The 55925-nt window shown below is 68.8% G+C and carries 55 protein-coding genes and 2 pseudogenes (2 of these 57 only partly in view); 27 read left to right on the top strand and 30 right to left on the bottom strand.

All coding sequences use genetic code 11. The features are described 5' to 3' along the window. Both DEJ21_RS08105 and DEJ21_RS08100 read right to left on the bottom strand, forming a co-directional pair. A protein-coding gene (locus DEJ21_RS08105; RefSeq protein ID WP_071245140.1) for an NAD(P)-dependent oxidoreductase crosses the window boundary here: on the bottom strand, positions 1-827 show its 5' portion. 37 nt of this gene lie to the left of the window's left edge; 827 of the gene's 864 nt are visible here — the first part of the coding sequence; the start codon lies at positions 825-827; its stop codon lies off the left edge, out of view. A 113-nt stretch (positions 828-940) separates the two neighbouring features. Further along, positions 941-1531: a TetR/AcrR family transcriptional regulator gene (locus DEJ21_RS08100; RefSeq protein WP_111224269.1), complete on the bottom strand. Its 591-nt coding sequence runs from the start codon at positions 1529-1531 to the stop codon at positions 941-943. Positions 1532-1707: 176 nt separating this feature from the next. Between DEJ21_RS08100 and DEJ21_RS08095 the strand changes: the two genes are divergently transcribed. Beyond that, positions 1708-4188, top strand: a complete 2481-nt coding sequence (locus DEJ21_RS08095) for a glycoside hydrolase family 3 C-terminal domain-containing protein (protein WP_111224268.1) — start codon at positions 1708-1710, stop codon at positions 4186-4188. A gap of 503 nt (positions 4189-4691) precedes the next feature. Here DEJ21_RS08095 and DEJ21_RS08090 read toward each other — a convergent pair. Further along, on the bottom strand, positions 4692-5705 hold the full coding sequence (locus DEJ21_RS08090) for an LLM class flavin-dependent oxidoreductase (protein WP_111224267.1): 1014 nt from the start codon (positions 5703-5705) through the stop codon (positions 4692-4694). Positions 5706-5827: 122 nt separating this feature from the next. Here DEJ21_RS08090 and DEJ21_RS08085 point away from each other — a divergent pair, with 122 nt between their 5' ends. Together DEJ21_RS08085 and DEJ21_RS08080 are read left to right on the top strand one after the other, a co-directional pair. Then, on the top strand, positions 5828-8398 hold the full coding sequence (locus tag DEJ21_RS08085) for an RNA helicase (protein WP_111224266.1): 2571 nt from the start codon (positions 5828-5830) through the stop codon (positions 8396-8398). 64 nt (positions 8399-8462) lie between these two features. After that, on the top strand, positions 8463-8714 hold the full coding sequence (locus DEJ21_RS08080) for a DUF6458 family protein (protein WP_027465939.1): 252 nt from the start codon (positions 8463-8465) through the stop codon (positions 8712-8714). Between the two features lie 7 nt (positions 8715-8721). Here DEJ21_RS08080 and DEJ21_RS08075 read toward each other — a convergent pair whose 3' ends face one another. The 4 genes from DEJ21_RS08075 to DEJ21_RS08060 form a co-directional block, all read right to left on the bottom strand. Continuing rightward, positions 8722-9126: a PIN domain-containing protein gene (locus DEJ21_RS08075; RefSeq protein WP_027465940.1), complete on the bottom strand. Its 405-nt coding sequence runs from the start codon at positions 9124-9126 to the stop codon at positions 8722-8724. Beyond that, the gene (locus DEJ21_RS08070; protein ID WP_111232839.1) at positions 9126-9326 is read right to left on the bottom strand and encodes a type II toxin-antitoxin system VapB family antitoxin; all 201 of its coding nucleotides are present in this window, start codon (positions 9324-9326) and stop codon (positions 9126-9128) included. Before DEJ21_RS08070 ends, DEJ21_RS08075 begins: the two co-directional genes overlap by 1 nt. A gap of 58 nt (positions 9327-9384) precedes the next feature. Continuing rightward, positions 9385-9906 (bottom strand): ribonuclease H, encoded by a 522-nt coding sequence (locus DEJ21_RS08065; protein WP_027465941.1) that lies wholly within the window; start codon positions 9904-9906, stop codon positions 9385-9387. A 94-nt stretch (positions 9907-10000) separates the two neighbouring features. Further along, positions 10001-10828 (bottom strand): hypothetical protein, encoded by an 828-nt coding sequence (locus tag DEJ21_RS08060; RefSeq protein ID WP_146247728.1) that lies wholly within the window; start codon positions 10826-10828, stop codon positions 10001-10003. Between the two features lie 119 nt (positions 10829-10947). Between DEJ21_RS08060 and DEJ21_RS08055 the strand changes: the two genes are divergently transcribed. After that, positions 10948-11286, top strand: coding sequence for a hypothetical protein (locus DEJ21_RS08055; RefSeq protein WP_111224263.1), 339 nt, complete (start codon positions 10948-10950; stop codon positions 11284-11286). Here DEJ21_RS08055 and DEJ21_RS08050 read toward each other — a convergent pair. From DEJ21_RS08050 to DEJ21_RS08040, 3 genes are all read right to left on the bottom strand, one after another. Next, positions 11283-11855 (bottom strand): hypothetical protein, encoded by a 573-nt coding sequence (locus DEJ21_RS08050; RefSeq protein ID WP_111224262.1) that lies wholly within the window; start codon positions 11853-11855, stop codon positions 11283-11285. The two genes, DEJ21_RS08055 and DEJ21_RS08050, sit on opposite strands and share 4 nt — an antisense overlap. Before the next feature lie 56 nt (positions 11856-11911). After that, a complete protein-coding gene (locus tag DEJ21_RS08045; RefSeq protein WP_111224261.1) occupies positions 11912-12730 on the bottom strand; it encodes an aldo/keto reductase in 819 nt (272 codons plus the stop codon). 226 nt (positions 12731-12956) lie between these two features. Beyond that, positions 12957-14162, bottom strand: a complete 1206-nt coding sequence (locus DEJ21_RS08040) for an MFS transporter (protein ID WP_111224260.1) — start codon at positions 14160-14162, stop codon at positions 12957-12959. A gap of 355 nt (positions 14163-14517) precedes the next feature. Between DEJ21_RS08040 and nrdH the strand changes: the two genes are divergently transcribed. From nrdH to DEJ21_RS08015, 5 genes are all read left to right on the top strand, one after another. Next, on the top strand, positions 14518-14751 hold the full coding sequence (gene nrdH, locus DEJ21_RS08035; protein ID WP_017886897.1) for a glutaredoxin-like protein NrdH: 234 nt from the start codon (positions 14518-14520) through the stop codon (positions 14749-14751). Between the two features lie 111 nt (positions 14752-14862). Continuing rightward, positions 14863-15279, top strand: coding sequence for a class Ib ribonucleoside-diphosphate reductase assembly flavoprotein NrdI (nrdI, locus tag DEJ21_RS08030; RefSeq protein WP_027465945.1), 417 nt, complete (start codon positions 14863-14865; stop codon positions 15277-15279). 17 nt (positions 15280-15296) lie between these two features. Beyond that, positions 15297-17402: a class 1b ribonucleoside-diphosphate reductase subunit alpha gene (gene nrdE / locus DEJ21_RS08025; RefSeq protein WP_111224259.1), complete on the top strand. Its 2106-nt coding sequence runs from the start codon at positions 15297-15299 to the stop codon at positions 17400-17402. 90 nt (positions 17403-17492) lie between these two features. Further along, on the top strand, positions 17493-18467 hold the full coding sequence (gene nrdF, locus DEJ21_RS08020; RefSeq protein WP_017886894.1) for a class 1b ribonucleoside-diphosphate reductase subunit beta: 975 nt from the start codon (positions 17493-17495) through the stop codon (positions 18465-18467). A 184-nt stretch (positions 18468-18651) separates the two neighbouring features. Beyond that, entirely contained in the window at positions 18652-20280 is a 1629-nt protein-coding gene (locus tag DEJ21_RS08015) for a DUF6119 family protein (RefSeq protein ID WP_111224258.1), read from the top strand. 113 nt (positions 20281-20393) lie between these two features. Here DEJ21_RS08015 and DEJ21_RS08010 read toward each other — a convergent pair. After that, positions 20394-20792 (bottom strand): annotated as a pseudogene (locus DEJ21_RS08010) (methionine synthase); the annotation flags it as partial. Between the two features lie 103 nt (positions 20793-20895). Here DEJ21_RS08010 and DEJ21_RS08005 point away from each other — a divergent pair. From DEJ21_RS08005 to DEJ21_RS07995, 3 genes are read left to right on the top strand one after another with little or no spacing between them, the layout of a single operon-like run. After that, on the top strand, positions 20896-21201 hold the full coding sequence (locus DEJ21_RS08005) for a hypothetical protein (RefSeq protein WP_111224257.1): 306 nt from the start codon (positions 20896-20898) through the stop codon (positions 21199-21201). Continuing rightward, positions 21198-22619 carry a hypothetical protein gene (locus tag DEJ21_RS08000; protein WP_111224256.1) on the top strand — a complete coding sequence of 474 codons (1422 nt, stop codon included), beginning with the start codon at positions 21198-21200 and terminating at the stop codon, positions 22617-22619. The genes DEJ21_RS08005 and DEJ21_RS08000 overlap by 4 nt, the downstream gene beginning before the upstream one ends. A gap of 3 nt (positions 22620-22622) precedes the next feature. Next, complete coding sequence (locus tag DEJ21_RS07995; protein ID WP_111224255.1) at positions 22623-23084, top strand: hypothetical protein; 462 nt, start codon at positions 22623-22625, stop codon at positions 23082-23084. A 165-nt stretch (positions 23085-23249) separates the two neighbouring features. Here the strand turns inward: DEJ21_RS07995 and DEJ21_RS07990 are convergent, their stop codons facing one another. From DEJ21_RS07990 to DEJ21_RS07980, 3 genes and pseudogenes are all read right to left on the bottom strand, one after another. Then, positions 23250-24122: a carboxypeptidase-like regulatory domain-containing protein gene (locus DEJ21_RS07990; RefSeq protein WP_181435821.1), complete on the bottom strand. Its 873-nt coding sequence runs from the start codon at positions 24120-24122 to the stop codon at positions 23250-23252. Positions 24123-24354: 232 nt separating this feature from the next. Next, positions 24355-25590 (bottom strand): annotated as a pseudogene (locus DEJ21_RS07985) (acyl-CoA dehydrogenase family protein). 416 nt (positions 25591-26006) lie between these two features. Next, the gene (locus DEJ21_RS07980; protein ID WP_111224253.1) at positions 26007-26432 is read right to left on the bottom strand and encodes a hypothetical protein; all 426 of its coding nucleotides are present in this window, start codon (positions 26430-26432) and stop codon (positions 26007-26009) included. 253 nt (positions 26433-26685) lie between these two features. Here DEJ21_RS07980 and DEJ21_RS18185 point away from each other — a divergent pair, with 253 nt between their 5' ends. The 3 genes from DEJ21_RS18185 to DEJ21_RS07970 are packed head-to-tail and all read left to right on the top strand — an operon-like array spanning position 26686 to position 27620. Continuing rightward, a complete protein-coding gene (locus DEJ21_RS18185) occupies positions 26686-26889 on the top strand; it encodes a hypothetical protein (RefSeq protein ID WP_181435820.1) in 204 nt (67 codons plus the stop codon). Beyond that, positions 26799-27164: a PLD nuclease N-terminal domain-containing protein gene (locus tag DEJ21_RS18715; protein ID WP_375342395.1), complete on the top strand. Its 366-nt coding sequence runs from the start codon at positions 26799-26801 to the stop codon at positions 27162-27164. The genes DEJ21_RS18185 and DEJ21_RS18715 overlap by 91 nt, the downstream gene beginning before the upstream one ends. Before the next feature lie 51 nt (positions 27165-27215). Continuing rightward, a complete protein-coding gene (locus DEJ21_RS07970) occupies positions 27216-27620 on the top strand; it encodes a DUF1648 domain-containing protein (protein WP_181435818.1) in 405 nt (134 codons plus the stop codon). Positions 27621-27758: 138 nt separating this feature from the next. Here DEJ21_RS07970 and DEJ21_RS07965 read toward each other — a convergent pair whose 3' ends face one another. Together DEJ21_RS07965 and DEJ21_RS07960 are read right to left on the bottom strand one after the other, a co-directional pair. After that, positions 27759-28808 (bottom strand): methionine synthase, encoded by a 1050-nt coding sequence (locus tag DEJ21_RS07965; protein WP_111224250.1) that lies wholly within the window; start codon positions 28806-28808, stop codon positions 27759-27761. 37 nt (positions 28809-28845) lie between these two features. Further along, positions 28846-29802: a putative oxygenase MesX gene (locus tag DEJ21_RS07960; protein ID WP_111224249.1), complete on the bottom strand. Its 957-nt coding sequence runs from the start codon at positions 29800-29802 to the stop codon at positions 28846-28848. 119 nt (positions 29803-29921) lie between these two features. Here DEJ21_RS07960 and DEJ21_RS07955 point away from each other — a divergent pair, with 119 nt between their 5' ends. Beyond that, positions 29922-30863: a LysR family transcriptional regulator gene (locus tag DEJ21_RS07955; protein ID WP_111224248.1), complete on the top strand. Its 942-nt coding sequence runs from the start codon at positions 29922-29924 to the stop codon at positions 30861-30863. A gap of 56 nt (positions 30864-30919) precedes the next feature. Here the strand turns inward: DEJ21_RS07955 and DEJ21_RS07950 are convergent, their stop codons facing one another. After that, positions 30920-32359 carry a family 20 glycosylhydrolase gene (locus DEJ21_RS07950; RefSeq protein ID WP_146247724.1) on the bottom strand — a complete coding sequence of 480 codons (1440 nt, stop codon included), beginning with the start codon at positions 32357-32359 and terminating at the stop codon, positions 30920-30922. 130 nt (positions 32360-32489) lie between these two features. Beyond that, on the bottom strand, positions 32490-33014 hold the full coding sequence (locus tag DEJ21_RS07945) for a hypothetical protein (protein WP_111224246.1): 525 nt from the start codon (positions 33012-33014) through the stop codon (positions 32490-32492). A gap of 282 nt (positions 33015-33296) precedes the next feature. Between DEJ21_RS07945 and DEJ21_RS07940 the strand changes: the two genes are divergently transcribed. From DEJ21_RS07940 to DEJ21_RS07920, 5 genes are all read left to right on the top strand, one after another. Beyond that, a complete protein-coding gene (locus tag DEJ21_RS07940) occupies positions 33297-34358 on the top strand; it encodes a LacI family DNA-binding transcriptional regulator (RefSeq protein ID WP_209050904.1) in 1062 nt (353 codons plus the stop codon). A gap of 147 nt (positions 34359-34505) precedes the next feature. Further along, positions 34506-35843 (top strand): ABC transporter substrate-binding protein, encoded by a 1338-nt coding sequence (locus DEJ21_RS07935; RefSeq protein WP_111224245.1) that lies wholly within the window; start codon positions 34506-34508, stop codon positions 35841-35843. An 11-nt stretch (positions 35844-35854) separates the two neighbouring features. Continuing rightward, positions 35855-36808, top strand: a complete 954-nt coding sequence (locus tag DEJ21_RS07930; protein WP_220036562.1) for a carbohydrate ABC transporter permease — start codon at positions 35855-35857, stop codon at positions 36806-36808. Continuing rightward, positions 36805-37713, top strand: a complete 909-nt coding sequence (locus DEJ21_RS07925; protein ID WP_111224244.1) for a carbohydrate ABC transporter permease — start codon at positions 36805-36807, stop codon at positions 37711-37713. Before DEJ21_RS07930 ends, DEJ21_RS07925 begins: the two co-directional genes overlap by 4 nt. Positions 37714-37763: 50 nt before the next feature. Then, positions 37764-39863: a beta-galactosidase gene (locus DEJ21_RS07920; RefSeq protein WP_111224293.1), complete on the top strand. Its 2100-nt coding sequence runs from the start codon at positions 37764-37766 to the stop codon at positions 39861-39863. A 77-nt stretch (positions 39864-39940) separates the two neighbouring features. Here DEJ21_RS07920 and DEJ21_RS07915 read toward each other — a convergent pair whose 3' ends face one another. Beyond that, entirely contained in the window at positions 39941-40684 is a 744-nt protein-coding gene (locus DEJ21_RS07915) for an SDR family oxidoreductase (protein ID WP_111224243.1), read from the bottom strand. Positions 40685-40767: 83 nt separating this feature from the next. Between DEJ21_RS07915 and DEJ21_RS07910 the strand changes: the two genes are divergently transcribed. Together DEJ21_RS07910 and DEJ21_RS07905 are read left to right on the top strand one after the other, a co-directional pair. Continuing rightward, entirely contained in the window at positions 40768-41217 is a 450-nt protein-coding gene (locus tag DEJ21_RS07910; protein WP_111224242.1) for a MarR family winged helix-turn-helix transcriptional regulator, read from the top strand. Positions 41218-41326: 109 nt separating this feature from the next. Next, positions 41327-42589, top strand: a complete 1263-nt coding sequence (locus DEJ21_RS07905; RefSeq protein WP_111224241.1) for an endo-1,4-beta-xylanase — start codon at positions 41327-41329, stop codon at positions 42587-42589. 52 nt (positions 42590-42641) lie between these two features. Here DEJ21_RS07905 and DEJ21_RS17970 read toward each other — a convergent pair whose 3' ends face one another. The 4 genes from DEJ21_RS17970 to DEJ21_RS07885 all read right to left on the bottom strand — a co-directional run bounded on the left by DEJ21_RS17970 (position 42642) and on the right by DEJ21_RS07885 (position 46118). Next, entirely contained in the window at positions 42642-43142 is a 501-nt protein-coding gene (locus DEJ21_RS17970) for a hypothetical protein (RefSeq protein WP_146247723.1), read from the bottom strand. Positions 43143-43333: 191 nt separating this feature from the next. Further along, the gene (locus DEJ21_RS07895) at positions 43334-43648 is read right to left on the bottom strand and encodes an SdpI family protein (protein ID WP_181433097.1); all 315 of its coding nucleotides are present in this window, start codon (positions 43646-43648) and stop codon (positions 43334-43336) included. Between the two features lie 107 nt (positions 43649-43755). Then, the gene (locus tag DEJ21_RS07890; protein WP_111224239.1) at positions 43756-44412 is read right to left on the bottom strand and encodes a response regulator; all 657 of its coding nucleotides are present in this window, start codon (positions 44410-44412) and stop codon (positions 43756-43758) included. Continuing rightward, complete coding sequence (locus tag DEJ21_RS07885; protein ID WP_111224238.1) at positions 44409-46118, bottom strand: sensor histidine kinase; 1710 nt, start codon at positions 46116-46118, stop codon at positions 44409-44411. Before DEJ21_RS07885 ends, DEJ21_RS07890 begins: the two co-directional genes overlap by 4 nt. A 153-nt stretch (positions 46119-46271) precedes the next feature. Here DEJ21_RS07885 and DEJ21_RS07880 point away from each other — a divergent pair, with 153 nt between their 5' ends. Next, positions 46272-47768: a CitMHS family transporter gene (locus DEJ21_RS07880; RefSeq protein ID WP_111104392.1), complete on the top strand. Its 1497-nt coding sequence runs from the start codon at positions 46272-46274 to the stop codon at positions 47766-47768. 54 nt (positions 47769-47822) lie between these two features. On the opposite strand, the gene DEJ21_RS07875 is transcribed toward DEJ21_RS07880, so the two are convergent. The 6 genes from DEJ21_RS07875 to DEJ21_RS07850 form a co-directional block, all read right to left on the bottom strand. Beyond that, on the bottom strand, positions 47823-48896 hold the full coding sequence (locus tag DEJ21_RS07875) for a low specificity L-threonine aldolase (RefSeq protein WP_111224237.1): 1074 nt from the start codon (positions 48894-48896) through the stop codon (positions 47823-47825). A gap of 4 nt (positions 48897-48900) precedes the next feature. Next, positions 48901-49584 carry an SDR family NAD(P)-dependent oxidoreductase gene (locus tag DEJ21_RS07870; RefSeq protein WP_111224236.1) on the bottom strand — a complete coding sequence of 228 codons (684 nt, stop codon included), beginning with the start codon at positions 49582-49584 and terminating at the stop codon, positions 48901-48903. Continuing rightward, positions 49581-51047 (bottom strand): DUF6421 family protein, encoded by a 1467-nt coding sequence (locus DEJ21_RS07865; protein ID WP_111224235.1) that lies wholly within the window; start codon positions 51045-51047, stop codon positions 49581-49583. Before DEJ21_RS07865 ends, DEJ21_RS07870 begins: the two co-directional genes overlap by 4 nt. Positions 51048-51273: 226 nt before the next feature. Then, on the bottom strand, positions 51274-51573 hold the full coding sequence (locus DEJ21_RS18175; protein ID WP_111224234.1) for a hypothetical protein: 300 nt from the start codon (positions 51571-51573) through the stop codon (positions 51274-51276). Further along, on the bottom strand, positions 51570-52091 hold the full coding sequence (locus DEJ21_RS07855; protein ID WP_111224233.1) for a hypothetical protein: 522 nt from the start codon (positions 52089-52091) through the stop codon (positions 51570-51572). Before DEJ21_RS07855 ends, DEJ21_RS18175 begins: the two co-directional genes overlap by 4 nt. A gap of 205 nt (positions 52092-52296) precedes the next feature. After that, on the bottom strand, positions 52297-52488 hold the full coding sequence (locus DEJ21_RS07850; RefSeq protein WP_111224232.1) for a hypothetical protein: 192 nt from the start codon (positions 52486-52488) through the stop codon (positions 52297-52299). Between the two features lie 375 nt (positions 52489-52863). Between DEJ21_RS07850 and DEJ21_RS07845 the strand changes: the two genes are divergently transcribed. Next, a complete protein-coding gene (locus tag DEJ21_RS07845; RefSeq protein ID WP_111224231.1) occupies positions 52864-53442 on the top strand; it encodes a TetR family transcriptional regulator in 579 nt (192 codons plus the stop codon). 82 nt (positions 53443-53524) lie between these two features. On the opposite strand, the gene DEJ21_RS07840 is transcribed toward DEJ21_RS07845, so the two are convergent. After that, complete coding sequence (locus DEJ21_RS07840; protein ID WP_111024726.1) at positions 53525-54169, bottom strand: GntR family transcriptional regulator; 645 nt, start codon at positions 54167-54169, stop codon at positions 53525-53527. Between the two features lie 97 nt (positions 54170-54266). Here DEJ21_RS07840 and DEJ21_RS07835 point away from each other — a divergent pair, with 97 nt between their 5' ends. Together DEJ21_RS07835 and DEJ21_RS07830 are read left to right on the top strand one after the other, a co-directional pair. Beyond that, positions 54267-54974 carry a DUF969 domain-containing protein gene (locus tag DEJ21_RS07835; RefSeq protein WP_027465970.1) on the top strand — a complete coding sequence of 236 codons (708 nt, stop codon included), beginning with the start codon at positions 54267-54269 and terminating at the stop codon, positions 54972-54974. Beyond that, positions 54971-55925: the 5' portion of a DUF979 domain-containing protein gene (locus DEJ21_RS07830; RefSeq protein ID WP_111030606.1), read on the top strand. The gene runs 128 nt beyond the window's last position; 955 of the gene's 1083 nt are visible here — the first part of the coding sequence; its start codon is at positions 54971-54973; the stop codon falls past the right edge of the window. The genes DEJ21_RS07835 and DEJ21_RS07830 overlap by 4 nt, the downstream gene beginning before the upstream one ends.

Genomic DNA, 55925 nt, shown 5'->3' with positions numbered 1-55925 from the left:
TAGCCGAGGAGTTCGCGGGCCTTCTCCGACGACAGCAGCGAGCTGACGCCGTCGATGTCCGCGCGGCGCTCGATGTCCGGCACGAAGCGTTCGACGAGCTCGATCGTCGGGGTGTCCATCACCGTGTCGGGGCTCGCGATGACGAACGCCTCGAACCCGGTGAGGTCGGCCTCGAGTGCCCGGCGGACGGCCTGGGCCCCGTCGCGGGAGTCGATGTACGACCACAGGTTGAACGTCTTCGCCTCGGGAGTGGCGTCCCACGGGAACGCCGGGTAGTCGGTCTCGTCCATCACGTTCGAGAAGCGCAGGCCGATCATCTTCAGTTCCGGGTCCCAGCGGGTGAAGTGGCGGGCCATCTCCTCCTCGACCGCCTTGCCGAGCGAGTACGACGACTGCGGGCGGACCGCGAACTCCTCGTCGACCGGCAGGTAGGGCGGGTGGTGCTCGCCCATCGGGATGCCGAGCAGGGTCTCGCTCGACGCCCACACGACGTTCTTGATCTTCGCGGCACGTGCGGCGTGGAAGACGTTGATCGACGAGGTCACGTTGTTCGTGATGAGGGCCACGTCGGGGACCTGCCCCGGGGCCGGCACCGCCGCGAGGTGCACGACGGCGTCCACGTGGTCGTACCGGTCGTCGATGCCGAGCAGGGCGTTCAGGACCTGGCCGTGGTCGGTCAGGTCGATCCGCACGAACGGGACACGCTCGGGCTTGTCGGGGGAGGGGACACGGTCGAGCAGGACCACGTCGTACCCGTGCGCATCGAGGTCACGCACCACCGCTCGTCCGAGCTTGCCGCTGCCACCGGTCACCACTACACGCGTCATCGCGTCACTCCACATCGTCGTCGGAACACACCCTGGCGGGCACCGACCATCCTGCCCCGCAGCACCTGACGCGACCAGGCCCTGTCCGTACCCCACTGCCGGGGAGGGGGCTGTCAGGCGGTGGGGGCGACCTGGGCGATCGCGAGGCGGGCGACGAGTTCGACGTGCTCGGCCATGTCGCGGGCGGGGTCGAAGAGCCACTGGATCTGCATGCCGTCGGACACCGCGAGCAGGACGCTGGTGAGCTCGTCGGGGTCGATGTCGGTGCGCAAGCGGCCGTCCTGCTGCATGGTGCGGAAGTCGGCGGACAGCACGCGACGGCTGCGTTCGTAGCGCTCGCGGAAGTACTCGTGCGCCGGGTGCTCGGCGTCGGTGGCAGCGGCGGCGGACAGGTTGACGAACATCTGTACCAGGCCCGGGACCTCGGCGTTGTGCCGCACGATCGCCGCGAGCAGGGCCGCCGGGTCCGCGGCCTGCCAGTCGTGCGCGAGGTCGAGCTCGTCGCGCCGGCGGAGGATCTCGACCCAGAGCTCGTCCTTGGAGTCGAAGTAGTGCAGCAGGCCGGCCTGGGTCAGCTCCACGGCGTCGGCGATGTCCTTGATGCTCGTCCGCCGGAAGCCCTGCGACGCCACGAGGTCCAGCGCGACCGTGAGGATCTCCTCGCGCTTCGCGATGCCCTTTGCGTACGAACCCCGTCGTGCCATGGCCAGACTGTACCGCCCGCAGGAGACCCGAGAAAACCAAGCAACGGTTGGTTTTCGGTGGTACGGTGCAGGAGCTGCCAGCGCGGGCGGCGAACCCGGTGGATGGTGGGTGTGGGCGACGAGGCCCCGGCCGTCCAGGCGGCGCCCCGCGGCCCTGAACGAGAGGACCGACCACCGTGACCACCGTGAACGACGCGAGCACCGCCTCCAGTCCGTCGACGCCGCTGACCGAGCGCATCGATGCGCTCCTCGGCCAGCTGACCACCGACGAGAAGGTGCAGCTGCTCACCGGACGTGACTTCTGGACCACCTGGCCCATCGAGAAGATCGGGCTGCGCCGGATCCTGATGTCCGACGGACCGTCGGGCGTGCGCGGCGAGGTCTGGGACGAGCGTGACCCATCCCTGAACCTGCCGTCGGCGACCGCGCTGAGTGCCTCGTGGGACCGCGCGATCGCGAAGCGCTACGGCGCCGCCGCCGCGGTGGAGGCCCGCCGCAAGGGCGTCGACGTCGTGCTCGGCCCGACCATCAACCTGCACCGGTCCCCGCTCGGTGGCCGGCACTTCGAGGCCTTCAGCGAGGACCCGGTGCTCACCGGTGACCTGGCCGCGTCGTACGTCGACGGCGTGCAGGAGAACGGTGTCGCCGCCACCCCGAAGCACTACATCGCGAACGACTACGAGACCGACCGCTTCACCGCGTCGACCGAGGTGTCGGACCGTGCGCTGCGCGAGCTGTACCTGCTGGCGTTCGAGAAGGCCGTGACCGAGGCGCACGCCTGGGCGATCATGTCGTCGTACAACGCGATCAACGGCGTGACGGCGTCGGAGAACGACCTGCTCGAGACCCCGCTCAACTCGGAGTGGGGCTTCGACGGCATCGTCGTGTCCGACTGGACCGGAGTGCGTTCGGTGGACTCGGCGAAGGCGTCGCAGGACGTCGCGATGCCCGGGCCGAACCCGTGGTGGAGTGAGGGCCCGCTGCTCACCGCCGTGCAGTCCGGCGAGGTGCCGATGGCGGCGATCGACCGCAAGGTCCGCCGGATCCTGAGCCTGGCCGCCCGTGTCGGCGCGCTCGAGAGCTTCGAGCCCGTCGCCGCGTCGCCCGTGCACGTCGAGGACGGCATCGCGTTCGTCCGCGAGGCCGAGGCCGAGGGCACCGTCCTGGTCCGCAACACCGGTGTCCTGCCGCTCGACGCCCCCGCCGTGTCGCGCATCGCGGTGATCGGGCACAATGCCGACCAGGCCCGCACGCAGGGCGGCGGCTCGGCCACGGTCGTGCCGTCGCAGGTCGTTTCACCGCTGGATGGCATCCGTTCGGCGTTCCCCGGCGCGAGCGTGGACTACGCGATCGGCGCCGTCGTGCAGGAGGGCATCGCGGAGTTCCCGCTGTCCACCATCACGAACCCCGGCACCGGGGAGCCCGGCGCCCGGGTCGCCTTCGTCAAGGACGGCGAGGAGCTGTTCGTCGAGGACCGCCGCGCGACGGCACTGTTCTGGTTCGGCGGCGACGCCCCGACGCGTGAAGCCGACCGGCTCGACATCACCACCACCTACACGGCCGAGTCGACCGGGACCGTGCGGTTCGGCATCGGCGCGGCCGGACGGTCACGCATGTGGATCGACGGCGAACTGCTGCTCGACGAGGACGTGCCGTTCGAGGGCGACCAGCTCGGTGCCGCGTTCCTCAACCCGCCGGCGCGGTCGGTGCCGGTGTCGGTGACCGCGGGCCAGCAGGTCGCGATCCGCATCGAGTACGACATCGTGCAGGACGAGACGCTCGGCGGGGTGCTGGCGTACCAGTTCGGCACCGAGCCGTCGGACGACGACCCCGCCGTGCTCATCGAGGCCGCGGTGGACGCCGCCCGTGGTGCGGACGTCGCCGTCGTCGTGGTCGGGACGAACTCCAAGGTCGAGTCCGAGGGCTACGACCGGTCCTCGCTGGCACTGCCCGGCCACCAGGACGACCTGGTGCGGGCGGTCGCCGCGGCGAACCCGAACACGGTCGTCGTCGTGAACGCCGGGTCGCCGGTCGAGATGCCGTGGCGGAACGACGTCGCCGCGGTGCTGCTGACCTGGTTCGGCGGGCAGGAGTACGGCAACGCCCTGGCCGACGTGCTGACGGGGGCGCAGGAGCCCGGCGGACGCCTGCCCACCACGTGGCCGGTCGCGATGGCCGACGTCCCGGTGCTCGACGTCACCCCGGTCGACGGGAAGGTCGCCTACGACGAGGGCGTCCACGTCGGCTACCGGGCCTGGCTGCGGGCCGGCACGGAGCCGGCGTACCCGTTCGGGCACGGCCTCGGCTACACCACGTGGTCGATCGATGGCGTCTCCGCGACCCCGACCGTGCGCGAGGGAGACGCCGTCATCGTCACGGCGACGGTCGCGAACACGGGCGACCGGGCCGGCAAGCACGTCGTGCAGGTGTACGCCTCGCGTGGCGAGTCGACCGTCGACCGTCCGGTGCGCTGGCTCGTCGGGTTCGCGCCGGTCCGGCTCGGCGCGGGGGAGTCGACGGAGGTCTCGATCGAGGTCCCGGCGCGTGCCTTCGCCCACTGGGACGGCTCGTGGCAGTACGAGTCGGGGACCTTCACGCTGCACGTCGGCGCCTCGGTCGTCGACGAAGCCGGAACCACGTCCCTCGAACTGGAGTGACGAAGTCGTCCGGTTTCCGCGCAGCTCGCAACTCCGTTCAGTAGCATCTATGTGCGCGAGTCGGCTGGTTACCGTCCGCGCACGCACCGACTACGGGGTCGCTGGGTGAGCGACTCGGTCTCCTGATCCGGCCGTTGTTGCCCTGGCCTCCCCGGTGCGTCCCAGAATGCGTCCCCGCGTCCGCGCGGGGACGCATTCGTCGTTCCGGCCCTGATGCGCCCCGGTGAACCGGTTGCCGCACTTCGTCCCGGTTCGGAAAAACGGGTGACACTTGGTCAACTTCATACGTCCTCGGTGCGCGGAACGGTGTGACAAACCGCTCGGTAGGTGGAACGATGGGTGCACCATCTCGTGCGGATCAGGGACGAGATGGTCATCCGGCCGGGCTCTCGGGCCTCACCAACTCGATCAGAGCCCTGCCGGATGCCCTTGACTCTCGGTGGTGGTGCGGCGGCGGGACCGCAGGTGGTCGGGCCCGCGGCGCCGGCCCGCGGCACCGGTTCTCAGGCCCGCAGCGCCGGGGCGATCTCCTCGGCCACGATGCGCAGGATCCGCTCGTGCGCCGCACGGTCGCCGTTCGCCGGCAGGGTGATGACCAGTTCGTCGGTGGCGGTGACCGCCGGGTCGGCGAGCAGGGCGTCGACGATGGCCGCCGGTTCGCCGGACACGACCTTGCTGAACCGGAACGGCGGGGTGCCCGAGAGCGGTCGACCCTCGTCGTCCATCCCGGAGGCGTACCCGGTCAGGAACTCCTCGTGCACCTCGCGGTCGTGGTCGTCGAGGAGTGGCACCACGATCCGGCCCACGGCGACCTTGGACTCGCGCTGCGGGTGCAGCTCGGCGAACCGCTCGCGGTAGGCGGCGATCTGGTCGGCCTGCGCCTGGGCGAACGGGGCGCCGGTGTCCTCGGTGTTCAGGGTCGAGCAGTGCAGCAGGAGTCCCTTCTCGGCCGTGCGGACCGCCGTGCCCATGCTGCCGCCGCCCCACCACACGCGGTCGCGCAGGCCCGGGCTGAGCGGCTGCAGGGTCAGGTCGGCCCCGGCGGGGATGCTCTCGTAGCCCTTGCCGGCGCTGCCGAGGGGCTCGCCCTGCAGCACCTCGAGCAGCCGTGCGGCGCGGGCCTCGGCCTCGTCGCGGAAGCTGCGGTCGACCGTGCCGAACACCGGGTCGAGGATCGGGCCGTACCCGGCGATGCCCGTGCTGATGCCGAGCTGCACCCGGCCACCGCTGAGCAGGTCGACCGTGCTGGCGTCCTCGGCCAGGCGCACCGGGTCCTCGTAGCGCATACCGAGCACGGCGGTGCCGAACGCGATGGTGCTGGTGCGCTGCGCGGCGGCCGCGAAGAAGGTCATCGGGCTCGTCAGGTACGGCTCGAAGTGCCGTCCGCGCACCCAGCCCGTCCCGTAGCCGAGCGACTCAGCGGTCTCGAACAGGCGCAGGCCGTCCTCCAGGGCGGCGGCGGCGCCGTCGGTGCCGCCGTGGTTCGGGACGAAGGAGAGGAAGCCGAGTTCGCGCATGTCGCGAGTCTATGCGCACGTATCGAAACGCGCCTGAGTCGGCGGCGGGGCGGACGGGAGGCCCGTGGCGGCGCCGCCACGGGCCTCCCGTCCGGCACATGCGCACCTGGGAGGATGGGCGCATGACCGACGTCACCGCCCTGCCCCCGCTCGTCGCCGCGATCCCGGCGGCGGTGGACGGCATCGTCGACCCCGACGAGGTCTACGAGGCCTTCGCGGCCTGGGCCGCGGAGGGCGGCCGACCGCTGTACCCGGCGCAGGACGAAGCCGTCATCGAGCTCGTCTCCGGCGCGAACGTCGTGCTGAGCACGCCGACCGGCACCGGGAAGTCGCTCGTCGCGGCCGGCGCGCACTTCGCCGCGCTCGCCGAGGGAAAGCGGAGCTACTACACGGCACCGATCAAGGCGCTGGTGTCCGAGAAGTTCTTCCAGCTCGTCGAGCTGTTCGGCGCGCAGAACGTCGGCATGGTCACCGGCGACTCGAGCGTCAACGCGGACGCCCCGATCGTCTGCTGCACCGCCGAGATCCTGGCGAACCTGGCGCTGCGACAGGGACCGGACGCCGACGTCGACGTCGTCGTGATGGACGAGTTCCACTTCTACGGCGACCCCGACCGCGGCTGGGCGTGGCAGGTGCCGCTGCTCGTGCTCGAGCGGGCGCAGTTCCTGCTCATGTCGGCGACCCTCGGCGACGTCACGACCATCGCCGACGACCTGTCCCGCCGGACCGGTCGGCCCACCGCCCGCGTGACGGGTGTCTCGCGGCCGGTGCCGCTCGAGTACCAGTACGTGATGACGCCCGTGCAGGAGACGGTCGAGCGGCTCCTCGAGGAGGGCAAGGCGCCGATCTACATCGTGCACTTCGCCCAGGCCGCCGCACTCGAGCGGGCGCAGTCGCTGATGTCGGCGAAGGTCGCCTCGCGTGAACGCCGCGACCAGATCGCCGACGCCATCGCCGGCTTCCGGTTCAGCGCCGGGTTCGGACAGACCCTGTCGCGCCTGATCCGGGCCGGCATCGGCGTGCACCACGCCGGCATGCTCCCGAAGTACCGACGACTCGTCGAGCAGCTCGCCCAGCGCGGCCTGCTGCCCGTCATCTGCGGCACCGACACCCTGGGCGTCGGGATCAACGTGCCGATCCGGTCGGTGCTGTTCACCGGGCTGACGAAGTTCGACGGCACGAAGATGCGCCAGCTGTCCGCGCGGGAGTTCCACCAGATCGCCGGCCGTGCCGGACGTGCCGGGTACGACACCGAGGGTGACGTCGTCGCCGAGGCACCCGAGCACGACATCGAGAACGCCCGCGCCGTCGCCAAGGCCGGCGACGATCCGAAGAAGAAGAACAAGATCAAGCGGAAGAAGGCACCCGAGGGCTTCGTGTCCTGGGGGCAGGCGTCCTTCGAACGGCTGATCGCCGCCGAGCCGGAGCCGATGGTCTCGCGCATGCGGATCACGCACGCGATGGTGCTGTCCGTCGTCGCCCGTGGTGGCGATGCCTTCGCGGACGTCCGGTCGCTGGTCTACGACAACCACGAACCGCGCTCCCGGCAGCTCGCCATGGCTCGACGGGCACTCGTCATCGCCCGGACCCTCATCAACGCGCGGGTGATCGAGAAGGTCGACGGCGCCTACCGCCTCACCGTCGACATCGCGCCGAACTTCGCGCTCAACCAGCCGCTGTCACCGTTCGCGCTCGCCGCGTTCGAGTTGCTCGACCCTTCTTCTCCCACGTATGCACTGGACATGGTCTCGGTCGTCGAGGCCACCCTCGACGACCCGCGGGCGATCCTGTCGCAGCAGCAGTTCAAGGAGCGCGGCGAGGCCGTCGCCCGCATGAAGCAGGAGGGGATCGAGTACGAGGAGCGGATGGAGCTGCTCGAGGAGGTCACCTGGCCTCGCCCGCTGTCCGAGCTGTTGGAGGCGGCGTACGAGGCCTACGCCGCCGAACAGCCCTGGGTGCTCGACTTCCAGCTGTCCCCGAAGGCCGTCGTCCGCGACATGTACGAACGCGCGATGACCTTCGGCGACTTCGTGCGCTTCTACCAGCTCACCCGGTCCGAGGGGCTCGTGCTCCGCTACCTGTCCGACGCGTACCGGACCATGCGGCAGACCATCGCCGAGGAACAGCGGACCCAGGAGCTCGACGACCTGATCGAGTGGCTGGGCGAGGTAGTGCGGCAGACCGACTCCTCGCTCGTCGACGAGTGGGAGGCGCTGCTCAACGGCGACGTCCTGCTGGCCTCCGAGGAGCACGAGGAGATCGCGCCGCCGCAGCCCGCACGACTCACCGGCAACCCGCGGGCGTTCCGGGTGCTCGTGCGCAACGCCCTGTTCCAGCGGGTGCTGCTCGCCGCGGCCGACGACATCGACGGGCTCGGCGAACTCGACGCGACCGTCGGCTTCGACCGGTCGGCGTGGGACAACGTGCTCGAGGAGTACTACGAGGAGCACGACAGCATCGGCACCGATGCCGACGCGCGCTCGATGCAGTACCTGGTGCTCGACGAGAGCGGCGCCACCGCATCACCCCGGGTCTGGAAGGCGCGGCAGATCTTCGCCGACCCCGAGGGCGACAAGGACTTCGGGTTCTCGGCGACGATCGACCTGGACGCCTCGGACGAGGTCGGCGAGGCCGTCGTGCGGGTCACCGAGATCGGGCGGTTCGACGGGTGGGCCGAGGTGGACGTCGACTGATCGGCGCGGGCGCCGTTCGACGTGTACCGTCGCCGGAGCCAACCCCCACCGAGAGGACTGCGTCATGCGCATCGGATCCAGCATCGCCCTGATCGTCATCGGCGCGATCGTCGCCTTCGCGCTGAACATCCAGCTCGCCGGCATCGACCTCCGCCTGATCGGCTACATCCTGATGGCAGCCGGTGTCGTGCTGCTCATCATCAGCCTCGCCGTGGCCTTCGGCGGTCGCCGCACCACGACCACCACCCGCTCGGGTGTCGACCCGGCGTCGGGGGAGCAGATCACCCGCCAGGATCGGCGCGACGGGACCTACTGACGCGCGGTCAGTGCTCCGGCAGGTACTCGTGCCGGAAATCGGCGACCGCGTCGGCAATGTGGTCGTAGTCGCGGTCCGAGCTGAGGACGGTGGCCCCATTTCGCACGGCGTAGGCGGCGATGTGGACGTCGATCGGTCCTGCTCCGCGGACGTGGCCGTTGTTCCAGAGAGCGTTCTGGATGCTCGTCACATCCTGGACGTCCGGGTGTTCTGATGCTTCGAGGAAGGCGTCCATGTCATCGCGGTGTCCCTGGTGGTCGGGCCCGGTGCGTGCTGAATGGCAGTACTCGAGGACCTGAGGTGGGCAAGTCATGATCAAGTCTTGCGTCGCTATCTCGCGAAGCCGTCGTGCGATCCCCGCTGAACGGTGTGCCTTCCACCAAACGGAGTTGTCGACGATGTAGGTCGCCATCAGGGGTGCAGCTCGTCGGCCGCGGAAGGGTCGGCGCTGAAGTCCCGCGCGATGATGCGTTCGACCGCGGCGGGCTGTCGCCGCACCGCGATGAGGGTCTCGAGTGCTCTCTGCACGACCTCGCGGTTGGACCGGGCGCCCGTCAGCTGCTTCGCATCATCGAGTACGCGTGGATCGAGATCGATCGTCGTCACTGCCATGCCGATCACCTCCGTTATACAGAGGAGTATATAACCGGGCGGGCTGCTGGCGGAAGGGTCAGAAGAGGGTCGCGGGCGGGGTCGCGTCGGGCAGCGCAGACGGCTCGGGGACCTCGGCCCCCGGCCAACCCGGTCCGTGCGGCACGTCGGTTCCGTTCTGGAACGCGGTGGCCGCGCCACGGGCACGGACGTCGGCGGCCTCGTTCATCTCGTGACCGACGTGGCCGCGTACCCACTCGAACGTGACCTTGCGGCCCTGCAGTTCAGCGTCGAGTTCCTTGATGATCTCGACGTTGAGGACCGGCTTGCCGTCGGCCTTCCGCCAGCCCTTGCGCTTCCAGCCGGCGAGCCACTCGGTGCACGCCTTGATGGCGTACTGGCTGTCGCACAGGATGTGCAGCGGCTCGCCGGTGTCCTTCGTGGCACGGAGCAGCTGCAGCACTGCGGTGAGTTCACCGATGTTGTTCGTCGCGCGGGGCCAGCCGCCGGCCGCCCACCGGTCGTCGTCGACGTACCAGGCCCAGCCAGCGGGGCCGGGGTTGCCGAGGGCTGAGCCGTCTGCGGCGGCGACGATCGTCACGATGGGACCTCCTGGTGGTGCCGAGTGCTCGCGAGTGCTGGTCAACCGTAACCGACCGTACGGACGGGCTCCGCCTGGCGGGGCGGCGACCGGATCAGCGCGCCGCGGGATCCAGGTTGAGATCGGTGTCCGTGATGAGCTGGTCGTCTGCTCCCGTCTGCAGCGACGGGTTCAGCCAGCGGAGTTGCGCGACGGTGATGCCCAAGCGTTCGGCGACCGTCACCTGCGCGTCGTCGCTCGACACCTGGTAGGACACCGGCACGCCGTCACGTTCGTGCACCCATCCGTTTGCCCCGGGCCGCGCTGCGCCCACGTCGACCTGCAGGTGCGGGTACGGGTCGGGGATCGTCCAGTGCAACGGAGCAACTGCGAGCACGGAGCCGACGCCGGTGCGTCCGGAATCGTCCCCGTCATCAGACGGCGCCGGCACGAGCGCGACGCTGTGCAGGAAGTCCGGAGTGGACCCAGCCTCGGACAGCCCGACCGAGTCCGGTGCACCGGTCTCCGGGTCCCAGATGACGACCCCGGCGCGGTACCCGTTGGCGTCGCCGCCGCCGTCAGCGTCACCACCGCGGAACTCCAAGCTCATCCACTGCGGGTTCGACGTGTGGTAGCCGGACAACTCGGCGTCGAAGGTGCCGCTCTCGTTCGCGACGACCCGCACGTGGATCCGGGTGTCACCGCTCGCCGAGACGACATCGGTCTCGGCGGCGACCGTGCCGGCCGCCAGGACCTGCGGCGTGCTGACCTGTTGTGCGGCCGGAGTCGGGTCCGCTACCGGGCTCCGGTTCGTTCGGTCGAATGATGCCTGTCGCGTCGGCGTCGGCGTCGGGATCGCGTCGTCGCCGCCGAACGCCGTGCACCCGGCGAGCAGCAGCCCCACCAGTGCCGAGCCGATCACCGCGGTCCGTGTTCGTTGCATCGTTCCCCCCTCGTCGGCAGCGTAGCGGGGGCCAGGGACGTCATCGAGTGCGGGGAGCGGACCGAGCCAGACTCGTTACACGGGGCGGAGGACTACCGTCCGCTGCAGGAGGAACCACCATGAGCGACAGCATCCCGAACGCCCCCGGCCCCGAGCCGTCGGACGACCGAGCACGGAACGACGCGCTCCGCGACGCCGCGCACAGCGACGACGTCGACGGGGTCAGCGGACGCGAGCAGCGGGCAGCGGACACGTCGTACAGCCCGTCGAGCGAGCGCGAGATGGACGCGTCCCAGACGAAGCAGCGTGACGACGACGACCTGCGTGAGGACGGCATCGACCCGTCCAAGGTCATCGCGGCCCCCGGGACCGGCGGCGCGGACGACGCCGGCGACGTGGAGCCCGAACCGGGCGACCTGCACCTGCCGTGGCAGTCCGAGGAGGACCGCCGGGGCTAGCTCGACACCCGGTCGAGTTCGCGCACGAGAGCCTCGCCATCGGTGACGTCCCAGAACGCCATCGGCTGTGGCCCGAAGAAGCCGTCGAGACCGGTGTTCGCGTAGACCTTCGCGTTCGTTCCCCACCCGAAGAGCATCGATCCCGGTCCGCCTCCCGTCGCGTCCCACTCGACGTTGCAGTGCCGTCGGTCACCGGTCCAGCTCACGGTGCGGTCAGTGCGGCCGATCGGGACCTCCCGCGTGCCGCGAGGGGTGATCACGAGGGCCCGGCGATCGGTCACGGCGTAGACGGTCGTCCGCTTGCGGTACCGCTTCACGAGGAACCGTCCGACGAGCAGGTGCAGGCCCATCAGTGTAAGCAGCGACCCGACGACCAAGAAGAAGGGCGGCGCCCCGCTGGTCACGGCCGAGACGGTCCAGAACGCCACGAATCCGCACCAGAGCAGCGAGAACGGGATGAGGAAGCCGTCGCGGCCCGAGAGGAGCCTGGCCGGATCGCTCGTGCCGGCCCAGTACAGGTGCTCGTCGGGGCGCAGGTGTTCACGGGCGGTCTGTTGAGGATCGATCACCCCTCGACAGTACGGCCCGTCACTCGCTGTGGCTGAACAGTGCGTACCCCGCCCGGCTAGGACACCGAGTCCGGGTGGGAGCCCGTCCGCTGCCCGGACTCGAGCGTCGCGATCGCTGCGAGCTCGTCGTCGGTCAGCACGAAGCCGTCGACGTCGAGGTTCGAGCGGATCCGGGACGGCGTGACCGACTTCGGCAGCACGACCACGCCCTGCTGCACGTTCCACCGCACGAGCACCTGCGCCACGCTCACGCCGTGCGCGTCCGCGATGTCGGTCAGCACCGGCTCGTCGATCAGGCGCCCGCGGCCGAGCGGTGACCACGCCCCGGTCACGATGTCGTGCTGCTCGTGGAACGCGATGAGTTCGCGCTGCGGCAGCCACGGGTGCCGTTCGACCTGGTTCAGCGCCGGTACCTCGCCGGTCTCGTCGATGAGCCGCTGCAGGTGCGGCACCTGGAAGTTCGAGACACCGATGCTCCGCGCCCGCCCTGACTCACGCAGTTCCACCAGAGCGCGCCAGGTCTCGACGTAGCGGTCGTTCGCGGCGGCCGGCCAGTGGATCAGGTAGAGGTCGACGGCGTCGAGCCCCAGCCGCTCGAGGCTGCCGTCGAAGGCCCGCAGGGTCGCGTCGCGCCCCTGGTGGTCGTTCCACACCTTGGTCGTCACGAAGACGTCGTCACGGTCCAGCCCGGAGGCCCGGATCGCCTTGCCGACGCCGGTCTCGTTGCCGTACATCTCGGCGGTGTCGACGTGCCGGTAGCCGGCGTCCAGCGCGATGCCGACCGCCGTCTCTGCCTGGGTGTCGTCGACCTTGTAGACGCCGAAGCCGATCGCGGGGATCGAGCGGCCGTCGCGCAGGGGAACTGAGGTGACCATGCACCCATCCTGCCGGTGCCTGGCGGGGGTGCGCCGGGCCTCCAGGCAGTCTGTGGAGAACGCGACTCGTACGCCGGGCGCACGTTCCTTCCCATAGCGGCCGCGATGGCGAGTGGAATCGGGCGTACCTGGTCAGAACTTCCGACCAGGTACGCCCGTTTCGACCAGGTACGCCCGAAACCGCCCGCCGCCGCGCGACCACCGACGCCCGCCGCCCGCCCGCCGCTCAAGTCGGCAGGTGCACCGGCTCCGTGTCGGGGAGGGGGCTGGCGTCACGGCCGCGCAGGTCGGGCAGCCAGCTGCGCATCGCCAGGGGGAGCAGCACGCCCAGGCCGGCCATCACGGCGCCGACGGTGAAGCCGCCGACGGGGCCGCTGCCGTCGATCAGGAAGCCGGCGATCGCCGAACCGCCGGCGGCACCGATCAGCTGGCCGGTGCCCATCCAGCCGTAGGCCTCGGCCGTGTCGGAGAACTTGACGGTGGCGGAGACCGAACCGAACATCACCGCGAGGGCCGGCGCGATGCCCACACCCGCGATGACCAGGGCCAGGCAGAGCCACCAGAAGCCCGTGCCGCCGAGGGCCAGGGTGAGGCCGACGAACACGACGGCCATGCGCGTCCACAGGGTGTTGCGGGAGATCGGGCGGTGGCCGAACGCCAGACCGCCGACGAGCGAACCGACCGCGAACACCGCGAGGACGATGCCGGCGTTCGGGCTGCCCTCGCCGAAGACGCTGGTGACGCTCGCCTCGACCGCGGCGCACGCCCCGATGAGCAGCAGACCGGTCAGGGTGGCGACGACGACCGCGGGGCGCTTCAGCACGACACCGAAGGCGCGCTTCGAACGGGGGATGCGGACGCGGCCGAGCTCGGGGGAGGCGATGAACCACGCGCCGCCGACGACCAGGAACACCATCGCGACGACGATCGCCTCGACCGTGCCGACCTGGGTGGCGACGAAGGTGGTGATGACCGGGCCGGCGACCCAGATGAGCTCCTGTGCGCTGGCGTCGAGTGAGAAGAGGGGTGTGAGCTGCGCTGACGTCACCATCTTCGGGTAGATGGTGCGCACCGCCGGCTGCACGGGCGGGACCGCCAGGCCGCCGAGGAACCCGACCACCACGTAGCCCCAGAGCGGCATGACCACGAACGCGATGACCACCATGCTGATCAGCGCGACGATGCTCGTCAGGATGAGGACGGGGCGCATGCCCCAGCTGCCCATCCACCGGCTTGTCAGGGGGCCGGCCAGCGCCTGTCCGATGCTCGTCGTCGCGAGCACCAGACCGGCCGCGCCGTAGGAGTCGAACACGTGCTCGACGTGCAGCAGGTAGGCCAGCGACAGCATGCCGAACGGGAACCGCGCGGTGAGCTGTGCGGCGATGACACGACCCACGCCAGGGGTCTTCAGGAGGGGCCCGTACGTACTCACGAGACGAGTGTACGGACCGGCCGGACCGGGGTGTCCCCCGTCCTGGGGAGGGGCGGTTCGCGACACGCCGAGGCGTTGATTCCACATCTGTGGATCGGGACTGTCCACCGGTGTGGGGAAGTGTCGGTGGTCGGGCGCAGACTGGCGGAAACTCGGGCCTCCCGGGAATCCACAGACTGTGGAGGACGTTGTGGAGAACTACATGGCTGTAACACTTCCTCTAGTGGTCGGTGCTGCGGCTAGCCACTAGATGTAGTGTGGAGGCATCGCAGCGGCCCCTCCCGGACACGACTGCGGACAGACATCAGCACCACCTCCACAGCACAGCAGAAACCAGTAGGAACCAGGGGAGAACATGGCCGTCACCGTCTACACCAAGCCGTCCTGCGTCCAGTGCACCGCGACGTACCGGGCCCTCGACAACAAGGGCATCGAGTACGAAGTGCACGACGTCTCCACGGACGAAGCAGCGCTCGAGCACGTCAAGAGCCTGGGCTACATGCAGGCCCCCGTCGTCGTCACGGACGACGACCACTGGTCGGGCTTCCGCCCCGACAAGATCGCGACCCTCAGCGCCGAACTGGCGTAGTCGTTCTGCGGGCCCCGAAGGGGCCCGCAGGCAGGGCATCTCGGGAGGCGCGACTCGCCTCTCCTGGCCCGTCCGGTCCGCCTGTCCGCACCTTTCCACGAGGAGCGCACCATGAGCCGATTGGTCTACTTCTCGAGCGTGTCCGGGTACACCGCGCGCTTCGTCGAGAAGCTCGGCCGCGACGCGGACCGGATCCCGCTCTACCCGAGCGAACCGTTCCTGCACGTCGACGAGCCCTACGTCCTTGTCCTGCCCACCTACGGTGGCGGCAACGGCGAGGGTGCAGTCCCCAAGCAGGTCATCAAGTTCCTCAACGACGCTCACAACCGCTCGCTGATCCGCGGCGTGGTGGTGGGCGGCAACACGAACTTCGGCGAGGCGTACGGCCTCGCAGGGGACGTCATCGCGCAGAAGTGCAACGTCCCCCTTCTCTACAGATTCGAACTCTTCGGGACCCCTGACGACGTGTCGGCGGTCAACTCAGGATTGGATGCATTTTGGACGCAGCAGTTGCAGACGTCGATCTGACGTCGCCGCAGACGGGGATGGACTACCACTCCCTCAACGCGATGCTCAACCTTTACGACGCGGACGGGAACATCCAGTTCGACAAGGATCGTGAGGCCGCCAAGCAGTTCTTCCTGCAGCACGTCAACCAGAACACCGTCTTCTTCCACAACCTGAAGGAGCGGCTCGACTACCTGGTCGAGAACGAGTACTACGAAAAAGCCACGATCGACATGTACTCGCTGGACTTCATCCAGCGGCTCAACGACCTGGCGTACTCGAAGAAGTTCCGGTTCCAGACGTTCCTCGGCGCGTTCAAGTACTACACGAGCTACACGCTCAAGACGTTCGACGGCAAGCGGTACCTGGAGCGCTTCGAGGACCGCGTCGTCATGACCGCCCTCGGCCTGGCCCAGGGCAACGAGCAGCTCGCCATCGACCTGGTCGAAGAGATCGTCGCCGGCCGCTTCCAGCCCGCGACCCCCACGTTCCTCAACACGGCGAAGGCACAGCGCGGCGAACTCGTCTCCTGCTTCCTGCTCCGCATCGAGGACAACATGGAGTCGATCTCGCGCGGCATCAACTCCTCGCTGCAGCTCTCGAAGCGCGGCGGCGGCGTGGCCCTGCTCCTCTCCAACATCCGCGAGGCCGGCGCCCCGATCAAGCAGATCGAGAACCAGTCCTCGGGCATCATCCCTGTGATGAAGCTGCTGGAAGACTCCTTCTCCTACGCGAACCAGCTCGGTGCGCGTCAGGGTGCCGGCGCGGTCTACCTCAGCGCCCACCACCCGGACATCATGAAGTTCCTCGACACCAAGCGCGAGAACGCCGACGAGAAGATCCGCATCAAGACGCTGTCCCTCGGCGTCGTCGTGCCGGACATCACGTTCGAACTCGCGAAGAACAACGAGGACATGTACCTGTTCTCGCCGTACGACGTCGAGAAGGTCTACGGCGTCCCCTTCGGCGACGTCCCGATCTCCGAGAACTACCGCGCGATGGTCGACGACTCGCGCATCAAGAAGACGAAGATCAAGGCGCGTGACTTCTTCACGACCATCGCCGAGATCCAGTTCGAGTCGGGCTACCCGTACATCGTGTTCGAGGACACGGTGAACAAGGCCAACCCGATCAAGGGTCGGATCAACATGTCCAACCTGTGCTCGGAGATCCTGCAGGTCAACACCCCGACGACCTTCAACGAGGACCTGTCCTACAAGGAGATCGGCAAGGACATCTCCTGCAACCTCGGCTCGCTGAACATCGCGCTGACGATGGACTCGCCGGACTTCGGCAAGACCATCGAGACGGCCATCCGCGGCTTGACCTCGGTCTCGCAGATGTCGCACATCACCTCGGTGCGTTCCGTCGAGGACGGCAACGACAAGTCGCACGCCATCGGTCTCGGCCAGATGAACCTGCACGGCTACCTCGCTCGTGAGCGCGTCTACTACGGCTCCGAAGAGGGCATCGACTTCACGAACATCTACTTCTACACGGTGCTGTTCCACGCCCTGCGCGCGTCGAACAAGATCGCGATCGAGACCGGCGAGACCTTCGACGGCTTCCGCGACTCGAAGTACGCGTCGGGTGAGTTCTTCGACAAGTACACCGACCAGACGTGGACCCCCGCGACCGCTCGTGTTGCCTCGCTGTTCGACAACGCGAACATCACGATCCCGACGCAGGACGACTGGAAGGCGCTGAAGGGGTCCGTCCAGGAGCACGGCATCTACAACCAGAACCTGCAGGCCGTCCCGCCGACCGGTTCGATCTCGTACATCAACCACTCGACGTCGTCGATCCACCCGATCGCGTCGAAGATCGAGATCCGCAAGGAAGGCAAGCTCGGCCGCGTCTACTACCCGGCGCCGTTCATGACGAACGACAACCTGGACTACTACCAGGACGCGTACGAGATCGGTGCCGAGAAGATCATCGACACGTACGCCGCGGCGACGCAGCACGTGGACCAGGGCCTGTCCCTGACGCTGTTCTTCAAGGACACCGCCACCACGCGTGACATCAACAAGGCGCAGATCTACGCATGGCGCAAGGGCATCAAGACGATCTACTACATCCGTCTCCGCCAGCTCGCGCTGGAGGGCACGGAGGTCGAGGGCTGCGTCAGCTGCATGCTGTAGAGCTGCCGCTCTGCTCCCTGGAGGCGCGGTGCCAACCCGCACCGCGCCTCCAGTCCGTCACTTAGTCACCATCTCTGTAAGGAACACACGTTGGTCGAGAAGCTGAAGCTCATTGATCGGGTCCAGGCCATCAACTGGAACCGCATCCAGGACGACAAGGACGTCGAGGTCTGGAACCGTCTCGTCAACAATTTCTGGCTGCCCGAGAAGGTGCCGCTGTCGAACGACGTGCAGTCGTGGAACACGCTGACGCCGGCCGAGCAGACCCTGACCATGCGTGTGTTCACCGGTCTGACCCTGCTCGACACCATCCAGGGCACCGTCGGCGCCGTGTCGCTCATCCCCGACGCGATCACCCCGCACGAGGAAGCCGTCTACACGAACATCGCGTTCATGGAGTCGGTGCACGCCAAGTCCTACTCGTCGATCTTCTCGACCCTGGCGTCGACGCGTGAGATCGACGAGGCCTTCCGCTGGTCCGAGGAGAACCCGAACCTGCAGAAGAAGGCGTCCATCGTGATGGACTACTACCAGGGCGACAACCCGCTGAAGCGCAAGGTCGCCTCGACGCTGCTCGAGTCGTTCCTGTTCTACTCGGGCTTCTACCTGCCGATGCACTGGTCGTCGCGCGCCAAGCTCACGAACACCGCCGACCTGATCCGCCTGATCATCCGCGACGAAGCCGTCCACGGGTACTACATCGGGTACAAGTACCAGAAGGGCCTCGAGACCCTCACGCAGGCCGAGCGTGACGAGCTCAAGGACTACACGTTCTCGCTGCTGTTCGAGATGTACGAGAACGAGGTGCAGTACACGCAGGACCTCTACGACGAGGTCGGTCTGACCGAGGACGTCAAGAAGTTCCTGCACTACAACGCCAACAAGGCGCTGATGAACCTGGGCTACGAGCCGATGTTCCCGAAGAACATCACGGACGTGAACCCGGCCATCCTCTCCGCCCTGTCGCCGAACGCGGACGAGAACCACGACTTCTTCTCGGGGTCCGGCTCGTCGTACGTCATCGGCAAGGCCGTGAACACTGAGGACGAGGACTGGGACTTCTGATCCCGGTTTGACTCGTGGGGACGCCCCGCTGGCTTCGGCCGGCGGGGCGTCCTTCGTCTTGGGTGCCAGCTGATTGGGAAGGGGCTCCTTCCGTGAGAGCAGTCCCGGCAAATCAATAGTCCCCCAAATTAGGTGCAGCGCTCGCGCGCCGCTCGTGGCAGAATCCGTGCTGGAGGGGAATGGCATGCGACTAACGATGTACCTGATGAGGGAGGGCGTGACAGCTGACGCCGCGGTCCTGCGGGAAAGCGCAGATTACGAGGAAGCTGCGCTGAGAGCTGGGTCCGGCGGCGTTCCAGCCGTTTTTCTCTTCAAGGGTGACTCAAAGGCCCCCGGCTGGTTGGGGGAAGTTGCTAAACTCACTTCGCCCGCATCCCCCGATTCTGAACTTGTTTCTCGCAGCCTCGGAGCTGTGGTCCTTGTAGCGGCGGGTGAGCGAGTAGTCGCAGTCACTTTCGGTTCCGGTTACCACGCTCTTGAGTCATCGGTCATCGAGCGAGGGTTTGGCCTGAGAGTAACCGCAAACATGGTCGCCACGAATGGGATCCGTGGCGCGCAAACCCGCGGGGTTGCTAGAAGCTCGCGCGATCAAAAAACACTGCTGCCGGGGGCAGGGCGACTGCAGGACCTGGCGGTCGAAGTTGACGAGGACTGGTTGCGGCAACTCTCGGGTAAGTCGAAGGATGGTAATTTCGCACTCAACGTCTCCGGAGCTGATTCGCTCACGATAACGGTCAAAGACTTTGATGTTCGTGCGCTCGCCGAAAAAGTCAAGGACGTGATGTCTGCGTGGGCGGGCATAGAATATAAGGCAAGTTTTCCGTTCCTCGATCGCATGGTGCCACTCGATCGTAGCGATCCGTTGATCCCGGACCTCGATGCCCTCGCGGCTTCCCAGGTGCGCGGTAAGAATTCTTCGCTTTCATTTGCAGCTCCGGATCCGTTCGAACAACTTGCTGTAGATCACTACGAAATCGCTTGTCAATATCAGCGTTATATCCTGAGCGACCTTGACGCAGCGGTCGTTCTAGATATTGCTGCGAAGCTCGACGAGAAAAAGAGTCCTCTCGAGAGCGTGCGAGTGCGCGCACTGAACGAGGATGGGGAAGATATCGATCGTGCTTATGGGCTGAAGAGTTACCTGCAGACCGAAGTGAACCATCACGGGGTGAGCTACTTGCTGTCCGCAGGTCACTGGTTTTCGCTCCAGGCTGATTTCGTGGCGGAGATCGAAGCTGCAATGGCGGAGGTTCCAGATATCTCAGAGGAACTAGAGCTGCCGGAGTGGGATCCAGAGGCGCTTCGACTAGACGAAAGCGACAAGACTGCAGAAGGTTCATATAACATTGGAGTTTCGAAGAGTAGGGGGTACGCCCTTCTGGATAAGCGGCTCGTTACGTTTGGTGCGTACAAGCGCCTCGAAATCTGTGATCTATTGACGCCGGATGCGGAATTGCTTTGCGTAAAGGCAGCTTCGGATTCACCCGCTCTTTCGCACCTAGTCGCTCAGGTGATGAACAGTGCGGACGCCTGGGGCGACAAGCAGTATGATGAGAAGCTCGCCGCGGCTTGGGCGGGCATTTCTGAAAGCCCCTTGTTTGATCGGCGGAAAGCGAGGTTCGTTCTGGCAATCGCCACGGCGAAGCCGGGCGCGCTGGCTGACAATCTTTTCTTCTTCTCAATGGTGCAAATCGTGAACGGCTTCAGAAAGTTGTCTCGAGGCCAGTTCGGATTTGCTGTGGCAAAGATTCCAATGACTGCGGTTGAGCCGGTAAAGGTGGAGCGAGGGTCGCAGGCAGTCAAGTTTCAATGATGACAATTGAAACCTGATAGCTCATTATTGCGCCGATGTGAACCGTGTGTAACTCGTCGACCTGATCATGATGGCCCTCCAAACCGTGAATTCTAGAGCGGCCACTCGGGGATCGAGCTCGGGATGAGCTTGTCGGCATCGACGAACTCGAGCGCCCGACGGAACACCTCCGCGACCTCCTCCGGCGTCTCCACGGTCTCGGTCGCGACGTCGATCGCCCCGAGCATGACTTTCTTCCCGCGGATCAGTTCGACGAGCTCGGGGGGAACGTGGGAGTGGATGCACTCGAGCGACACGATGTCGATCGACGACTGCTGCAGGAGCGGGAAGGACTGCTCGTACTGCCGCCACTCTGCCCCGAGCGTCTCCTTCCACTTGTTGTTCGCCTCGATGCCGTAGCCGTAACAGATGTGCACGGCGGTCTCGGCGCGCAGGCCCTCAGCGGCGCGTTCGAGCGCGGCCACGCCCCAGTCCTGCACCTCGTCGTGGAAGACGGTGAAGGCAGACTCGTTCGGATGCGCTAAGAGCTGTTGTTGCTCTCAGACATGTCGCGCAGGTGCTTCCACGATCGTACGGTTGCCTTTGCAACACGATGTCCCGGGGAATGGGGGTCTCATGGCTGGGGAACTGAAGCTCGACGAGGGCGGGCTCGCGTCCCTCGTTCGTGAGCTGCACGTGCACAGCGCTGGCAGTGACGAGCATTCCGCGCAGGCGGACGCCGCACTCGCGGCGGCGGCCGGAGCGGTGTCGTCGGCCCCACTCGCAGCGGCGATGCAACAGCTGGCCGCTCGCTTTCGCGGCGGATTCGACGACATCGGCGTCAGGGTGACCAGTCTCGGAGGCGCGCTGGCTGCCGCATCGTCGGCCCTCACCGCGACGGATGCGGAGCTTGCCGGCAGCGCACGGAGCACGAGCGAGTGAGCGTCCTCGCCGGTGCCTTGACTGCTGCTGACGTCACCGACGTGCCGGACGACGCTGATGCACTTCGTTCTGCCGCGCGTCTGTTCTCGACTGCTGCAGACGGTGTCCTCGGCGCAGCGACGAACGCGTCACGGTCCTGGGCAGGACTCCCGGCGGTGTTCACCTCCGATGCATTGCAGCCGGCGCTGACGCCGCTGATGGATCCCGCCGTGCAGAAAGCGCAGCAGATGCAGGCTGCCGCGGAGGAGTTCTTGCAGATCGCGTCCCGTGCGGCGAACAGCATCGACGATCTGAAGGATGACCACGACCGGCTTGTCCGACAGATCGAGCAGTTCCACTCGTCCGCGCCTGGCCAGGTTGCCGCGGCCGCTGCGAAGCAGGCAGCCAGCGGGGACCTGCTCGGAGCCGTAGGCACAGTCGTCACGAACTGGCAGCAGGTGCCTGATCTTGTCGCCGAGGAACTCGGACTGCGCATCAAGGTGCAGGCGCACAACGACAACGTCACGACGACCCTCGCCAGCATCGCGGCACAGGTCGAGGGCATCAGTCCCTCCACCGTGGACGCCCATCCCGTGCACACCACTGCGGACGTGTCGTCGAGTAGCGGCGGCGACCACAGCAATTGGTTCGAGGACGCGTGGAACACCGCCAAGACCGCCGTTGGGGTCGGCGGGGCAGTCCTCGGCGCGGAAGCAGAAGCGGCGTGGCCGCATGTGCAGGATGCTGCCGCGGTCGCCGGCAACCTGTTCGCCTCGATGGGCAACGCCATGGTCAACCACCCGGACGAGATGCTCGAGCTCCTTGGCGGTATCGCGGCGATGGCCGGGGGATCCGCCATGGAAGCCGGCGGTGTCGCACTCGACCTCACCGGGATCGGAGCGATCGGCGGAGTCCCGTTGAACATCTCCGGAGCGGCGGTGATGGCCGCAGGTGCAACCGCTGCTGCGGCCGGCGCAAGCCAGCTCGGCGTGCACGCGATGACCGACGACGGGGTGAGTCCGAACCGTACCGATCACGTCGAGCAGGCGGAGAAGGATCCGTACGGACCGAACGAGGGACACCCCGGGCGGAACAACAAGGGGCAGTACCAGTCGAAGGACAACAACAAAGCCCGCGCCGACTCTGCGCAGAAGGAGGCAAGGGGCATCAAGCAGTACGAGGACGAAACCGGGGTCGAGGTCACGACGACGCAGCAGGTGCGAGCGAGCATGGAAGGTGCTACGAAGGAGCGGATCTACGACGGCTTGGTGAAGAAGCCCGACGGGACGTGGGAGGGCATCGAAGTCAAGAGCGGTACGTCAGCGGACAAAGCTCAGAAAGCGTTCGACCAGGCAGTGTCGTACGACCATCCCGCGTACGCCAAACTGAACGGGGAACGCATCAAGATCACCTCGGTCAACTACCAACGAGTGAAGTAGCGCATGATCATCCAAGAGACCAACAGCAGCATCAGCAGCATCCTGCGGGACACCTTCCGGCCGATGCCTGACCAGGTTCGCCGCATGCTGGGACTCCTCGACAACGACGAGCACTTCGCGTGGAGGCTCTGGTGGTGTCCCGACGACGCCGACTGGATGTTCAACCCCGACAAGACTGAGGAGCAGCACGGCGGCTCCTACCTGCAGGCCGGTGGCACCGCGGAGAAGATGAGCGTGGAGCTGCGCCGCCGCGAGGACGACGGCGAGTACCGGTTCTACATCGTCGGCCGTGACCACGACCTCACCGAACCGCTTACGGAGACCATCGACGTTCAGGCTGCGCACGAGCCTCGACATCCTGCCGAGCTGTTCACGGCCGACCAGGCTGCGCCGGTGTTCATGCACTACGTCGAACACCAGACGGTCCCCGACGGCTCCACGCTCCGTCTCATCGCCGACATGTAGAAGGTGGCGACGCCACCGTCGCGTGTCCGCGACCGTGTGCCGGACAGGAGGCGCGGTGCCAGCTGGCACCGCGCCTCCTGTCCGTTGCTGCTCACGCGACCGCGTGCAGTCACGCAGCCAACCGCGTTCGGCCAGCCATGTGCTGGGGATGGTGCTGGGTCCGGATCACCCGAGGGCGCCGCCCCAGAAGTCGTGACCGCCGAACACGACGTTCACCGGGACGGCCTGCGCCCGGTCGGTCACGTACCGGTACGTGCCGCCCGGACGTCCGAGCCACAGCACCTGCGCGGTCGTTGTGGTCGTCGCGACGGTCCGGAGCTCCACCACGTACTGCCCGGAGGGGATCTGGAACTGCGCCGTCTGCTCGCTGTCGAGCAGCGTCGAGAACCGGGTCGAGAACGACGCTCCGGTCGTCGCGTTCGTCACCGTGACGGTCGCACCGCTCAGCTGCGCCGACGGGCTGCGGGACGCCGAGGCCGCGTAGACGACCAGGTCGTAGTCGCTGTGTGCGTAGTGCCGTGACAAGGTGACTCGGGAAGCCGGGAGCGTTCCTCGCTGCTGGTACACCCGGGTCTTCCAGACGGCGGGCGACGCCGTTCCGCTGGCGTAGGCCTCGATGCGGTACTTCCCGGTGTTCAACCCGACGAACCGGTACTGCCCTGCGCTGTCCGAGGTCGTCCGGAACACCTGCGAGGTGTCCTCGTTCCAGGCGTACATCAGGCGACCGGTGGCGGGTCCCGTCGGGCCGACCACGCCGCCCTGCACGGTGGCACCGATCACGAGCGGCACGGTGACCGCGACTGTGGAACCGCCGCGGACGGCGATGCCCGAGCGGAGTCCGGGGGCGTAGGTCTCCGTTCCGTGCGGCGGGAGCTGCCGCGTCGTCACCGTGACGGTGTCCGGTGCCGGGATGCCGGTGAACGTCGCGGTGCCGTCATCGTCGGTGGTGGCGTTCCCGACGACGACCTCGGTGCCGATCGCTGCGAGTTCGACGTCCGCCACCCGGATCGCGGTGCCGTCGGGCGTTGTGAGCTGCACGGTGATCGTTCCGGATCCGGCCGCAGTCGCTGGTGGCGCGAGGCCGATCAGCGCACCTGCTGCCAGCGCACCGGCCAGCGTCGTCCCCGTGAGCAGTCGCATCGCGTTCCCCGGTCGTTGGCCAGCCGTGCGTTGCCAGGGACTGTACGCGCACGGCGGGCGGGCGGGCGGGCGGTGGGGCAGGCACATCGCAGCAGCGGTCACGCGGAAGCCGTCTCGGCCTCGACAGGCGTCACGAGGTGCGGGTCGCACCGATCGCCCAGACGCGGGGCGGTTCGGCACCGTTGACCGCGTGGTCACCGATGATCCGCGCCTTGAACACCCACGGGTTGTGGCTGCCGGCGGTGCGAGCGTTCCGCCAGTGCCGGTCGAGGTTCTTCGTCGTGCTCACCCCGGACGCCGCGAGCGCGTCGAACAGGTGCGAGGTCGCCGTCGTCGCCAGCGTGGTCAGCGCCACCTGCGCCTGCGCGGTCGCGAGTTCGGCGCGGTCGTTGCGGCGCTCGTCCTCGGCGGTGTCGAGCCCCGCTCCCTCGTACGCACCCTGCAGGGCTGCGGCGGCCCGGTCGACGGTGGCGGTGGCGGCGAACCCGGCCGCCGACACCTCGCCGACGACCTGGAGGATCTGCGGGTCCGACGCGAACGTGTCGGCGTTGCCGTGCGAGAAGACGCGGGTGCGGTTGCGGACCTCGCGCGCGATCTCCCGTTCGGCTGCGAGGACGGACCCGGCGAGGACGCTCAACAGCACGCCCTGGTAGAACGCCGTCTGGTACTTGAACCGCTCGTCGAAGGGGATCACCGCGTCGGCCTGCACGACGGCGTCGTCGAAGGTGCTGGTACCGGAGCCGGTGGTGCGCTGCCCGAACCCGTCCCAGTCGTCGGTGTGGGTGACCCCGGGCTGGTGCGCGTCGACGATCGCGATGACCCGCTCGCCGGTGTCCGTGCGCTCAGCGTAGGTGTCGATCCAGTCGGCGAAGATGCTGCCGGTCGAGTAGTACTTCTGCCCGGTGATCCGGAACGTCCCGTCCGGCTGCGGGGTCACCTTCGTGATCACGTCGCCGACCTGCACCGACCTGACTTCGGTCCACGAGTTGCCGGCGATCTCACCGCGGCCGAAGCGGTCCAGCCACGCCTCGCGTTCCCCGGTCCGTGCGACCAGCCGGTCCTCCACCAGTGCGAAGTGACCGCGGAGCGCCTGGGGGATGTTGCTGTCAGCGGCGGCGAGTTCGGTCAGCAGGCGGAACAGCTGGGGCAGGGTCGCCCCGGCTCCGCCGTGGGCGACGGGGACGCGGACGGCGCCGAATCATGCCGCGGCGAGTTCGCGGATCTCCTCGAACGGGAGGCGGTGGTCGCGTTCGCGCTCAGAGGCGCCGGCAGCGATGCGGTCGAAGATCGGACGGAAGCGGGCGAGGAGCTCGTCGTCGGCGCCCTCGTCGATCGTGCTGTCGGCGGTCTGGTTGCTGATGGTCACGAGGACTCCTTCGTGCTCTGGACTGCTACCTGTCGCGTGGTGTGGCGCCGGGTGGTGTCGATTCGTCCGGTGTGGGCGGACAGCCCGACCAGATGTGCGCCATCGCGAGACTGTGGCATCGCCGAACGCCCGCGAGAAGGGTTGTGTCGATGTGTGTCGGAGGGTGACTTCCCATGACACGTGACCGCGCAGCGACGAGGTGGGGGTTCGCAGCAGCGCCTTCGCGGTGCTGCGCGTGTACGACGGCCGCGGAGCCCGTCCGACGAAGAGGGGCATGCTCTTCCGAGAAGCCCGCGTATGCCGCGCTCACAGAAGCGCGCATCAACGACGGAGCACGCACCAGCCAGAGGACCGGCCACTGCCTGGCTTGGTGTAGGCGAAAGCCGTGGTCTCGGCGCTGTTCACTCCGGTGAGGTTCAGGCCGGCGGTGTCGTCCCTGCGCCCTCGGTGTCGTCGGCACCCGCAAGACCTGTCCCGGCCTGATCGAGGTTCTCGTGTGGGTCGCCCATGTCGCCGGTCGCAGCGCCGGCGTGGGACAGCCCGAAGTGTCCGCGGACGGCGTTCGCCTCGGCGGGGGACAAGGTGCGTCCGGCTCCGAGGGACGGCGCGTCCTTGATCGCGTCCTTCGTGTACCCGACGTGCACGTCCGTGCCGTCGAACGTGGCGTCGTCGGCGGGGACGAGCGCCTGGTGACGCCCGAGCAGTCCGGTTGCGACACAGACGTAGGCCGCACTGCCGTCCTCGTCGGAGGGGAACACCTGCACGACCTTGCCGACTGATACGCCGTTGCGATCCCGGACAGTCGCACTCTCGACCTGGTGGATGACGCCCTTGGTGATCATGACCGTAGTCAACGCCCTCGAGTCTGACGCTTCGCAGACGCCGCCCTCTAGGCCGACGCTGTGGACCCGATCCTCGGAGTCTGGGCCGCGTTGCCGCGCCACTCAATCGGCCGATCGCCCTCCGTGCGTCAACGACACGCCCGGAACATCTCTGAAGTTGCAGATTTGATGTATCACTGAGTTGACTGCTCGTTGTCGGCAACGCCGCCGACGCGAGAGCCGGCTTTGATGCCGGAGAACGAGGGGAATTTCCATGAAGCAGTCGTCCTACGGACGTGTCGTCTCGATCGGCGCAGCCTGCGCCGTCGTCGGCGGACAGGCCACTGCGAAGTGCAAGGTCGTCGTGAAGCGTGGTGTGCCGACTCCATGGGGCACGGTTGCGTGGAGCACCTACTCCTCGATCCAGCGCCTCAGCGCCAAGGGCAACGGCGCGATCACCTACAACCGCTGGGAGTGAGCGGAATGGCGTCTTGGGCGGCGGGGCAGATGATGAATCCACTTGTTCCAACAGTGCTCGACGGTGTGCTGATGGCCGTATCCCTCCTCGCGCTGTTCCTCGCACTCGCAGCGTTCATCTCGCTGATCCGAGCTCGGTCGACCTCTGGCCGTCGTTTGCTCGGATGGACTCTCGTCGTCCTGTTCGCTCCGTTCATCGGGCCGGCAACGTGGTTCGTCGCTCGGCACCGCGAACGGTCGATCGAGCCCAGAAGTGACGACGTTGGCCAGCGGTGAGGGGAACGTTCGGTCGGATCAGCACCTGTGCGCAGCATGAATCCGCGTGCCGTGTTCGCAGCCGTCGCTGCTGCGTTCCCGGTCGTCGTCGAGGTCGCGGTCACCAGCGCCTGGTGGGATCGGTTGCCCGACCGGATCGCGACGACGTTCGGCCCGGATGGCAGCCCGAGCGGGTACGGAACTCCGTTGGGAACCGCGATCCTGCTCGCGGCGGTACAGTCGCTGTTCCTCGTGGGGGCGGTCGGCTCCGCTTTTGCTCGAGACCGGCGCAGAGGTCGCATCTCGTGTGCGGTCACCGCAGGGTTCGTTGCGGCTCTCGCGATGAGCTGGCTGATCATCGTGGGATTGGCGTCTTCGACGTTGAGTCCGACGGCTTGGTGGCTTCTCGCGGCGGCGCCCGTGTGGGCGTTTGTCCCGTACTGGTTGCTTTCCCCCGCGAGGGGCGGTGGAAGGTGACGCCGCTGCCGGCGTGACCTTCCAGCCGGAGCGCAGCCGCGCCTCCAGATCGGATCGAAAGCCGCGCACGCGGCGGACGCAACACGAACGGCGGCTCTCCTCCTTCCGGAAGAGCGCCGCCGTGGTGTCTCGCGGTGATCAGTGGGCCGACGGGACCGCCGTGCCGACGAGCTCGGCCCGCACGATGTCCGCACCAGCCGACAGCGCGCCGAGCTTGTCCAGCGCCGCACCCCGCGCCAGGGGCGCCATCCCGCAGTTGGAGCTGGGGATGAGCTTGTCCGCATCGACGAACTCGAGCGCCCGACGAAGGACCTCCGCGACCTCCTCCGGGGTCTCCACGGTCTCGGTCGCGACGTCGATCGCCCCGAGCATCACCTTCTTGCCGCGGATCAGCTCAACGAGCTCGAGTGGAACGTGGGAGTGGATGCACTCGAGCGAGACGATGTCGATCGAGGACTGCTGCAGCAGTGGGAAGGACTGCTCGTACTGCCGCCACTCGGCGCCGAGGGTCTCCTTCCACTTGTTGTTGGCCTCGATGCCGTAGCCGTAACAGATGTGCACGGCGGTCTCGGCGCGCAGGCCCTCGGCTGCGCGCTCGAGCGCGGCCACGCCCCAGTCCTGCACCTCGTCGTGGAAGACGGTGAAGGCGGGCTCGTCGAACTGGATGATGTCGACGCCGGCGTCCTGCAGTTCCCGGGCCTCTTGGTTGAGGATCGTGGCGAACTCCCACGCCAGCTTCTCGCGGCTCTTGTAGTGCTGGTCGGAGAGCGTGTCGATCATCGTCATCGGGCCGGGGAGCGCCCACTTGATGGGGCGATCGGTCTGAGCCCGCAGGAACTTCGCGTCCTCAACGAAGACCGGCGCCCGACGGCTCACGGCACCGACGACGGTCGGGACGGCCGCGTCGTAGCGGTCGCGGATGCGGACGGTCTCCTTGCGCTCGAGGTCGACGCCGTCCAGGTGCTCGATGAACGTCGTGACGAAGTGCTGGCGGGTCTGCTCGCCGTCGCTGACGATGTCGATGCCACGGCGCTCCTGCTCGTGCACGGCGGATCGGAGGGCGTCCTGCTTGCCCTCGGTCAATGCTGCTCCTTGCAGCTCCCAGGGGGACCAGAGCCGTTCGGGCTCGGCGAGCCAGGACGGTTTCGGCAGGCTGCCGACGATCGAGGTGGGGAGGAGAGAACGCATGGGGGTGACGGTCCAGTCAGTCGAAGGGCAGAGGAAGTCAGCGCGCGAGGGCGGGATCAGCCAACCGGGCGAGGAGTGCGTGGTGCGGCCGCACCAGGTGCTCCTCGGTCCACCGGCCCTGCGTGATCCCGAGGCGGCTGCGCTCCTCGCGGTCGTAGGTCACCGGGGTGGGCGTGAAATCGGTGTGGTCGAGGGTGGGGCGGTAGGTGCTGCCGGCCGGGGTGTTCGCGGCGTAGACCTCCGGGCGGTAGATCTTCTGGAACGTCTCCATGGTGGCGATCGTGCCGATGAGCTGGAGGTCCGTGTAGTCGCCGGTCAGGTCGCCGCGCGTGTAGAACGCGAGCGGGGCAGCCGCCCCGGCGGGCTGGAAGTACCGGACCCGCATGCCCATCCGGCCGAAGTAGTCGTCGGTGAGCGAGGAGTGCTCGTGCTCGTACTCGGCGCCGAGCACCGGGTGGACGTACCCGTTCCGGCGGTAGGTCTGGCTGGTCGAGACACTGATGCAGACGACGGGCTCGCCACTGAAGTTCGAGTGGAACGCGGAGGACTCCAGGAAACGCTGGAAGAGCGCCCCGTGCAGCTGTCCGAAGTCGGACGGCAGCGACGGCGACGACGGCAGCAGCACCGAGAAGTCGTAGTCGCGCAGGTACGACGAGAAGTTGTTGCCGAGGATCCCGCGGTGGCGCTCGCCGGTGTGCTCGTCGACGATCGTGACGTCGAGCATCTCGAGCAGCGGGAACTCCGCGTCGGAACCACCGTCGGAGAACTCCAGTGCGACCGAGACGATGTCGAGCTGCAGACGGTAGCGGTCGTGCGCCGCGGCCAGCTCGTTCGCTCGCCCGTCGATCATCGTCAGCGCAGCGCGGAGGTTCTGCTGACGGCGCTCGCCGCGCGCCAGGTTGGCGAAGTTCGTGGTCAGCCTGGAGCTGTCGGCGGGGGAGTAGTCCTCGTCGAACCGGGTCCGGGTGATGCTGAATGTGAGGTCGTTCGCCATGGTCGGCAATCTGTTCGTCGAGCGCCCGCGGGCGCTGGTGAAGGGGTGCCTCGATCATGGCCGCATTCCCGAGCCATCAGGTAATACCGAGACGCTATGCACCGGTATAGCCTCGGCCTATGGCCCGTGTCTCGAACGACATCACCCTGCAGCAGCTCCGGTACTTCATCGAGGTCGCGACGGAGGGCTCGATCAGCGCGGCGGCCGACCTGCTCTACGTGTCGCAGCCGACGATGTCCGCGGCGATGAAGGACCTGGAGACGCGGATCGGGCGCCCGCTCTTCACCCGATCGGCCAGGGGCGTCGTCCTCACCGTGGACGGCGTCGAGTTCCTCGGGTACGCCCGGCAGGTCGTCGAGCAGGTCTCCCTACTCGAGCAGCGCTACGTCGGCGGCCAGCGGTCGCGTCGGCTGCTCGGGGTGTCCGCCCAGCACTACTCGTTCGCGGTGGAGGCCTTCGTGCGCATGGTCGAAGCAGCGGCTGCGGACGAGTACGAGTTCTCGCTGCGTGAGACACGCACCTGGGACATCATCGAGGACGTCCGCACGCTGCGCAGCGAGGTGGGCATCCTCTACCGCAACGACTTCAACAAGCAGGTGCTCGGCAAGCTGCTGCGGGACGCCGGCGTCGTGTTCACACCGCTGTTCGTCGCGCAGCCGCACATCTTCGTGGCCAAGCGGAACCCGCTCGCGTCGCGGGAGCGTGCGACCCTCGAGGACCTCGCCGACCTGCCTCGGCTCACGTTCGACCAGGGTGCGAACAACTCCTTCTACCTGGCCGAGGAGATCCTGTCGACGATGTCGAGCAAGCGGGAGATCCGTGTCTCGGACCGGGCGACGATCTTCAACCTCATGATCGGCCTCGGTGGGTACACGATCTCGACCGGGCTGATCAGCGACGACCTCGACCCCGAGATCGTCGCCATCCCACTCGACGTCGCCGAACGCATCGAGATCGGCTGGATCGCGCACGCTTCGGTTCCCCTCACCGTGCAGGCGCAGGCGTACCTGGACGAGTTGCGCGCGGTGGTCAGCAGCTACGGCGTCGAGCCGCTCGGGTAGGCAGGCGGCGGGTCCGGCGGTTCCAGCGATCGGCCTGGAGGCACGACACGCGTCCGTCAGGAGGCTGCAGTCTCGATCATCGCTTTCACATGCGGTGCGCTCCACCGCAGGAGCGCGTCAGATGGCGGGTCCTCGAGGTCCTCACCCCAGATCGCGACGGCGGCGCCCGACATCGGAGCCGCGAGCAGCGAACCGGAGTCGCCGTCCCACGCCCGGAGTGACCAGTTCTCGCGGAGGTCGGCGACCGTGTACTCGCTGTCGGCCGGGTCGAGGTCCGTCGGCACCTCGTAGAGGTAGTACGAGTTGTAGTTGAGCAGGTCGACTCCGGCCTGCTGCAGGTCGACCGCACTCGCCCGTCGCGCTCGGCGTTCGCGGCGCTCGGCTGCGTCCTCGGTGTCGCCGTCGAAGCTCCAGTACGTGACGTGGATGCGCGGGTCCAGCCGCCCGACCGCGACCCGATCGATCCCGTCGTTCCAGGCCCAGACCTCGCGGTTGCCGACCGTGGCCGCCATCGCGTTCATCCAGGCGACGCGTTGGGTGGCGGTGATGTCGTCGCCCCATTCATCCCCGCCGATGTGCACGGTTCGGCTGGAGGGGAAGGTCTGCTGCACCTCTGCGTACAGCTTCTTCGCCAGGGCGAGACTCTCCGGCGCCGACGTGTCGAGTTCGTTCTCGCCCGAACGGATGCGGTCGACCCACTTCGTGCCGTGTTCCGCCTCGAGCAGGGCGAAGGCGGCGGCCATGTGTCCGGGAGTGTCGATCTCCGGCACGATCGCGACGCCTCGCTTCGCCCCGTACGCGGAGATCGTGCGTGCCTGCGCGGCACTCAGGAACGGGCGATGGGTCACGCGGCTCGTGTAGACGCCGTGGTCGAGATCCGCGTTCGCAGGGGTCTGGCCGAGCACCGTGCTCTCGATCCCGACGTTCTGGTCATCGGTGAGGTGCAGGTGCAGGAAGCGGCCGCCGTCGTCGGCCAGGAGGTCGATGTACCGCTTGATCAGCGCCACGGGGTAGTAGGCGCGAGCGACGTCGAGCATCACGCCCGTCTCCGGACGCGCGCGGGTCGTGGGCTTGGTGGTGACGGTCGTGGTCGACGTGCGGCACTGCTTCGCGGAGTACGCACCGGCGCAGGCGAGGATGGAGTACTTTCCGGCTGCGGCACGGGAAGGTGTCCCGCGCACTGCGGTGACCGAGGTGCTCGAACCAGCGGCGAGTGCCTTCACCGCGACCCGGCCGAGCGTGTACTTCTTCGTGCCGGCGGACAGGTACAGCCACGCGGAGGAAGCCGGCTTCCGCACCGAGGCGGTGTTCTTGACCTTCAGGGTGGTGCGCACGGCGGTGCCGGTGGTGGACGCGGTGACCTTCGTGACCGTCACCGCCGAGGCTGCGGTGTCCGCTGATCCTGCCGTTGCACGGATGCCGACCAGGGCTGCTGCCGACACCGCGATCGCCAGACCGACCGCAAGCGTGCGTCTGGCGGACGATCCGGGACCCACGTTCCCCTGCTGACGCACCACGACGTTCTCCCCCTCGAACACCCGTTGCCCTCGCTGGATCAGGATGCGCGCACGATCGTATCCGCACCGCGTCGAACGCACATCGCCCAGCGACGTGCAGCGGGGCTCCTCAGCGGACCTCCGCACTCGCCCACAGCGCACGCACAAGACTCCGGGCGCGGCGAAGAAGCGGCTGCAGGCTGAGGGCAGCCCCGACGACCAGCGTGCCGGCCTGTGCGAGGAGGAACGCCACGAGCGCCACCGGGATGAACGCGGTGACGATCCAGGCGGCGGCGAACCCCACGAGCACCACCGCGAGGACCCGCACCGCGGTGGAGTTCCGCGAACCGCGAAGGTCCAGCAGCCCGGCGGCTGCGAAGGCCAACGGGACGAGCGCCTGCAGCACGACCGCGATGGGGAGCCACAGCTGGCTGCTGGTCGCGGGGGAGAGGGTCGCCACGAAGCAGACGACGGCGACAGCGATGACCAGACACGCAGCGTCGCGAGCGAGCGCAGCACCGGCAGTGGCCACGATTCCTGCAGACACGGTGAGTGCTGCGACCATCGGCACTGAGCCCGCGGTGAGCGTGTGCGTTCCGATGAAGCCGAGCAGGTTGTCGACCGCCAGCAGTGAGGCGCCGGTGGTGGCGACCATCAAGGCGGCGGCAGCTCTGCGCACGGAGGGCCAGGTGCCTGACGCCCTCACCGCTCGTCTCCGCCCGCGCGGCATGCGACCCGGATCTTCTCCATGTTCTTCCTCTCGGTTCGCGCCTCGGCACGGCCAACCCAGCCAGAATGCTGCACATCAATACGAGCCACAACCTTGCAGCTGCGATGACCACCGCGGAATCGCTCTTGACTACGTAGACAATCCCGTGGTTGTCTTGCTCCCACACCCGGTCCCGGCCGGTCCCACGGAGCAGCGAAGGAGCTGACGATGAGCGGCAACGCATCGGTTCATCGCCTCCGTCCAGCCTCCATGACCGACGTCGCGACCCTGGCCGGCGTCTCCCAGAAGACCGTCTCCCGCGTGGTGAACGACGAACCGCACGTCACCGAGGCGGTCCGCGCCCGGGTCCTCAAGGCGATCGACGAACTGGGCTTCCGCCCGAACGCAGCCGCCCGCTCCCTCAAGTCGCAGCGCTCCCGCCGGATCGGTCTCATCACCATCGGCACGAACCTGTACGGCCCGACCGCCATGCTCACCGGCGTCGAGCAGGCGTGCCGCACGAACGGGTACAGCCTGGCCATCGTCCGGACCGTCGCCGCGACCGCATCCGAGCTCCAGCCGGCGGTCGACTCGCTCGTCGGCCAGGACGTCGAGGCGATCGTCTTCTCCGAGCCGGTCGAGAACCAGATGGACCAGCTCCGCCTGCCCCAGGGCGTGACGGTGCTGACGCTCGGGCCGCCGGACGTCGCCGACCGAGAGAACACCCTGGCGGTCGGTCTCGACGAGAGCGGCGCCGCGTTCGCGGCCACCGATCACCTGCTCGCCCTCGGGCACGAGACCGTGTGGCACATCGCGGGTCCGGCGGACTGGACCTCGAGTTCGCGCCGGCTGGCGGGGTGGCGGGCGGCGCTGCAGGACGCCGGCGTCGCCGAGCACGCACCGGTCGAGGGGGACTGGTCGCCGCAGAGCGGCTACGAGGCCATGCGCTCGTTGCTCGGCCGTCCGGACCTGACGGCGGTCTTCGTCGCGAACGACCAGATGGCGATCGGCGCGATGTCCGCCATCCAGCAGCACGGGTTGTCCGTGCCGGGTGACGTCAGCATCGTCGGCTTCGACGACATGCCGATCTCGGCTTACCTACCGACGCCGCTCACGACCATCCGTCAGGACTTCGACGAGGCCACCCGCCTCGCGATGCACCGCCTCTTCCGCACCCTCGACGGCCACCCGCCCGCCGAGCGCCACCGGATGCTGCCCGGCCAGCTGATCACGCGCGCCACCAGCGCGCCGCCGTCCGCTGAGCGGCGTCACCTCCGCCCCGCCGACTGAACCCCCGGACGGGAGGCGCGGCCCGCGTCCGTCCCGTGAGTGAGCGCTCACACGCGCTCACCGCCACTTCCGCACGCACCTCGACGACGACGTCAGGAGACCTCCGTGACCCCAGTACCCAGGCGACTCTCCCCACCTGCGCCACCCGTGCCTCCAGGCCGTGGACCGAGCCGACGCGACCTGCTCCGGTGGGGCGCCGCCGCTGGCGGCAGCATCGCCCTCGGCGCGCTGCTCGCGGGCTGCTCCCCGCAGTCGACGGCCGCTGTCCGTTCCGGACGCGCCGACCTGTCCTTCTGGACGCACGACCCCGGCTACGAGAAGTTCTTCACCGAGGCACTGCCGGTCGCGGACCGGAAGTCGGACTTCGACTTCGCGCTCGACATCACCACGATCGCCGCGGCGGACATCCCGACCAAGCTCATCGCGCAGGCCGTCGCCGGCACGGGGACGCCGGACGTCGCCGGGCTCGAGATCGGGGCGTTCTGCCGGATGCTCCGCGGTGACATCGCTGCCGAGCTGCTGAGCGACCTGTCGCCGTCGGTGGCGTCGCGCAAGGACGACCTCATCGCTGCGCGACTCACGCCGTTCTCGAAGGACGGGCACCTCTACGCGCTCGACTCGGACACGCCTTTGTGCGTCTACTACCACCGAGCCGACCAGTTCGAGGCCCTCGGCATCCCCGACGACCTGACGACGTGGGAGGAGTACATGGACGTCGGCGCGAAGCTCAACGAGAGCAAGGGTGTCTCGCTGCACGCCGTGGCGGTCACCGATCCGGGCGGCACGCTGCAGAGCTACCAGATCCTGCTGCTCCAGCGGTGCGGCGACCTGTACGACGAGGACGGCGGCATCGACATCCAGACGCCGGAGGCCGAACGCACCCTGCAGTTCCTGGTCGACGGTGTGCAGTCCGGTGCCATCGCGACGGTCGCCGACATGTACGGACCGAGCCTGCAGTCCGGGCTGAAGGGGGGCACGATCCTGGCCGTCGACATGCCCTCCTGGTACGCCAGCTACGGCATCAAGCCGAACGTGCCCGAGCAGAAGGGCAAGTGGAAGGTGCGGAACCTGCCCCGGTTCGCGGGTGGTGGCAGCACGACGAGCGTCGGCGGCGGTACCGGGTTCTCGGTGCTCCGCGACAAGCCGCTCACGAAGGCCGGGATCGATCTGGTGCTCGCCGCGTACCTCGATCCGGACCAGCAGGTGAAGCGCTACCAGGACCTCGGTTACCTGCCGACGCTCCGATCGGTCTACGACGACCCGCGGCTCGCGGCGCTGAGCGATCCGTACTTCGGCGGGCAGCAGTTGTTCGGCGTCTACAAGTCGGTCGTCGACGACGTGCCCTCGCAGCACCAGAGCGCCGATGCCTCGATCCTGCAGACCGTCCTGAGCGGTTACCTCATCAAGGCCTACAAGGGCCAGATCTCCCCGAAGCAGGCGCTCGACGCCGCTGCGGCCGACTTCCGCGGCCAGACCCGCGCCTGAGGAGGACGACGTTGTCCACATCAACCGCCACCGGCATCCCGGTGTCCGCCACCACGACCACCACCGATCCACCCGATCGCCGTCGCCACCGCCTGAACACGAACGGTGGCAGCGCGCCGTACCTCTTCATCGCGCCGTTCTACGTGCTGTACGGCCTGTTCATGATCGTGCCGGTGCTCGCCGCCGTGTACCTGTCACTCACCGAGTGGGTCGGCCTCGGCACGCCGAACTGGATCGGCCTGTCCAACTACGCGAACCTGTTCCGGGACACCAGCTTCGGCACCGCCCTGGTCAACTCGTTGATCTACACACTCATCGCCGTGTTCGTCATCGTGCCGTGCTCGCTCTTGGTCGCGCAGGCGCTCAACGCCAAGGGACTCCGCGCCCGAGACTTGTTCCGGGTGACGTTCTTCATCCCGATGGTGCTGTCGCCGATCGTCATCGCGCTCATCTACAGCCTGGTGTTCGACACGAACTACGGGCTGCTCAACGCCACGCTCAAGGCGCTGTTCGGCCTGCCGAACACCGACTGGCTCGGCGACCCGACGCTCGCGAAGGTCGCCATCGGCTTCGTGCTCCTGTGGCGCACGGTCGGGTACCTGACGATCTTCTTCCTGGCGGCACTGCAGAACGTGTCGCCCGAGCAGTACGAGGCCGCGTCGCTCGACGGGGCAGGAACCTTCCGGAAGTTCACCAACGTGACGCTCCCGGCGATCCGACCGGTCACGGCGTTCGTCGTGGTGACGAGCTTCATCAGTGCCGCGCAGCTGTTCGACGAGCCCTACCTGCTCACCAAGGGCGGTCCGGGCGAAGCCACGCTCTCCGTCGCCATGTTCATCTACCGCGCCGCCTTCGAACGGCAGCAGTTCGGGTACGCGGCAGCCGCCGGTGTCGTGCTGTTCGTCGTCGTGTTCGGCGTCAGCCAGATCCTCAACCGCGCACTCGCCATCGGGAGGGACGCATGACCGCCACCACCGACCGCCCGGACACCCGGGCCGTCACGACCGCCGGAAGCCGGGCACCCCGGTCCGGCCCGCCCCGCACCAGGGGCTGGATCGCTCGCCGCGGCCTGCTCTACGCCACACTCGTGGCGCTGCTGCTGGTCTTCGTGTTCCCGCTGCTCTGGGCGCTGTCCGGCTCGTTCAAGCAGCGTGGCGACATCTTCGCGACACCGCCCACGCTCATCCCGAGCCCGGCGACGGGGGAGAACTACACGAACCTGCTCGCCACCCAGCCGTTCTGGGCCTGGTTCGGCATCAGTGTGGGCACCGCCCTGATCGCGACCGTCGTGTCCGTGTTCGTCTGCGCGATGGCCGGGTACGGCTTCGCGAAGTTCCGGTTCCGGGGCAAGCGGATCCTGTTCGCCGTGATGTTCTCGTCGCTCTCGGTGCCGTTCGCGGTGATCCTCGTGCCGCTCTTCATCCTGGTGGTGAAGTCCGGGCTGACGAACCCCTGGTTCTCGCTCGTCGTGCCGTGGGTGGCGCCGGCGTTCGGCATCTTCATGATGCAGCAGTTCATCGTGCAGGCGATCCCCGACGAACTCATCGAGGCGGCCCGCATCGACGGCAACTCCGAGTTCGGCACGTTCCGCCGGGTCGTACTCCCGCTGCTCCGACCGTCGCTCGGCGCCCTGGCGGTGTGGAGCTTCCTGCAGAGCTACAACTCCTTCCAGTGGCCGTTGGTCCTGCTGTCCGACTCGAGCCAGTACACGTTGCCCCTCGGCCTCAACGCGATCTTCGCGTCGGAGAACCGGTCGTACGACCTGGTGCTCGCCGGGGTCGTGCTGGCGAGCGTGCCGACGATCCTCGTGTTCCTGCTCCTCCGCAAGCAGCTGCTCGACGGGCTGACCGCGGGGGCGGTCAAGGGATGACCGACACCCGCACCCACCACCGATCCTTCTCGAACGGAGCACCCAGCACCATGCAGCACGACCGCGTCCTCTTCGGCGCCGCCTACTACCACGAGTACCAGCCGACCCCTCGGCTCGATGAGGACATGCGCCTGATGCAGGAGGCCGGCTTCTCGGTCATCCGCGTCGGTGAGTCCGTCTGGAGCACCTGGGAGCCGGAGAACGGCCGCTTCGACCTGGAGTGGCTCGCACCGGTGCTCGACGCCGCCCACGAACACGGCATCCGGGTGATCCTCGGTACACCCACGTACGCCGTGCCGATGTGGCTCGCCCGCATCGTGCCGGAGATCAACGTCCGCCGCCGCACCGACGGCGAGGCGATGGGCTGGGGTGCCCGGCAGGAGATCGACTACGCCCACCCGGCGTTCCTGTTCCACGCCGAGCGGGTCATCCGGAAGATCGTCGCCCGCTACGCCGAGCACCCAGCCGTGATCGGCTACCAGGTCGACAACGAACCGGGCAACGAGCTCATCGCGAACCCCGAGGTGTTCCAACGCTTCGTCGACCACCTGCGCCACACCTACGGCAGCGTCGAGCGGCTGAACGAGGAGTGGGGCCTGACCTACTGGTCCCACCGGCTGTCCACCTGGGCTGACCTGTGGACGCCGGACGGCAACGCGCAGCCGCAGTACGACCTGGCCTGGCGCCGGTTCCAGGCCTCGATCACGACGGACTTCATCGCCTGGCAGGCATCGGTCGTGCGGGAGTACTCGCGTCCGGACCAGTTCGTGACCACGTGCATCGCCTACGAGCGGCCGACCGTCGAGGACGAGGTGCTCACCCGGACGCTCGACGTCACCGCCGGCAACCCGTACTACCGGATGCAGGACGCCCTCGAGCTGCCGAGTGCCGAGGAACCCGCACAGTTCTGGACCTCGTCCGGTGCCTGGTCGATCTTCGCCTCGGGCGACCGCATGTACGGGTCGAAGCAGGCACCGTTCCTGGTCACCGAGACCAACGCGCAGGCCATCGGGTTCTCGTGGATGAACGAACCCGCCTACGAAGGGCAGTGGCGCCAGGCCGCCTGGGCGCTCGTCTCCCGAGGCGCGTCGATGATCGAGTACTGGCACTGGCACACGCTGCACTACGGCGTCGAGACGTACTGGGGTGGCGTCCTGCCGCACTCGCAGCAGCCCGGTCGCACCTACGAGGAGATCGCCCGGATCGGAGCGGAGTTCGCGCACGCCGGGGAGCGGGTCGCCGGCCTCCGCCCGCACGCCGACGTCGCCCTGCTGTTCTCGAACGAGTCCAAGTGGGCACTCAACGAGCACCCGGCACTCGGCGACGGCATGGAGCCCGACCGGCGCTCGTGGCAGACGATCCACGACGCCTTCGCCCGAGGGGTCTTCGACGCGGGACTGCAGGCGAACACCGTGCACCCGTCGCAGGTCTTCGACCGTGAGCCGGCGTCCTTCGCCGCGGAGCGTCCGGTGCTCGTCGCTGCCGCGTTCACCATCGCGACCGACGCCCAGCTGCAGTGGCTCGCCGCCTACGCCGAGGCAGGTGGACACCTCGTCGTCGGCATCCGCACCGGGTACGAGGACGAAGAGGCCCGTGCGCGGCTCGAACGGAAGCCCGCGTTCCTCGACGTGCCCGCGGGCGTGCACTACGACGAGTTCAGCAACCTCGGCCGACGCATCCCGGTGTCCGCCGGAGCCGCTGCCGCTGAGCACGGGTTCACCGTGCCGGCCGGGGCGACGGCCACCCGGTGGGCGGACGGCCTGCTCGTCGACGACGCCGACGTGCTCGTCGGGTACGACCACCCGCACCACGGTCGGTTCGCGGCGGTGACCACCCGGTCGCACGGAGCCGGTCGGGTCACCTACGTCGGGACCGTCCCGGATCCGGCGCTCGCCGCGGCGATCACGGAGTGGGCGGTCGCGCAGGGCAGCGGGGCGCCGAGCTGGCAGCCGCAGGCCGACACACAGTCGGTCGCGAGCTCGGTCAACGGTCGTGGCGAGACGGTGCACGTCATCCACAACTGGTCGTGGGAACCGAGCACGTACGCGGTGCCGGTCGCCGTGGAGGACCTGTTCGAGGGCACGGCACTCGACGCGGATGCCGTGCTCGAGCTCGGGCCGTGGGACGTCCGGGTCGTCATCGTCGCCTAGCGAGACCGGAGCAGGCGGGCCGTCGGGTCGGACGGTCCGCCTGCTCCTTCTGTGCAACAGCGGCACCCGGACAGTGGTCAGGCCGCGGCCCGGAACGCCTCCAACGCCGTTCGGGCTTCCGTCGACGACGCGAGTGAGACGGAGCGGCTGCCGATGCCCGTCGCCAGGGACAGCGCGACGGCGGCGGCACCGACCTCGGACGCCGAGACCCACTCCGGCTCGCCGTCGACGAACCGGGTCCGCACCGGCCCGAGCACGAGCGCGTGGACATGCTCGTCCGGCGACTCCGCCGCGAGGACCCGCTGCATCATGAGCACCGCGGCCTGCTCCATGCTCACCAGCCCGCTGCCCGGCACCGGGAACTCGGCGGACTGCCCGACGACCACCGTGTACGCGCCGACGCCACTGAGCCGCGGGACGATCGCCCGCGCCAGTGCCATGTGCGCCGTGGCGAGCCCGGTGAACGCTCCCGCCCAGTCGTCCTCGTCGATGGTGGTCAGGGGCCCGCCCTGCCACCATCCGCCCACGGGGACGACCACGTCGTCGATGCCGCCGAGTCGTTCGGTCATCTCGGCACCGAGTGCTTCCGCCCCGGCGAAGGACGTGTAGTCGTGCGTCGGCAGGTGCAGCAGCTGGGAGGTGCCGATCGCGCCGAGCGCGGCGCGGAGTTCTGTGCCGCGCGCATCCGAACGGGTGGGGACGACGACGTCGGCACCGGCGTTGAGGTAGGCGCTGACGATGCCCTCCCCGACACCGCCTGTGCCGCCCGGCACGAGGACGCGACGACCTGAGAGGTCAGGGCTGATGGGATCTGTGGACATGTTCGACTCCTTGGTGAGACCAATGTTGGTTCAACCAACGATACGCTCAAATGGTTGGTCGCACCAACTGATAGTCTTCGGGCATGGCCGACGACCCCACTCCACCCCAGGCGCTCCGGACGCTCGTGAGCTGGCAGGCCGGGCGACTCGCCACGATCGGTGCGCGCCTGACCAGCGCCCGGATGCCCCTCGAAGCGCGATCCGACTTCGCGGTGCTGGCAGCGCTCGACGAGAACGGCGCGCTGAGTCAGGCTGAGATCGGTCGGGTGCTGGGCCTGGACCGCAACAACGTCAACGGCATCGTCGTCCGGCTCGAAGGAGACGAGGCCGTGACTCGGGAGCCCGACCCGACAGACCGCCGGCGGAACGTCGTCACGATCACGGCCGCTGGTCGGGTCACGCTCGCCGAGATCCAGGTGCTCGCGGATGCCGTGCAGGACGAACTGCTCGCCGCGTTGTCCACGAAGGAGCGGAAGGACCTCATTCACCTGCTCGACCGGGTTCTCTCCGTTCACGGTGGCCAGTCCGCCTGACCCCGCGGACGACTCCGCAGGGCTGACCGCCCAGGGGTGACGGCGACGATCCCCGCTGCTATGTTTGCGCGCACAACAAATCCCGGACGACGACGTCGGAGGACGCGCGATGACGCACGCACCAGATCACCGCTTCGGCGAGACGACCCTGACGGTCGCCGATGCCGAAGGCAATCCCATCCCCGATGCCGACATCACCGTCGAGCAGACCCGCCATGCCTTCGCCTTCGGCAACATCGGCTTCGACTTCATCGAACTGGCCAACGGCGAGGCGACCGGCGAAGCCAACGCCGAAGCCAACGCCGAAGCGCAGGACGAAGCAGGCACCGAGCACCTCGCCGACCTCTACACCGACGTCTTCAACACCGCGACGCTCCCGTTCTACTGGGGCCGCTTCGAGCCCGAGCGCGGAGCCCCGGACACCGCCAGGCTCCTGACGACGGCGCAGTGGTTCCGCGACCGCGGCATCGCCCTCAAGGGTCACCCGCTCGTCTGGCACACCGTGCAGCCCGATTGGCTGCTGGGGCTCCCGCTGGACGAGGTCGACCAGCTGCAGCGGGAGCGCATCCGCCGCGAGGTCTCCGCCTTCGCCGGCACGATCGACACCTGGGACGCCATCAACGAGGTCGTCATCATGCCGGTGTTCGACAACGGCGACAACGCGATCACCCCGCTCGCCCGCGCCAAGGGCCGCATCCCGATGATCCGGATGGCCTTCGAGGAGGCCCGCGCCGCCAATCCACACGCCACCCTGCTGCTCAACGACTTCGACCTGTCGAGTGCGTACGAGTGCCTGATCGAGGGCGTGCTCGAAGCCGGCGTGCAGATCGACGCCATCGGACTGCAGACCCACATGCACCAGGGCTACTGGGGCGAGGACACGATGCTCGCGATGGTCGACCGGTTCGCCCGCTACGGCCTGCCGCTGCACCTGACCGAGACCTCGCTCGTCTCCGGCGACCTCATGCCCGCGCACATCGTCGACCTCAACGACCACCAGGTCGCCTCGTGGCCGTCGACGCCCGAGGGTGAGGCGCGCCAGGCCGACGACATCGAACGGCACTACCGGAGCCTGGTCGGGCACCCTTCCGTCGAGGCGATCACCTACTGGGGCATCACCGACGCCGGCGCCTGGCTCGGCGCCCCGATCGGACTCGTCCGCGCCGACGGCAGCCCGAAGCCGTCCTACGACGCGCTCCGCCGCCTGGTCAAGGAGGAGTGGTGGCTCGGCCCGACGGTGCTCCGCACCGACGACCGCGGTCGGGTGCAGGTCCGCGGCTTCCGCGGCGACTACCGGGTCGACGTGCGCGGCACGTCGTCCGCCCCGTTCACCGTCACCGACGTGCCCACGCAGGTGCAGATCGTCGCGTGACCACCTGACGGACTGGAGGCCCGGTGCGGCCCCGCCCCGCGCCTCCAGTCCGTCAGTGGCGGACCTGGCTGTGGGGGTGCTCATGGCTCTGATCGGGGTGGTGCGCTTTGCTGGGCGAGACCAGCGGACCGTCCGCGGCGCCGTGAGGGGTGGACTTGATGCGTACGAGCAGACCGCACGGACGGCTCCTGCTCGTGGGGCAGCGCTCGCTCCTCGTGACCGCTGTGTCGGCGTCGGGGCTCGCACTGGTGACCGGGTGCAGTTCGCCCCGCCTGCCGCCGTCGTCCGCAACCTCTGTCGAGGTGACGAAGGTGTACCTGGCTGCGGCGAAGGCGCAGCGGTGTGACGTGACGAAGGCGTTGACGCTCGACAGCACGTGGGCGTGGTGCCGGAACCCGACGCTGCGGAAGTACACCGTCGCGGACAAGGCGGAATCGGTGCTGTTCAACCCTGGCCACAAGACGGAGTCCTGCGTCGACACGACGGTGACGAGTCGAGCGTCGGAGGAATCGGAGCCGATGAACGGGACGCGCACGTGGAGCTTCTGCTTCACGAAGACGGCGTCCGGATGGCGCCTCGCGGACCAGGGACAGGGCTAGGGCGCGCGCCCCTCCTGAGGCGGCCGGAAGGGCCAGGCGTCAGCGTGGGTGTGCGGCACCGCGACGACCTGGAGGTACGGGCTGACCATCTCGAGCAGCTCGACGACGTCAGCGCTGAACCACGCCCGGGCCCCCGTGTCCGCCGTCACCTGGTCGCGCGTCCTGCGGCCACCACACCCCAGAAGGCTCCGCCGACGAGGATCGCGGCGCACGCGACGAACGCGGGGATGTCGTCGGCGCGTCCGAGTGCGATGTAGACCAGGCTCACTGACACGGTCGCGCCGCCGGCGATGCTCGTCGGGACGATCGCTGCTCGGTGGCCGATGATCCAGCTCTCGTCGCTGCGCATGGTCGCCCGGGTACGGATGCCGACGAGCCCGTTCCTGCCGATGGTGCCCCGCGCCGGCAGGACGACGAAGACGATGGTCAGGACGGCGGCTGCCATCTCGATCGCGATCACGTGATCTCCTTCTGGGTCGGTCATCGCGCTCGCGTGGGGCTGAGATCGGAGCGCGTCAGACCAAACCTGCCGGTATCCGGTGAAATACGCAAGGGCAGCAGCGCCCGTCACCGCCGCACGTACCGGTGCTCCGGCCGCCCCGCAGCCCCGTACCGCAACTGCATCGCCACGGTGCCGTCCGCCGTGAGCTGCGCCAGGTACCGCTGCGCCGTCGCCCGCGAGACCCCGATCGCCGCAGCCACCTCGGCGGCGGACCGTTCCTCACCGGCGACCAGCTGCTCGAGCACCAGCGCCGCGGTGGCCGCCCGGGACGGTGACGCCCCACCGCTGTCGCCGGCGTGCAGGATCCGGAACGCCCGCTCGACGGCCTCTTGATCGAGGGTCGACCGCTCGTCGAGCACGTTCCGTGACCGCGCGTACGCCTGCAGTCGTTCGGCCAGCACCCCGGCCGTGAACGGCTTGATCAGGTAGGCGAGTGCCCCGCTCCGCATCGCCCGGCGAACGGTGCCCGAGTCCGAGGCGGCGCTCAACACGAAGGTGTCGGTGTCGATCGACCGCAGCAGGTCGAGCCCGCTGCCGTCGGGCAGGTACACGTCGACGAGCACCAGGTCCACGGTCCCGCTCGACAGCGCGGAGCGGGCGGCCGCGAGGGTCCCGACGGGCTCGAGCGCCCGGAACCCCGGTACCTCGTCGACCTGCCGCCGGTGCAGGTCGGCGACGTGGAAGTCGTCGTCGACCACCAGCACGGTGAACACGGAACTCACGACACCACTCCTTCCAGTCGGGCGCAGAAGACCGCGCCGTGGTCGGCACCGCCGGGGGAGGCGAGCCACACGTCACCACCGTGCCGCCGGGCGATCTCCCGCGACAACGGCAGCCCGATCCCGAGCCCGTGCACCTGCGAGACGTCCTCCGACGCAGGAGCAGCCGCAGGGCCGCGCACGAACAGCGAGTCCGCGGCATCGTCCGGCACCCCCGGCCCGGAGTCCATCACCGACAGGTGCAGGGTCGCGCCGTCGTCGAGCACCTCGACCTCCACCCACGGGGATCCGCCGTCGCGCGTTCGCTCATCGCTGCCGAGCGCCGCCGAGACCGCGTTGTCGACCAGGTTGCCGAGGACGGTCGTCACGTCGCCCGGGTCGGTGATCGTCCCCTGCACGAGCGTCTCCGCCCCGATCCGCAGCAGCACGCCCCGCTCGGCGGCCTCGACCCCCTTCGCCCCGAGGAACGCCTGCAGGTACGGCTCGGTCAACCGGTCGGCGTGCTGCACCGGGTAGCGCAGCGGTCCGCGCTCCTGCACGTCCGCCAGGTACGCGCGCGCCCGGGTGGTCTCGCCGATGTCGAGCAGCCCCGAGATCGCGTGCAGCCGGTTCGCGAACTCGTGGCGCTGCGCGCGGAGCGCCGTGCTCATCGCCCCGACGGCGTCGAGTCGCCGGGTCAGGGCCTCGACGTCGGTACGGTCGCGCAGGACGGCGACCCGGCCCAGGTCGCGTCCGTCGCGGAACACTGTGCGGACGTCGACGAGCAGCACCCGGTGCCCGGCGACGATCGTGGCGCTCGCCGGAGCCGCGGTGGTCACGTCCAGCATCGACCTGAGCGGCGCGGGCAGGTCGAGGGAGGCCACCGGACGGCCGACCGGATCGGCCAGCCCGAGCAGTCGCACGGCTTCGGGGTTGCAGACGGTGACGACCCCCGACGGGCCGATCGCGATGACGCCCTCACCGACGCCGCCGAGCACGGCCTGCTGGTTCTGCACGAGCGTCACGAGCTCCTCCGGCTGCAGCCCGAGTGTCAGCCGCACCAGTCGCCGCCGGATCAGCACCGAGGCGATCACCGCGAGCAGGACCGCCGCCAGGCCGGCACCGATCACCGGCATGCTGTCCTCGACCAGGGTGTCGTAGACGCGTGCCCGGTTGAACCCGACGCTCACCTCGCCGACGACGGCGGACTGCCGGGAGGCCCGGCTCGTCTCCGCCCCGCCGGCCGCGGGCGCGGAGACGGGCACCTTCGCCCGCGCCGACTCACCGAGCGTGCCGCGCGCCCAGGACACGGTTTCGCGGCCCGCGAGTGCGGCGTCGGGGGAGGTGCTCACCATCTCGCCGATCCGGTCGGTGTCGGGGTGGGCCAGCCGGATGCCCCGGTCGTCGGTGACCACGACGAAGAGTGCCCCGGTCCGGCGCTGGGCTGCGAGTGCCGCCCGTTGGACGGGCCCGTCGGCGAGGGCCGCGGGGTCGAGGTCGGTGCCGTCGACGCTCAACCGGGCGACCGCGGCCCGGACGTCGGACTGCGCGGCGACGCTCTGTGCGATCGCCAGTGCGGTCCCCTCGGCAGCGCGCTCCAGCCGAGTGACCTCGATCCGGACGAACACGGCACTGGTCAGGGCGACGACGGCGACGACCACGGCGAGCTGCAGCACGAGCACCTCGGTGGCGAAGCGGAGCCTGGGGCGCCGTGAACGGTCGTCGGTCACGACCCCAGCGTACGGAGGGCGAGCCGGCCTGCCTGCGCACAATGCGCAGAAAGCGGTCAACGCGCGATGGTGCGCCAATGTGCAGAAGCGCGCCGCGCCTCCAGGCCGGGTCGTAGCGTGCCCGGACTGCCAGACACGGACGAAGGAGTCCTGATGCTCGTCATCCTCGGGTACGCGATGGTCCTGACCTTCATGGTCCTGATCATGACCAAGCGCATGTCACCCATGCTCGCGCTGATCATCGTGCCGACCGTGTTCGGACTGTTCGCGGGGGCGGGTCTGGGACTCGGCGACATGGTGACCGAGGCGATCGGCACGCTGGCACCGACGGCCGCGCTCCTGATGTTCGCGATCATGTACTTCGGGCTGATGATCGACGTCGGCCTGTTCGACCCGCTCGTCCGGTTCATCCTGCGGGTGACCGGCAACGACCCGGCGAAGATCGTGCTCGGGACGGCTCTGCTGGCCGGTGCGGTGTCGCTCGACGGGGACGGCTCGACGACGTTCATCGTGGTCACGGCGGCGATGCTGCCGATCTACCTGAAGCTCGGCATGAGCCCGGTCGTGATGACGTGCGTGGCGGGTCTGACGAACGGCACGCTCAACATCGTGCCGTGGGGCGGTCCCACCGCCCGTGCCGCCGCCGCGCTGAAGATCGACCCGACGGACATCTTCGTGCCCCTCGTGCCGTCGCTCGTGGTGGGGCTGCTGCTGTGCTTCACGTTCGCGTGGACGATGGGCCTGCGGGAGCGGAAGCGCCTCGGGCTGATCGAGTTCACCGAGGCCTCGCGGGGTGCGCGGGTGCCGGAACGGGCGAACGCCCGGGCGGGGTCGCGGGTGCTCGCGGCGGTGGGCGGGACCGGCGGCGGGATGTTCACGAGCCCCACGGTCGCGCTCGGACTGCGCGGCGGGAAGGCCGACGGTCGGCGTGCGGACGGCGAAGGTGTGGACGGTGCGGGTGCGGGGGACGAGGGCGGCACGGGGACCGGCACCATGGCCGAGACGATGCTCGACCCGAACCGTCCGACCCTGCGGCCGAAGCGGATCTGGTTCAACCTGGCGCTGACCGTCGCCGTGATGGTGGCGCTCGTGCTGGGCCTGCTGCCGCTGCACTTCGTGTTCATGATCGGCACGGCGATCGCCCTGCTCGTGAACTTCCCGCAGCTCAAGCAGCAGACCGCGCAGATCGTCGCGCACGCCCCGAGCATCGTCGGCGTCGTGTCGATGGTGTTCGCCGCCGGGGTGCTGATCGGGGTGCTCGACGGTACGGGGATGGTCGCGGCGATGGCCGACTGGCTCGTCGCGGTGATCCCGGACTCGATGGGCCCGTACCTGGCGGGCATCACCGGTGTGCTGAGCATGCCGCTGACGTTCTTCATGAGCAACGACGCGTTCTACTTCGGCATCCTGCCGGTGCTGTCCGAGAGCGCTTCGGCGTACGGGATCACCCCGGCCGAGATGGCGCGGGCCTCGGTCGTCGGGCAACCGGTGCACATGCAGAGCCCGCTGGTCCCCGCGATCCTGCTGCTGGTGTCGCTGGCCAACGTGAACCTCGGCGACCACCACCGGAAGGTGCTGTGGCGGGCCGCCGTGGTCGCGATGGCGATGCTCGTGGTGGCGATCGTCGTGCGGGTCATCCCGTTCGGGTGAACCGACCGCCGGTGCCGACCCGGCACGCGTCGGGCCGGGCCGGGCGCGACCGGCTCAGGCTGCGTCGAGCTCCCGCGTCAGGGCCGCGACGAAGTCGTCGATGTCCTGCTCCGAGGTGTCGTACGCGCACATCCACCGCACCTCGTTGCGGCTGGCGTCCCAGTCGTAGAACCGGAAGTGCTTCCGCAGCCGGTCGGCCACCCCGGCGGGCAGGGTCGCGAAGACGCCGTTCGCCTGGGTCTGCTGGCTGAAGCCGACACCCCGGATGCTGCCGTCGGCGATACCGGCCTCCAGCGCACCGCGCAGTCGGGCGGCCATGGCGTTGGCGTGCCCGGCGGAGCGCAGGTACAGGTCGTCGCTGAGCAGGGCGATGAGCTGGGCGGAGACGAACCGCATCTTCGACGAGAGCTGCATGTTCATCTTGCGCAGGTAGTGCAACCCCTCGGACGCCGAGGGGTTCAGCACGACGATCGCCTCGCCGTAGAGCATGCCGTTCTTCGTCCCGCCGAAGCTCAGCACGTCGACACCGGCGTCGGTGGTGAAGTCGCGCAGGGGCACCCCGAGGGACGCCGCGGCGTTCGAGATGCGGGCGCCGTCCATGTGCAGCTTCATGCCGAGGGAGTGGACGTGGTCGGCGATCGTCCGAACCTCGTCCACCGTGTACGCGGTGCCGAGCTCGGTGGTCTGCGTGATCGACGCGACGAGCGGCTGGGCGCGGTGCTCGTCGCCCCAGCCCCAGGCCTCGCGGTCGATGAGCTCGGGCGTCAGCTTGCCGTCGGGTGCCTCGACCGGCAGGAGCTTGATGCCGGCGACGCGCTCGGGCGCACCGGCTTCGTCGGTGTGGATGTGCGCGGTTGCGGTGCACACGACCGCTCCCCACCGCGGCAGCATCGACTGCAGCCCGACGACGTTCGCGCCGGTGCCGTTGAACACCGGGAACGCCTCGGCCTGCGACCCGAAGTGCTCGCGGATCACCTCGTTGAGACGTGCCGTGTACACGTCCTCGCCGTAGGCGATCTGGTGGCCGTCGTTGGCCGCGGCGATGGCGGCGAGGATCTCGGGGTGGACGCCGGCGTAGTTGTCCGAGGCGAAGCCCCGCAGGTCCAGGTCGTGCAGTCGGAGGGTCACGCGTTCATCCTAGGTTCGAGGGATCAGGCGCCGTGAGCGGGATGCGGGCGCCGTTGACGTCGGCCGGTGGGGTGTCCCAGAGCCGGACGACCTCGGTGCCGAGCCGCTCCTCGAGGCCGGACAGTGCACCGACGACGAACACGGCGGCCGCGGCGGTCTCCGGCGCCTCCTTCCGGAACCCCTGCGCGACGGCCCGGACCCAGGCGTCGGACGCGGCCTTCGCCGCCGCGTAGTTCGCGGCGCCGGCGGTGGGGGAGTCGACCGCGGTGGACGACACGAACGCGAGCCGTCCGGCAGGGGACGCCACCAGGTCGTCGTGGAAGACCCGGGTCGTGTTCCGCAGGGTCCGGAAGGCGCGGTCGAAGAAGTCCCAGTCCGCGTCGGACTGGCCGACGATGCTGCCGCCGCCGCGCCACCCGCCGACCAGGTGGACCAGCCCGTCGACGCGGCCGGCGTCCGCGTGGACGTCGTCGGCCAACGCGGTGACCGCACCGAGGTCCGACAGGTCGCACGTGCGCGTCGTGACGCCCGGGACGGACGCGCGCAGGGCCTCCAGGGCGTCGGGTCTGGTGCCGACCGCGACGACGGCCGCACCGGCGGCGGTGAGTGCGCGCGCGACGGCTGCGCCGCTGGCGCTGGTCGCACCGGCGATCAGCACCAGGCGACCGGCCACCGAGCCGTCGGTCACGCGGCGGCCTCGCCGACGAGCTCGGCGTCCGTGGTGCCGGTGATGCCGGCCGTGGACGCGATGACGGTCGCCATCTTCTTGTCGAGGGCCTCGTAGAACATCGACAGCGGGAACTCGTCGTCGAGCACCGCGTCGGTGTAGCCGCGCGGCGGTCCGGCGAGCGTCTCGTCGGGCAGGCCACGCGCCCACTTCGACGCCGGGTGCGGCGTGAGCGTGCGGGTCAGCATCTCGTACGCGGCCAGCCAGTGCGCCGACTTCGGCCGGTCGATCGAGCGCCGGTAGAGCTCGTTGATCTCGTCGCTCAGGGCGATGATCACGTCCGGCACCTCGGGCCAGTCGATCGTCAGCTGCGTGTCCGTCCAGTGCAGGACGCCGTGCTGGTGCATCCAGGCGAACAGCAGCTGGCCGCCGAGTCCGTCGTAGTTGCGGACGCGGCTGCCGGTGATCGCGAAGCGGAAGATGCGGTCGAAGACGACCGCGTACTGCACCAGGCGCGCGTGGTCGCGGATGGCGCGCTGCGCGTCCTGAAGGCCCGTGTCGGGTCCGGCGGACAGCTCGCGTTCCAGACGCACGGACTCCCGGAACGCGGTCAGGTCGCAGCGGAGCTCCTCGAGCGAGTAGAGGAAGAACGGCATCCGCTGCTTGATCATGAACGGGTCGAAGGGCAGGTCCCCGCGCATGTGCGAGCGGTCGTGGATGATGTCCCACATCACGAAGACCTGCTCGGTCAGCTGCTGGTCGTCGAGCATCGCAGCGGCCTCGGCCGGCAGCTCGAGCTTGGTGACGTCGGCGGCGGCACGGACGACCCGGCGGTAGCGGGCGGCCTCGCGGTCCTGGAAGATCGCGCCCCACGTGAAGGCGGGGATCGAGCGCATCGCGACGGTCTCGGGGAACAGCACCGCCGAGTTCGTGTCGTACCCCGGGGTGAAGTCGACGAAGCGCAGCGCGACGAACAGGGCGTTGCCGTGGCGGCCGGCCTCGAGCTCGGCGATGAACTCCGGCCAGATGACCTCGACCAGGACCGCCTCGACGAAGCGCGAGGTGCTGCCGTTCTGGGTGACCATCGGGAACACGACCAGGTGGCCGAGCCCGTCGACGCGGTGCTGCTGCGGCTGGAACGCGGTGAGGGAGTCGAGGAAGTCGGGGACCCCGAAGCCCTGCTCCTGCCAGCGTGCGAAGTCGAGCTGCAGCACCTGCAGGAACGCGGCGTCGTGCGGGAAGTGCGGTGCCAGCTCGGCGACGGCCGGCACGATCACCGCGACGTGACCGGCGGCAGCGGCGTGGTCGGACGGTTCGGGGACGGAGCCGTCCCGCGTCTGCAGGGCCTGCAGGGCGACGACTGCACGCTTGAGCCGGAGCCAGGCGGGGTGGGCGGCGATCTCGCGCACGGACAGGTGGTCCTCGACGACCTCGGGCTCTCCGACGATGGCGTCCTGCGAGATCTTCTGGGCGAACTGGGACATGTCGAACCTCCCGTCATCGGGGTCGCCCGCGGATCTGCGGACGAGTGGTGCGCGTTACCGGATCGTCTCGAGCCTAGGGAAGTTCGGGGGACGCAAAGTTGCCCATCTGCGGTGGAATCGTGCGTCGTCGTGGTGCTCGCGCGGGGATCCGACTGCTGCGCGCATGGAACCGTCGCCGGTCGTGCGTGGGTGGTCAGCGTGGTCGGAGTCCGCGGTGCTGGCTGGTTCACCCGGAGCTGTTGTCTCCACGGGCCTCCGAGTCGATGCGCTCACGCTTGGTGACGGCATCGATCGCTTCGCTCACCGTCGAGTCCGGATGCGTCTCACGCCAACTCCGCACCTTTGCCGGGTCTGGTGCGCACCCCGGGGGAATCGGGGTACTCCCGACGATGCTCGGAGCGAAGGCGGCGTACGTGATCGTCGCGAGCGCGGCCAAACACGCGTAGAGCAGATCGAGCGAGAGCCAGGCGCCGACCGTCGACACGATCCCGAAGAGGACGATGAAGGCCGGCGCCCGACGCCTCATCGGAAGCACCCTCGCTTCACTGCCGCGATGCCGAGGAGCTCAGCCCCCAGCGCAGCCGCAGCCCCGCCGAGGGCCCGGATCTTCTCCCAGCTGAAGGACGCGCCCCACATGATCCGGACTGCCTTCGTGACGCCGCCGAGCGAGTTGATCAAACGTTTGATCTTCAAGATCTTCGCGACGGGGAATGCCGTTGAGGCGATCACGAGCGCGATCGCTCCCGTGCACTCGAGGATGCTCGCACGAGCCGCTCGCTGGACCACCGGGCTGCCAGCTGCCCATTCCTCGTACGCGGTCTGGCCCTGGAGCAGGACGGCTTCCGGAACGCTCTCGATCAGCGCCAGCCCGCGCTCGACGTCGGCGGCCTGGAGGTCGAGATCCTCGACGATCGTGGCGACGGACGCCGCGGGTGCTCCTGTGGCGGCGTGCGCTGGTGGGGCGGCGAAGATCGGCGCGCACAATCCAGCTGTCAGCAGCCCGACGGCTGCGATCTTGCTCGTGGAGACGGTGAACGACGTCATTGGGTTTCCCTCCTGATCGGCGTCCCTCGCCGATTGAGGACAAACTTGCCGCTATCCGGTGAAATGTGCAACCCCAGATCTTGCGGTCGCGCGCGCCACTGTCGACACGTTCGTCCCGTAGGGCGCACACGCCGACGGGAGGCGCAGTGCGGGCCCGCACCGCGCCTCCCGTCCGTCGGACCCGACCTGTCGCAGCGCCGTCGGATTACGGGAGTACCTCGTTGAGGAGGAGCGCGACGCCGATCGCTGCGACGCAGACCAGGAACGCGGCCGGTGCCGGTTTGCTCTTCGGGTACACCATGCCCGCGAAGCCCGCGGCACCCAGGCCGGCTGCTCCGGCTGCGACCGAGAGTGGCCATCCGGCGACGACGAGCACCACGCAGGCGACACCGAGCAAGACCGCGCACGCTGCGAGCCCCGTGCTGAGCCCGCGGCGGAGACGAGCGTGTGCTGCTGGCTCCGGAGAGACCGCTCCGGGAGTCACAGGTGATCTTCCGATGGATTTACGAGACAACGCCATCTCCTCGTGTAGTCGCGATTTGCGGCCGAGTCAGCAGACTACTGATGTCCCATATGTTCCGTGCGGCGTTTGTATTTCTACCGGAGAAGCACCTGCAATGGACGCGCATGTACGTGCCGCGTTCTTCCCGGCCCCGTTCGTGGTGTTCCACGCCACCGTGAGTCGCTGTGACGGGAGCCTGCGAGAGCGGGCCTGAAGCCGCTGCGGCGCACTCCAGCTCGGAGGGGCCGCGGGGTCGGTACGGTGGTCGCCATGGCCCGATTCACGCCCCCAGCCGCTGACGCGATGCGCGCCCGGCTCCTGCTCGCTGCGCGGGACGAGTTCGCCGCGGTCGGACTGGCCGCCGGCAGGGTCGAGCGGATCGGTGCCGCAGCGTCGAGCAACAAGGCGCAGGTCTTCCACTACTTCGGCAGCAAGGAGGGCCTGTTCGACGCCCTCGTCGCGGAGACCATGACCGAGACGTTCGCCGACGCCCCGCTCGACACCGCCGACCTGGCCACCTGGGCCGGCCGGGTGCACGACTCGTACGTCCGTCGCCCCTGGGCCCAGCGGCTCACGACCTGGCACCGACTCGAGCGCGCAGACGTCCCGCTCGAGTCCGTCGCGACGAGCTACGCCGAGGCGGTGGCTGAGGTCGAGCACGCCCAGCGCGCCGGGGTCCTGCCGCGGGCGTTCCGTCCGGCGGTGCTCCTCGGGCTCGTCCTGCACACCGCCGCGTTCTGGAGCGCGACCGCTCCGGAGTACGAGCCGCTGGTGCAGGCTGTGACGTCGCCGCGGCGTCGCCAGGTCGTGGTGGACGCGGTCACGGCGCTGCTCGGCGGGAAGTCCTGACCGAGGGGGCCGCGGGGACCAGCGTGAGCGCGCTCGGACCGAGCGCGCGGGACGGAGCCGCACCGGGCCTCCTGGCCGTCCCTCAGTCGGCTGCGCCGGCGGCGACCCGCAGCGTCCGCTCCGCGTCGTCGAGGTAGTCGGCGAGCAGCGCCGAGGCGGCGTCCTGGTCGCCACCGCGCAACGCGGACACGATCGCGTCGTTGCGTTCGACGAAGTCGGCGTGGAACGAGGCCGGGTCCGCGGTGGTCAGGAAGGCGAGCCGCATCTCGGCGAGCAGGCCGTCCATCAGGGCGTGGATCCGCTCGCTCGGCACCGCCCGCACGAGCTCGGCGTGGAAGCGGATGTCGGCGGTGCCGACCGCGCCCCAGTCGCCCGCGGACGCTGCTGCCCGGGCGTCGGCGACCGCTGCGGCGGCCTCGGCGAGTGCCGGTGCGTCGGGGGTGCAGGCGCGCACGGCTGCCTCTTCGAGCACCCGCCGAGCCGCGTAGAGATCGGTGACGTCGGCGGCGGAGAGCCGGCGGACGAACACCCCGCGGTTGAACACGTGCTCGACCAGACGGTCGCGGGCGAGCAGCCGGAAGGCCTCGCGCAGGGTGTTCCGCGAGACCCCGAGCTGGTCGCTCAACCGCTCCTCGGACAGCTGCGCCCCGGGGGAGAACCCACCCGACGCGATCATGGTGCGCAACCGCGTGGCCGTGGAGTCAGCGCCGCCGACGGTTCGGGTCATGGCACCGATCCTGGCACGGGTGGCGTTTGTGAAGGGCGTGTTACAGAGCTGAACCGGCTCTTGCGATTGTTGAACAATGCGGTCCAGACTGTCCCGCATGTTCGTCCTCATCGGCGTCGCCGTCGTCATCGTCGGCTTCGCGTTGCGCATCAATGCGCTCCTCGTCGTCACGGTCGCGGGCATCGTGACCGCGGCCATCGGCGGGATCGGTCCCGTCGGCATCCTCGACGCGTTCGGCAACGGGTTCGCCTCGAGCCGGTCCGTCACGACCTTCGCGCTCGTCCTGCCCGTCATCGGCCTGATCGAGCGCTACGGCCTGCAGGACCAGGCGAAGCGCCTGATCGCGAAGCTCGACAAGCTGACGACGGGTCGTCTGCTCGCCGGCTACCTGGTGATCCGGCAGGTCACCGCTGCGGTCGGTCTGACCAGCATCGGTGGCCCGGCGCAGACCGTGCGCCCGCTGGTCTACCCGATGGCCGAGGGCGCGGCGACCAAGAAGTACGGGCGGATCGACGACCGCATGCGCGAGAAGATCAAGGGCTACTCGGCGTCATCTGACACCGTCGGCGTGTTCTTCGGCGAGGACGTCTTCGTCGCCGTCGGCTCGATCCTGCTCATCACGACGTTCGTCGACTCGACCTACGGGCTGTCGCTCGAACCGATCGACCTGGCCCTGTGGGCGATCCCGACGGGCATCGCGGCACTCATCGTGCACGGCGGACGCCTGCTGCTGTTCGACCGCCGACTCGACAAGATGGCGGCGGACGCCCGTGCCGATGCCCCGACCCTGGGGGCAGCAGCGTGATCACCAGCGAATGGCTCTACTGGCTCATCGGCGCGTTCTTCATCGCCGTCGCCGTCCTGATCGTCACCGACACCGCGCACGCGAAGCGCCTGGGCAACGCGGCGTTCTGGGGCATCCTCGGGCTGTCGTTCTTCTACGGCACCTTCGTCGCCGCCGGCACCGTGCCGGCCTGGACGCTCGGGATCGCCGTCCTCGTGATGGTCGCGCTCGCCGGACTCGGCTTCACCGGGACGACGAGCCGCACCCGGGTCGCGAGCATCCCCGGCGCCGGCACGGGTGCCGAGACCGGCCCCGCCGAGCCCACCGGCGTGACGCAGAAGATCACGGACGCCGGCAGCGGCAGCACGAGTGTGCTCGCCACCACCAGCCCCGACGAGCGCGCCGCGTTCGCGACGAAGTACGGCAACCGGCTCTTCATCCCGGCCCTCGTGGTGCCGGTGGTCGCCGTGCTGGTCGCGACGCTCGGGCCGCTCGTCTCGTTCGGTGGCGAACCGCTCCTCGCCGAGGGCAGTGCGACCCTGACCGGCCTGGGCATCGGTTCGGTGCTCGCCGTGGTCGTGGCGGTGTTCGTCCTGCGCCCGCCGAAGATCGCCACCCCGATCCGCGAGGGCGGTCGCCTGCTGCAGGCGATCGGCTGGGCGGCGCTGCTGCCGCAGATGCTCTCGACGCTCGGCATCGTCTTCACCCAGGCGGGGGTCGGTGACGCCGTCGGCACCATCATCAAGTCGGTCCTGCCCGACGGCTCGCTGCTCGCCGCCGTGGTCATCTACTGCCTCGGCATGGCCCTGTTCACGATCATCATGGGCAACGCCTTCGCCGCCTTCCCGATCATGACGGCCGCGATCGGCTGGCCCGTCCTGGTGCAGGGCTTCGACGGCAACCCCGCCGCGATCTTCGCGATCGGCATGCTCGCCGGCTTCTGCGGCACGCTCGTCACCCCGATGGCCGCGA

The organism is Curtobacterium sp. MCSS17_006, from assembly GCF_003234215.1.
GTDB lineage: Bacteria > Actinomycetota > Actinomycetes > Actinomycetales > Microbacteriaceae > Curtobacterium > Curtobacterium flaccumfaciens.
This window is presented reverse-complemented; position numbering and strand designations above follow the sequence as displayed.

Coding starts and splice junctions, on each gene's coding strand:
- DEJ21_RS08090 (WP_111224267.1), bottom strand. CDS start 5,705: ATGCGCGAACTCGGCTTCCTCTCCTTCGTCCCGAACCACGGCGGCACC.
- DEJ21_RS08045 (WP_111224261.1), bottom strand. CDS start 12,730: ATGGTCACCTCAGTTCCCCTGCGCGACGGCCGCTCGATCCCCGCGATC.
- nrdE (WP_111224259.1), top strand. CDS start 15,297: ATGGACTACCACTCCCTCAACGCGATGCTCAACCTTTACGACGCGGAC.
- nrdH (WP_017886897.1), top strand. CDS start 14,518: ATGGCCGTCACCGTCTACACCAAGCCGTCCTGCGTCCAGTGCACCGCG.
- DEJ21_RS07905 (WP_111224241.1), top strand. CDS start 41,327: ATGACGCACGCACCAGATCACCGCTTCGGCGAGACGACCCTGACGGTC.
- DEJ21_RS08015 (WP_111224258.1), top strand. CDS start 18,652: ATGCGACTAACGATGTACCTGATGAGGGAGGGCGTGACAGCTGACGCC.
- DEJ21_RS07940 (WP_209050904.1), top strand. CDS start 33,297: ATGAGCGGCAACGCATCGGTTCATCGCCTCCGTCCAGCCTCCATGACC.
- DEJ21_RS07920 (WP_111224293.1), top strand. CDS start 37,764: ATGCAGCACGACCGCGTCCTCTTCGGCGCCGCCTACTACCACGAGTAC.
- DEJ21_RS07915 (WP_111224243.1), bottom strand. CDS start 40,684: ATGTCCACAGATCCCATCAGCCCTGACCTCTCAGGTCGTCGCGTCCTC.
- DEJ21_RS18175 (WP_111224234.1), bottom strand. CDS start 51,573: ATGAGGCGTCGGGCGCCGGCCTTCATCGTCCTCTTCGGGATCGTGTCG.
- DEJ21_RS07910 (WP_111224242.1), top strand. CDS start 40,768: ATGGCCGACGACCCCACTCCACCCCAGGCGCTCCGGACGCTCGTGAGC.
- DEJ21_RS07960 (WP_111224249.1), bottom strand. CDS start 29,802: ATGGCGAACGACCTCACATTCAGCATCACCCGGACCCGGTTCGACGAG.
- DEJ21_RS08005 (WP_111224257.1), top strand. CDS start 20,896: ATGGCTGGGGAACTGAAGCTCGACGAGGGCGGGCTCGCGTCCCTCGTT.
- DEJ21_RS07965 (WP_111224250.1), bottom strand. CDS start 28,808: ATGCGTTCTCTCCTCCCCACCTCGATCGTCGGCAGCCTGCCGAAACCG.
- DEJ21_RS07955 (WP_111224248.1), top strand. CDS start 29,922: ATGGCCCGTGTCTCGAACGACATCACCCTGCAGCAGCTCCGGTACTTC.
- nrdI (WP_027465945.1), top strand. CDS start 14,863: ATGAGCCGATTGGTCTACTTCTCGAGCGTGTCCGGGTACACCGCGCGC.
- DEJ21_RS08060 (WP_146247728.1), bottom strand. CDS start 10,828: ATGCAACGAACACGGACCGCGGTGATCGGCTCGGCACTGGTGGGGCTG.
- DEJ21_RS07845 (WP_111224231.1), top strand. CDS start 52,864: ATGGCCCGATTCACGCCCCCAGCCGCTGACGCGATGCGCGCCCGGCTC.
- DEJ21_RS07865 (WP_111224235.1), bottom strand. CDS start 51,047: ATGTCCCAGTTCGCCCAGAAGATCTCGCAGGACGCCATCGTCGGAGAG.
- DEJ21_RS18185 (WP_181435820.1), top strand. CDS start 26,686: ATGAAGCAGTCGTCCTACGGACGTGTCGTCTCGATCGGCGCAGCCTGC.
- DEJ21_RS07980 (WP_111224253.1), bottom strand. CDS start 26,432: ATGATCACCAAGGGCGTCATCCACCAGGTCGAGAGTGCGACTGTCCGG.
- DEJ21_RS08055 (WP_111224263.1), top strand. CDS start 10,948: ATGAGCGACAGCATCCCGAACGCCCCCGGCCCCGAGCCGTCGGACGAC.
- DEJ21_RS18715 (WP_375342395.1), top strand. CDS start 26,799: ATGGGGCACGGTTGCGTGGAGCACCTACTCCTCGATCCAGCGCCTCAG.
- DEJ21_RS08100 (WP_111224269.1), bottom strand. CDS start 1,531: ATGGCACGACGGGGTTCGTACGCAAAGGGCATCGCGAAGCGCGAGGAG.
- DEJ21_RS07835 (WP_027465970.1), top strand. CDS start 54,267: ATGTTCGTCCTCATCGGCGTCGCCGTCGTCATCGTCGGCTTCGCGTTG.
- DEJ21_RS07840 (WP_111024726.1), bottom strand. CDS start 54,169: ATGACCCGAACCGTCGGCGGCGCTGACTCCACGGCCACGCGGTTGCGC.
- DEJ21_RS07880 (WP_111104392.1), top strand. CDS start 46,272: ATGCTCGTCATCCTCGGGTACGCGATGGTCCTGACCTTCATGGTCCTG.
- DEJ21_RS07945 (WP_111224246.1), bottom strand. CDS start 33,014: ATGGTCGCCACCACCGGCGCCTCACTGCTGGCGGTCGACAACCTGCTC.
- DEJ21_RS07925 (WP_111224244.1), top strand. CDS start 36,805: ATGACCGCCACCACCGACCGCCCGGACACCCGGGCCGTCACGACCGCC.
- DEJ21_RS07855 (WP_111224233.1), bottom strand. CDS start 52,091: ATGACGTCGTTCACCGTCTCCACGAGCAAGATCGCAGCCGTCGGGCTG.
- DEJ21_RS08075 (WP_027465940.1), bottom strand. CDS start 9,126: ATGGCGACCTACATCGTCGACAACTCCGTTTGGTGGAAGGCACACCGT.
- DEJ21_RS08070 (WP_111232839.1), bottom strand. CDS start 9,326: ATGGCAGTGACGACGATCGATCTCGATCCACGCGTACTCGATGATGCG.
- DEJ21_RS08085 (WP_111224266.1), top strand. CDS start 5,828: ATGACCGACGTCACCGCCCTGCCCCCGCTCGTCGCCGCGATCCCGGCG.
- DEJ21_RS08080 (WP_027465939.1), top strand. CDS start 8,463: ATGCGCATCGGATCCAGCATCGCCCTGATCGTCATCGGCGCGATCGTC.
- DEJ21_RS07995 (WP_111224255.1), top strand. CDS start 22,623: ATGATCATCCAAGAGACCAACAGCAGCATCAGCAGCATCCTGCGGGAC.